Source organism: Streptomyces sp. AM 2-1-1 (assembly GCF_029167645.1).
Taxonomy (GTDB): Bacteria; Actinomycetota; Actinomycetes; order Streptomycetales; family Streptomycetaceae; genus Streptomyces.
Map to the genome: position 1 here is coordinate 1,439,560 of NZ_CP119147.1, position 56,325 is coordinate 1,495,884.

Below are 56,325 nucleotides of genomic sequence, written 5' to 3' on the forward strand. Positions count from 1 at the left end.
GACGCCGGGCTTGCGCAGGAAGGCGCCCCAGACGAACCGGAGGGTGTACGCGGTGGTGAGCGCGGAGCCCGCCACGGTGGCCGCCAGGGTCCAGAGGTCGGCGGTGTCCCCGTGCAGGAGTGCCTCGAACGCGGCTTCCTTGGCCGCGAATCCGAGCAGCGGAGGGAGCGCCGCCATGGAGGCGGCGGCGAGCAGGGCGACGGCGCAGACGAGGGGAGCGGCGCGGCCGACGCCGGAGAGCCGGCGCAGGTCGCGGGTGCCGGTCGCGTGGTCGACGATGCCGATGACGAGGAAGAGCGGGGCCTTGAAGAGTGCGTGGGCCAGGATCATCGCGACGGCGGCGAGCGCCGCGTCACGGCTGCCGTCCCCGGCGAGCAGGATGAGGAAGCCGAGTTGGCTGACGGTGCCGTACGCGAGGACGAGTTTGAGGTCGTGCAGGCGCAGGGCGCGCCAGCCGCCGAGCAGCATGGTGGCGGCGCCGAGCACTAGGACCACCGGGCGCCACAGCGGTACGTCGGCGAAGGCCGGGGCGAGCCGGGCGACCAGGTAGACACCGGCCTTCACCATCGCGGCGGCGTGCAGGTAGGCGCTGACCGGGGAGGGGGCGGCCATCGCGTTGGGCAGCCACAGGGAGAAGGGCCAGATCGCGGATTTCGACAGCGCGCCCGCCAGTACCAGCGCGACGGCGACCTGGACGGCGGTGGAGGCGGTCGGCGGATGGGCCACGATCACCGAGATCCGGTAGGTTCCGGCGGCCTGGCCGATGATCAGGAACCCGACCAGCATGGCCAGGCCGCCGAGGGTGGTGACGGTGAGGGCCTGCAGCGCCGATCTGCGGTTCTGCTTCCGTTCGCTGCCGTGTCCGATCAGCAGGTACGAGAAGACGGTGGTCAGTTCCCAGAACACGTAGAGCGTGATCAGGTCGTCGGCGAGGACGAGCGCCAGCATGGCCCCGGCGAAGGCCAGCAGGTTCCCGGCGAACCGGGCCAGTTGGGGGGTGTCGTCGGCGAAGTACGAGGCGCAGTAGAGCAGGACGAGGGTGCCGACACCGGCGGCGAGCAGCACCATCAGCTCGCCGAGGGCGTCCAGCCGCAGAGAGACGTCGACGCCGTACGCGGGGATCCACGTCCAGGACCACTCCTCGGTCCGCCCGTCGGAGGCGCTCGTCCACACCGTGAAGGCCCAGACCGTGGTGGCGGCCGGGGGCAGGGCGAGCAGGACGAAGGCGCGACTGCCCAGCCGGTGCACCAAGGGACCGGCACATGCCGCCAGCGCGAAGTGGCAGACGATGAGCGCGATCACTGCGGGGCGTCCGGGAAATAGGGCACTGAGTACAGATATATCGCCCGGCGGTGTTCACCCGTCCGGCACGCCGCAGGGAGCGCCGCACCACCTCATGACCACCCGGGCGGACCCGGCGCGCCCCGCGCGAGGTGCGAGGAATATGTGGGACCGGTGTTGTTCATGTGAGCCCACTTTCTCTTCATTTTTTCACTGTGCCTAGTATCTATGTGTCGAACCTCTCAACGGAATTGACGGTTCGTGAGACCGTCACCCACGTCAAGGAGCCTGCCCTGCGCACGCGCGCGTCTCGGCGCACCGACTCGACCCCCATGTCGCTGCGGACAGCCCTGCTCATCCTGGCCATCGTCCCCGGCGTCGCCCTCGCGGCCCTCTGGGCGGTCACCAGCGGTCAGACCCTGCTCGACTTCCAGCGGCAGGCTGCCCAAGGGCAGTTGGCCCAGAAGGCCGGCCAGCCGTCCAACATCGTGTACTTCAACCTGCAGGAGGAACGGCGTCTCAGCGCGGAGGCGCTCGCCGATCCCGATGCTCCCAAGGAGGCGCTCCAACGGCAGCGGAAGCTGACCGACGAGGCGATCAAGAACTTCCAGTCCGTCTCCGACATCTCCGCCGACAGCGCCCCGGTCAAGGTGCGTGAAGCCGTCGCACAGGCTCGTGAGTCCATCAACCAGCTCTCCGCGCAGCGGACGTTGGTCGACCAGGGCGACGACGAGCAGCAGGCGGTGGTCTACGGCTACTACACCGACCTCATCGCGGTCGACCTGCAGCTCTTCTCCGCCCTCAGCCAGGTGGACAACGGCGAGGTGACCACGGCCTCCGCGCCGCTGGTCGACCTCTTCTGGATGAAGGAGATGATCTCCCGCTCCGACGCCCTGCTGGCCCGCGGCTGGCCCGACGGCAAGCTCAGCGCCGAGGACCTCGCGTCGCTGCGCAGGGAGATCACCGGCCAGCCCTACCTCTACGAGAACAAGGTGCTCCCCAACATCCCCGCCGACGAGCGGGCGATGTGGAAGGAGGTCGCCGACGGCAGGGCCTGGAAGGCGAAGACCGCTCTGGAGGCCCGGATACTGAGCCCGCGGGACGCGGACTCGAAGGGTTTCGTCCGGATCGGGGCCTCGGAGAAGAACTGGCGCTCGACCATGGACGAGCTCACGCCCCAACTGGTCCCCCTGCTCCAGCACCGCACCGAAGTGGTGGTCGCGCTCGGCAAGGACACCGTCGTCTCGCTGCTGGTCAAGATGGTGGTCACCACCGTGGTCGGCCTGCTCGCCGTGATCGCGGTCGTCCTCACCACCTGGCGCCTCACGCGTAACCTGCGCCGCCGCATCAAGCGGCTCCAGGACCGCGCGGAGGAGCTGGAACGCACCCTTCCCGACGTCGTCGAACGGCTCGGCCAAGGCGAGAAGATCGATGTCGAGGCCGAGGCCCGCGCCATCGAGTCCGACCGCAAGGGCAAGTCCGGCGACGAGCTCACCCAGCTCGGCGACGCGCTCAACCTCGCCCGCACCAGTGCGCTGGCGGCGGCCGTCAAACAGGCCGACCAGCACCGCGGCTTCGAACGTCTCCTCCAGCGCATCGCCCGCCGCACCCAGCAGCTCATCGGCCAGCAGCTCAAGAAGCTGGACGAGCTGGAGCGCAAGCACGAGGACCCCGAGGTGCTCGACGGCCTCTTCGACCTGGACCACCTCACCGCGCGTCTGCGCCGGTACGAGGAGAACCTCGTCATCCTGGCCGGCGGCGCCCCGCACCGGCGCTGGCGCAAGCCCGTCCCGTTGCTGGACGTCATGCGCTCCGCCCAGGGCGAGGTGCAGGACTACCAGCGGGTGGTGCTGGACCTCGACGGGACTCCCTGGCTCTCCGAGCGGGCCGTCGGCCCCGTCTCGCACGTGCTCGCCGAACTCATCGAGAACGCGCTGGCGTTCTCGCGCCCGCCGAGCCCGGTGGAGGTCCGTGCCGCCAAGGTGAGCCGCGGACTCGCCATCGAGGTGGAGGACCGCGGCCTCGGCATGGACGAGCAGCAACTGGCGGAAGCCAACGAGCTGATGAGCCGCCCGCCCCGGATGGACGTGCTCGCCCACTCCGAGGACATCCGGCTCGGACTCCACGTGATCTCCCGCCTCGCCCACCAGCACGACCTGCGGGTGGAGTTCCGTTCGTCGGCGTTCGGCGGCACCCGGGTCGTCGTGCTCGTCCCCGACGGGCTCACCGTCGTCCGTCCCACCGGGCGTCCGGTGGCCGCCGTGGCCGCCGCCCCGGCTCCCGTACCGGAGCCCGTGCACGAGGAGGCTCCCGCGACGGCGGGCGCACTGCCGTCCCGGGTCCAGGGCCGGGCGATGGCCGGGGTCACCGCACTGGTCGACCACGCCGCAGCCCGCTCCCAGCGGTCCGGCGGGTCCGTCCCGTCCGAGGAACGGCCCTCCGCAGTCCCCGCGGACGCGGACCGGCCGGTCCAGTCGGACACGTACACCGTCCCGGAACCGTCGTACCCGGCCCCCGCCGAGCCGTACGCCCAGGAGCCGTACTCCGCGACCTCCTACGCCCCCGCGCAGGAGTCCTACCCCGGCCCCGAGGCCCCCTACGGCTCCGGCGACGCGTCGTACGCCGCGCCGTCGGGCCCGTACGGCCAGGGCGACCAGCCGTACGCCTCCCAGGAGCAGCCCTACATGACGGCGGCCGGGCAGTACCCCGTACCGGGCCCCGCCTACGGGGACCAGGACGCGTCGGCCGGGCAGTCCATGCCCTACACGGAGCCCGGGCCCGCCTACCAGGATCCGTACCAGGAGCAGCCGTACACCGGCGGCTACCCGGACACGGCCGGGGACGCCTCGCCCTACGGGCACCACGCGCACGGCGGCGACCGGCAGCCCGAGGTCTCTGGCCACCCCGCGCTCCCGCCCGGTCCGGACGCCCGGGCCACCGGCTCGGAGCCCCCGCTCCCCCGCCGGGTCCGCCAGGCCTCCCTCGTCGACGAGCTGCGGGTCGATCCCGCGGCGAGCCGTCCGGCCTCTGCGCCCAGGACCCCGAGCTGGGACGAGAACCCCCTGCTCAGGCCCGCTCCCCGGCGTGCCGGCGCGGCCATCGGAGCCTTCCAGCGGCGGTCGCGCGAGGCACGTGCGACCGACGGGGCGTCCGCGAGGCCCGCCACTCCCCCATCCCCCCTCAATCCGAGAGAAGAACGGTCATGACACGCACAACGGCCACGCTCCAGGATCTCGACTGGTTGCTCGACGGCTTGGTGGACTCGGTGGCCGAGACCGTCAACGCCGTGCTGCTGTCCGACGACGGACTGGTCGTGAGTCACTCCCGGACCATCGAGCGGTCCGACGCCGAGCGGCTCGCCGCGATCTGCACCGGGCAGCAGAGCCTCGCCCGGGGCGTGGGCCAGCTCTTCCGGGGTGGCACCGTCCACCAGGTCATCGTCGAGCTGGCCGACCTGTGGCTCTTCATCATCACCGCCGGCCAGGGCACCCACCTGGCCGTCGTCGCCTCGCAGGAGGTGGACGCCGAGGTGATGTCCCTGGCCATGCACAACCTCGTCCAGCAGGTCGGCCAGAAGCTCACCGCACCCGTGCGCGGCGAGTTCGACGCCTTCGGCACCGGGGACGGGCAGCGGGTGTGACGCCCTACTGGGACGACGACGAGACCGACGGGGACGAGGACGACGGTGCGGGCACCATGGTGCGCCCGTACACGATCACCCGGGGACGGACCACTCCCGATCGGGACGACTTCACCCTCATCACCGTGCTGACGACCGTGCACGGGTTACGCGACGAGCACGGTGCGCCCTTGCGGCCGGGCCGGCTCCAGCCGGAACACCGCATGATCCTCGACCGCTGCACGCACCCCGCCGCGGTCGCGGAGGTGTCCGCCGATCTCGACCTGCCGATCTCGGTGACCAAGATCCTGCTGGCGGATCTGGTCTCCCAGGGCCTGCTGCTGGCCCGTGCCCCGCTCTCGGTGGCTCGGGCATCCGGCGGGGCCGACATGGGCCTGCTGGCCGCCGTACGTGACGGACTCCGGAGACTCTGAGCAAGATGACCACACCTCAAGCGGCGCCCAGCGCCGTCAAGATACTCATCGCCGGCGGCTTCGGCGTCGGGAAGACCACCCTGGTGGGCGCGGTCAGCGAGGTCGCCCCGCTGCGCACCGAGGAGTTCCTGACCAAGGCCAGCATCGGCGTCGACGACCTGGCCGGTGTCGGCCAGAAGAACACCACCACGGTCGCACTGGACTTCGGGCGGATCACGGTCAGCCCCGAGCTGGTGGTCTACCTGTTCGGCACCCCGGGCCAGGAACGTTTCTGGTTCATGTGGAACGACCTGGTCAACGGCGCGCTCGGCGGGGTCGTCATCGCCGACACCCGCCGGCTGGACACCAGTTTCGCCTCGATCGACTTCTTCGAGAGCCGGGACATCCCGTTCGTGGTGGCGATCAACTGCTTCCACGGACACAACACCCGTAGCTCGGAGGAGATCCGCGCGGCGCTCGACCTCGACCCGCACGTCCCCCTCCTCGTCGGTGACGTGCGCGAGCGGTCCTTCGGCCGCGACGTGCTGCTGGCCCTGGTCGACCACCTGATGGCCCTGCCCGCACCGGTCGGCTGACCGGCCGCGCGCCCCTCGTGGGACCGTCCGCGCACGTCCCGTTCCCCTCACTTCACTTCCTTTCACTCCCCCGGAGAGAACACACATGGCAACACCCCTGCGCGTCCTGATCCACGGCGGTGGGATCGGCGGCCTCACCCTGGCGACCGCCCTCGCCCGGCGCGGCCACACCGTCCAGGTCGCCGAACTCCGTGACGGTGTCGAGGCACTCGGCGTCGGCATCATCCAGCCGTCCAACGCCCTCCACGTCATGCGGGAGATCGGCACCCTGGACGCCTGCCTCGAAGCCGGCTTCGAGTGGGAGGTCCTCACCATCACCGACCCGTCCGGCAACCCGGTGGCGAAGATCCCCCAGCCGCGCATGGACGGCGCTCCGTCGAACAACGGCATACCCCGGCCCGCGCTGGCCCGGATCCTCGCCGGGGCCGCGACGGGCGCCGGCGCGACCGTGACCCACGGCACGACGATCACCGAGCTGACCGACGACGGTGCCGGGGTCGACGTGGCCCTCTCGGACGGCACGTCCGCCCGCTGGGACCTGGTCGTCGGCTTCGACGGCATCGGCTCGCCGCTGCGGAACCGGCTGTACGGCACCACGTACTCCCCCGAGTACACGGGCTTCGCCAACTGGCGGGTCACCGTGCCGCGCCAGCCGCAGGTCGAGGGCGTCGTGATGAGCACGGGCCTCGCGTCCGCCAAGGCGCTGCTCACCCCGATCACCGACGATCTGATGTACATCGGCGCGGTCTTCGCCGAGGCCCCCGGCTTCCGGCCGGACCCGGAGCGGGCGCACGAGGAGCTGGCGGAACGTCTCACCTCGTTCGGCGGCCCGGTGGCCGAGGCGCTGACGCACGTCACCGACCCGGCGGCCGTGGTGTACTCCCGGATCTCCCAGGTGACCGTCGAGGAGCCCTGGCACGTCGGCCGGGTCGCCCTCGCGGGGGACGCCGCGCACGCCAGCGCACCGCAGCTGGCGCAGGGCGCGGCCATGGCCGTGGAGGACGCCCTGGTGCTGGCCCAGTCGCTGGACGCCGAAGGGGACGTCGCCGCCGCGCTCGCCGCGTGGGAGGCACGTCGCCGGCCGCGCGCCATGTTCGTGCAGAGCCTGTCCCGGGCCGTCCTCAAGCAGGAGACCGGCAACGCGACCACGCCGGAGGAGGACGAGCTCCTGAAGATCGGCATCCCGGGCGCCGCCCACGTGCTGGCCAAGCCCTACTGATCCGCCTCGCACAGGTGCCCCGACGGGGCCCGGCCGTCCCCTCGGACGACCGGGCCCCGTCCCGCGTCCGGGGCGGAGGAATGAGGGGGCGCAGGTCAAGGGGTCGGCAGTCCCGTGCCGACGCCGGAGCGACCGCCCGGTGGCCCCTGGCGAGGGCCCCGCTCCGCGGGCGCGTAGAGTGACTGGCCTCACAGTCACGGGGCGGGCGGTCCATGAGACCGTAGTCCCGAAAGTCCTTTTCGTACCGGTCGGTCGGCCTCGTGCCGAAACGACCCCGGTGGAAACACGGAACCGTCTTGACGTGGGCGTCCGCGCACAGCGCCCCTCGGCCTGCTCGCCGCAGGACGGCTTCCGCACAAGGAATCCCGCGACCCGAACGGAATCCGTCTTGCCGCCCGTCGACCCCGCACCCGCCTCGTGGCGCATCGAGCTGCCGCACACGACGGCGGCCGTACCGATCGCCCGCGCCCTCGTCCGGACCGCGCTCAGCGACATCGACCTCCCGCCGGACTGCGACACCGCCGAACTGCTCACCGCCGAACTGGTCACCAACGCCGTGGAGCACACCGACGGCCGCGACCCCATCGAGCTGGTCGTGGAGCTGCTGCCCACCGGCTGCCAGGTGGAGGTCCACGACCACGACCCCGAGCCGCCGGGCGGGCTGACCGGCCCGGGCCCCGACACCATGCCGGACCCCTGGCAGGAGTACGGGCGCGGTCTGCTGCTGATCCGTACCCTCAGTGCCGCCTGCGGTCACCGCACCACGGAGCACGGCAAGGCGGTCTGGTTCACGCTGCCGGTGGTGCCTGCCCAGTCGGGTCCGACTCCCCGGAGCTGACCAGGCGCGAGCGGCTGCGGCCGTAGCAGGAGTAGAGCAGGGAGCCGGCGAGCAGGAAGAGCGCGAACTCGACCCACGCCTCCCACCCCGTCCCGTACATCAGATACCCGCAGAACGCGACGCCCAGGATCGGGCTGAGCGGGTAGAGCGGTACCCGGAAGGAACGCTTCAGCGCGGGGTTGCGGCGGCGCAGCTGGATGACGGCCAGGTTGACGACGGCCATGGCGCCCAGGGTGCCGATGGTGGTCAGGTTCACCACCGCGTCGAGCGAGGCGAAGGCCGCTGGGACGGCGAAGACGGCGGCGACGATCCAGGTGTTGGCGACCGGGGTGCGGGTCTTCGGGGAGACCCGCTCGAAGACCCGGGGCACCAGCCCGTCCCGGGCCATCGACATCAGAATGCGGGTCTGGCCGTACATCACGGCGAGCACCACCGAGGCGATGGCGACGACCGCGCCGAACGCGACGATGCCGCCGCCGACGGTCGAGTCGGTGACCTGGTTGACGACCGCCGACAGTGCGGCGGGGGTGTCCGCGACCGCGTCCGGGCCGAGGGCCCCGATGGCGGCGACGGCGACGGCGCAGTAGAGCAGGGTGACCAGGCCGAGGCAGATCATGATCGCCACGGGGATGTTGCGCCGCGGGTTCCTGACCTCCTCGCCGGCGGTGGTGATCGCGTCGAAGCCGATGTACGAGAAGAACGCCAGGGAGGCTCCGGAGGTGATCCCGGAGACGCCGCTGCCCGCGAAGGGCGAGAGGTTGTCGTGGCGGAAGGCGGTGAACGCGATGGCGCAGAACACGACCAGGATGCCGATCTTGAGCACCACCATCGCGGCGGTCGCCGTCGCGCTCTCCCGGACTCCGCGCACGAGGAGTGCGGCGGCCATGACGATCACCAGGACGGCCGGCAGATTGACGACGCCGCCGTCTGCGGGCCCGGCGGAGAGCGCCTCGGGCAGCCGAACCCCGAAGAGGCTGTGCAGCAGCTCGTTGACGTACTGGCTCCAGCCGACCGCGACCGCGGAGACCGAGACGCCGTACTCCAGCAAGAGGCATCCGCCGACCAGGAACGCGGTGCGCTCGCCGAAGGTGGCGTAGGCGAAGGAGTAGGAGCTGCCGGAGACGGGGATCGCGCCGCCCAGCTCCGCGAAGGAGAACGCCGTGAAGATGCAGGTGATCGCCGCCAGCACGAAGGAGATCACCACGGCCGGACCGGCCTCGGCGACGCTGTCCGAGAGACCGACGAAGATCCCGGTACCGACGACCGCGCCGACGCCGAAGCAGACCAGCTGGAACAGGCCCATGGTGCGCCTGAGGCCGTGCCCCTCCAGGTCCGCGCCTGCCTCGGCGAGCAGTTGTTCGGGGCTCTTGCGGCGCGGACCGGGAACGGTGGAGCCCGGCCGGACGGTGCGCTGCGCACTCATGCGGCGTTTCTCTTCTCTGGTGGTGCGGTGGGGGGAGACGTGCGCGGCCGGCCGTGGGGGGCGCCGTGCACGGCGACGGGGCCCGAGCCTGCAAGCTCGGACCCCGGGGAGACGGACCATGGTAGCCGCCGACGCGCATGTTCACTCCGATGGATGCATCACCATGCAGTCGGGGCTTCGCCGACTCCTACGGACACGGAGACCACCCGCGCCCGTCGTGCTCAGGCGCCCGCGAGCGTCGCGACGAGGACCGCCTTGATGGTGTGCATCCGGTTCTCCGCCTCGTCGAAGACCACCGAGTGGGCGGACTCGAAGACCTCGTCGGTGACCTCCAGCTCGGACAGCCCGTGGACGGCGTGGATCTCCCGGCCGACCGCGGTGCCGAGGTCGTGGTAGGCGGGCAGGCAGTGCAGGAACTTCACTCCGGGGTTCCCGGTGGCGCGCAGCACGTCCATGGTCACCGCGTACCCGGCGAGGGCGGCGATGCGCTCGGCCCAGACCTCCTTGGGCTCGCCCATGGAGACCCAGACGTCGGTGGCGACGAAGTCGCAGCCGGCCACGCCGTCGGCGATGTCCTCGGTGAGGGTGATCGTGGCGCCGCTGCCGGCGGCCAGCTCCCGGGCGCGGGCCACGACGTCCGCGTGCGGCCAGTACGCCTCGGGCGCCACGATCCGCACGTCCAGACCGAGCAGTGCGCCGGTGATCAGGTAGGAGTTGCCCATGTTGAAGCGGGCGTCCCCGAGGTAGGCGAAGGCGAAGCCGTCGTCGCGGACGTCCTTGGCGCAGTGCTCGACCATGGTGAGGACGTCGGCGAGCATCTGGGTGGGGTGCCAGTCGTCGGTGAGCCCGTTGAAGACCGGCACACCGGCGTGGACGGCGAGTTCCTCGACCGCCTGCTGGCTGTCGCCCCGGTACTCGATGCCGTCGAACATCCGGCCGAGGACCCGGGCCGTGTCGCGTACCGACTCCTTGTGCCCCATCTGGGACGCGGAGGGGTCCAGGAAGGTGGTGGAGGCACCCTGGTCCGCGGCGGCGATCTCGAAGGCGCAGCGGGTGCGGGTGGAGGTCTTCTCGAAGATGAGCGCGATGTTCTTGCCGCGCAGCCGCTGGACCTCCGTCCCCGACTTCTTGGCCGCCTTCAGCTCCGCGGCCAGCTCGACCAGGCCGAGGAACTCCTCGGCGGTGAAGTCGAGCTCCTTGAGGAAGTGGCGGCCCGCGAGGTCTATGGCCATGGTTCGTGCTCCTGGGTCGGACGGGGATCGTCGGCGTACCGTAACCATGGAAGTCTATACGAGACAATGCATCGCTATACAGAGCCCGCGGGGCGGCGGTCCGCTCATACGGGATCGCGCACGACGGGGCAGCTCATGCACCGGGGGCCGCCCCGGCCCCGTCCCAGTTCGCTGCCCGGGATCTCCAGCACCTCGACGCCCTGCCTGCGCAGATGGGTGTTGGTGGTGGCGTTGCGCTCGTAGGCGACGACCACCCCCGGTTCGACGGCCAGCACGTTGCAGCCGTCGTCCCACTGCTCGCGCTCGGCCGCGTGGACGTCCTGGGTGGCGGTGAGGACGCGGATCGCGTCGAGGCCGAGTGCTGCGGCGACGGCCCGGTGCATGTGCTCGGGCGGGTGGTCGGTGACCCTGAGTTCGTAGGGCCCGTCTCCCGGTTCGATGGTGTACGAGCGGAGCATGCCGAGGCCTGCGTACTGGGTGAAGGTGTCGCCGTCGACCATCGTCATCACGGTGTCCAGGTGCATGAACGCCCGCCGCTTCGGCATGTCCAGCGCCACGATCGTGTGGGCGGACCCCGCGGCGAAGAGCCCGCGCGCCAGCATCTCGACCGCCTGCGGCGTGGTGCGTTCGCTCATCCCGACGAGGACCGCGCCCCGGCCGATCACCAGCACGTCGCCGCCCTCGATGGTCGACGGGTAGTCGTGCTGGCCCTGCGACCAGTGGTGGAAGACCCCCGCATCGGGGCCGGTGAAGAGCGGGTGGTGGCCGTAGATCGCCTCGAAGTGGACGGTCTCGCGCTGCCGCGCGGGCCAGCGCATCGCGTTGATCGACACCCCGTCGTAGATCCAGGCCGAGGTGTCCCGGGTGAAGAGGTGGTTGGGCAGCGGGCCGAGGAGGAAGTCGTCCGGCTCCATGACGTGGAAGCGGACCGAGACCGGCTCGGCGTGCCGCTCCAGGAACTCGCGCTTGGTCATCCCGCCGACCAGGGCGTCGGCCAGCTCCGCGGGGGTCAGTTCCTCGAACGCCGCCCGCAGGTGTTCGGTGGCCAGCGGGCCGTACTCCTTCTCGTCGAAGACCCGGTCCAGCACCAGGCGGCGCGCCACCGGGACGGCGAGGGCCTCCCGGAGCAGGTCGCCGAAGAGGTGGACCTCGACGCCCCGGTCCCGCAGCAGCCCGGCGAAGCCGTCGTGCTCCTGCTGGGCACGGCGCACCCAGAGCACGTCGTCGAAGAGGAGGGCGTCCTTGTTGCTGGGGGTGAGCCTTTTCAGTTCCAGACCGGGGCGGTGCAGGATGACGCGGCGCAGCCGCCCGGCCTCGGAGTCGACATGGAATCCCATGTCCTCATCCTCACCGGGCGGCCCGCCCTTCACCCCGCGAATCACCTGCCGATCGCGGGGCGTGCGTCACAGCGGCGGACACCCCGACGGCCCTGGCCGCGCTACAGCCGGGGGTCTACCGGCTCCGACTCCAGCGCGAGGACGGCGAACACCGCCTCGTGGACCCGCCAGAGCGGCTCGCCCTCGGCCAGCCGGTCGAGCGCCTCCAGGCCGAGCGCATACTCCCGCAGCGCCAGCGACCGCTTGTGGCCGAGAAAGCGGGAGCGCAGCCGCTCCAGGTGGTCGGGGCGGGTGTACTCGGGGCCGTAGATGATCCGGAGGTACTCCCGGCCGCGCACCTTGACGCCCGGCTGCACCAGTCGCGCCTTGGCGTCCCGGACGAGGGCCGCCAGCGGTTTGACGACCATGCCCTCGGCGCCCGCCGCGGTCATCTCCAGCCACCAGTCGACGCCCGCGCGGACGGACTCCTCGTCGCCGGTGTCGACGACGAGCCGCCGGGTGACCTGGAGCAGGCCGGTCGGGTCGTGCTCGACCAGCCGGTCGAGCCAGGCGAGCTGCGCGTCGTGCGGTTCGGCGGCGAGCGAGCGCCCCCGCACCGCGAGGACCTGGAACGGCGCGAAGCGCACCCCCTCCAGCCCTTCGGTGCTCCAGCAGTAGCGCCGGTACGCCTCGGTGAATGCGGCGGCGTCCCCCGCGCGTTCCCGCTGGCGCCCCGCGAGAGCGCTCACGTCGACGCCCCGGCCCCCGGCGGCCTCCAGCGCGGCCAGTGCCGGCGGGAGGACGGCGCCGGCGGCGGCGCCCACGGCGGCGTACTGCGAGCGGAGCAGCCCGGCGGCCTTCAGCGACCAGGGGAGCAGCTCCGCGTCGAGCAGGACCCAGTCGGTGTCCCACTCCTCCCAGAGCCCGGCGGCGGTGACGGCGGCCCGGATCCGGTCGAGGAGCGTCTCGGTGAGCGCGGTGTCGTCGAGGAACGGCCGGCCGGTACGGGTGTAGAGCGCACCGGTCGGCCCGTCCGTGCCGAAGCGCTCCCGGGCGGCGTCCGCGTCCCGGCAGACGAGGGCGACGGCGCGGGAGCCCATGTGCTTCTCCTCGCACACGACCCTGGTGACGCCGTCCGCGCGGTACTGCGCGAACGCCTCGGCCGGGTGCTCCAGATACCCCTCCTCGCGGGAGGTGGCGGTCGGGGCCATGGTCGGCGGGAGGTACGGCAGCAGCCGGGGGTCCACCGCGAACCGGCTCATCACCTCCAGCGCGGCGGCGGCGTTCTCCTCGCGCACCGAGAGCCGGCCCATGTGGCGGGTCTCCACGATCCGCCGGCCGTGGACGTCCCCGAGGTCGAGCGGTCGGCCCTCCCGGCCTCCCGGCGCCTCGGTGGCCAGCGGCCTGACCGGCTCGTACCAGACCTTCTCGGCGGGTACGCCGACGATTTCGCGCTCCGGCCAGCGCAGGGCGGTCAGCTTGCCGCCGAAGACCGCGCCGGTGTCCAGGCAGAGGGTGTTGTTGACCCAGGAGGCGGTGGGGACCGGGGTGTGGCCGTAGACGACGGCCGCGCGACCGCGGTACTCCTCGGCCCACGGGTAGCGCACGGGCAGCCCGAACTCGTCGGTCTCCCCCGTGGTGTCGCCGTACAGGGCGTGCGAGCGGACCCGGCCGGAGGTGCGGCCGTGGTACTTCTCGGGCAGCCCGGCGTGGCACACCACCAGGTCGCCGCCGTCCAGCACGTAGTGGCTGACGAGTCCGGCGACGAACTCCTCGGCCCGCGCACGGAACTCCGGGTCCCTCCCGTCCTCGCGCTCCAGCTGCTCGATCGTCTCGGCGAGGCCGTGGCTGTGCTGGACCTTTCGGCCCTTGAGATAACGGCTCAGCTTGTTCTCGTGGTTGCCGGAGACGCAGAGCGCGTCGCCCGAGGCGACCATGGACATCACGCGCCGCAGCACTCCGGGACTGTCCGGCCCCCGGTCGACGAGGTCACCGACGAAGACCGCCGTACGCCCCTGCGGGTGGGTGCCGTCCGCGTACCCCAGCTCGGCAAGCAGGGAGTCGAGTTCGCTGCGGCAGCCGTGGACGTCACCGATGATGTCGAACGGGCCGGTGAGGTGGCGCAGGTCGTTGTACCGGCGCTCACGCACGACCGTCGCCCGGTCGGCCTCCTCCTCCGTGTGCAGCACGTGCACCTTGCGGAAGCCCTCGCGCTCCAGGCCGCGCAGGGAACGCCGCAGCTCGCGCCGGTGGCGCTGGACGACGTGGCGCGGCATCCCGGCCCGGTCCGGGCGGGTGGCGTTGCGCGCCCGGCAGACCTCCTCCGGCAGGTCGAGCACGACGGCGACCGGCAGCACGTCGTACTCCCGGGCCAGCTGGACCAGCTTGCGGCGGGCCTCGGCCTGGACGTTGGTGGCGTCGACGACGGTGAGCCGGCCCGCTTCGAGGCGCTTGCCGACGATGTAGTGGAGGAGGTCGAAGGCGTCACCGCTCGCGCTCTGGTCGTTCTCGTCGTCGGCGACGAGCCCGCGGCAGAAGTCGGAGGAGACGACCTCGGTGGGCTTGAAGTGGCGGTGTGCGAAGGTCGACTTGCCGGAGCCGGTGGCCCCGATCAGCACGACGAGGGAGAGGTCGGGGACCGGCAGGGTCCGGGGGCGGGGGGCCGAGCGGTCGGTGCCGCCGGGTGGGGTGGCGGTGGTGCCGGGGATGTCACCGGTGCGGGTGTCCGCGTCGGTGGTGCTGCCAGTGGGGCTGTGGGTGGGGGCGCCGGTGGGGTCGCTGGTGGGGGTGGGAGTACTGGTCTCTGCGGTGCTGTCGAAGTCTTCGTTGCTCTCTTCGGGAGTGGTCATGCCGCCTTCGCCTCCTTCTCTCTCTCGTTCTTGTTCTCGTTCTCGCGCCTGTTCGGGTGGTCGCTGCCGCTCGCGCCGTCGCCCGTGCCGTCGCTCTCGGCAAGGGTGAACACCGCCATCTGGGTGGGCGGGCCGACCTCGGGGTCGTCCGGCCCGACGGGGGCGTACGCGACCGCGTAGCCGTAGCGGTCCGCCGCCTTCCCGGCCCAGTCGCGGAATTCGGCCCGGGTCCACTCGAAACGGTGGTCGCCGTGACGGACGTGGCCGGCCGGCAGGGTCTCCCAGCGCACGTTGTACTCGACGTTCGGCGTGGTGACCAGCACCGTGCGGGGCCTCGCCGCGCCGAACACCGCGTACTCCAGCGCGGGCAGCCGCGGCAGGTCGAGATGCTCCACGACCTCGCTGAGCACGGCGGCGTCGTACCCCCGCAGCCCCTTGTCGGTGTAGGTGAGCGCCCCCTGCCGCAACGCGACCCGGCGGGACTGGCGTTCGCCCATCCGGTCCAGCTTGAGCCGGCGCGCGGCGATGGTGAGGGCGCGCATCGACACGTCGACACCGACGATCTCGGTGAACCGCACGTCCTTGAGCAGCGCCTGGACCAACTGCCCCTGCCCGCAGCCGAGGTCGAGCACCCGTGCCGCCCCGGCGTCGTGCAGCGCCGACAGGATCGCGTCGCGCCGCTGCTGCGCGAGCGGCACCGGGCGCTCCGGGGTGTCGGTGGCCTCGTCCACCGCGTTGTCCACGCTCTCCACGTCGAGGTCGTCCGACTCGGCGAGGCGGACGAGTTCGAGCGCCTGCTCGGCCTGCCGGGTCAGCCCCCAGCGGCGGGCGAGGTATCGGCTGGTGATCAGCCGGTGCTCCGGGTGCGTGGCGAGCCATCCCTCCCCGGCCCGCAGCAGCTTGTCCACCTCGTCCGGCGCCACCCAGTAGTGCTTGGCGTCGTCGAGCACCGGCAGCAGGACGTAGAGCTGTCGCAAGGCGTCGGACAGCCGCAGCTCCCCCTCCAGCGTCAGCCGGACGTAACGGGACTCGCCCCACTCGGGGAACGCCTCGTCCAGCGGTACGGGCTCCGCGTCCACCCGCGCCCAGCCGAGCGGCCCGAACAGCTTCCGCACCAGCTCGGCCCCGCCCCGGGCGGGCAGCACCGGCACCTCGATGCGCAGGGGCAGCGGGTCGGCGGCCCGCTCGGGCATCGCCCGGCAGTCGCCCCGCAGCGCCGACGCGAAGACCGTCGCCATGGCCACCGACATCAGCGAGGAGGCTGCGTACGGGCGGTCGTTGACGTACTGCGCGAGCGCCGCGTCGGGGGCGCCTCCCCGCCCCTTCCCCTTGCCGCGCCGGACCAGCGCCACCGGATCGACCTCCAGCAGCAGCGCGGCCGTGCACCGCTCGGGGGACGCCTCGGGGTAGAAGACGTGCGCCGTGCCGTGCGAAGTGGAGAACGCCTGCGCCCTCTCGGGATGCTTGTGCAGCAGGTAGCCGAGGTCGGTCGCGGGGCGTTCCGGGGTGCCGGTCGTTCCGATTGTCATGAACACCTGACCGATTATGAGCCGCATGGCCGGGCCTCACCAGACATTTTCTGGGCGTCACCCTCATCCTGACCGGGCTTCGGGACGGCACCCCTCGCCCGCGGACGGTGTTCGCACCACCTGCCGACCGGGGCTCACCACCTGCGGGGACGATGCCTCTCCACCTGCGGGGGGACGATGCCTCACCACCTGCGGGGGGACCATGCCTCACCACCTGCGGGCCGGGCGCACTCCTCGCCTACGGGAGAAGACTCCCGTCCGGCGGCCCGGTGTCCTCGAGTGCGCGGCCGAGCGCGGCGATCAGGGACGGCCCGACCCGGCAGCATCCGCCGACCAGCCGCGCGCCGTTCCGGGTCCAGTCGCGCACCCGCTCCGGAGCGCCGAAGGTGCTCGGCCCCGTCCACCTGCGCCCGCTCGTGTCCCACCGCTCCCCGCTGTTGGGATAGACGACCACCGGCTTGCCGGTCACCGCCGCCGCGCACCGGACGGCTCCGTCCGCGTCGGCGGGATCGCAGCAGTTGGCCCCGACCGCGATCACCTGCTCGTGAGCGGCGGCCTCCGCGAAGGCCTCCCGCAGCGGCTGCCCCGCCCGGGTCAGGCCGCCCGCGACGCTGTACGAGAGCCAGACCGGGATCCCGGTGCGGGCGACCGCCCGGAGCAGCGCCCGCGCCTCGTCCACGTCCGGCACCGTCTCCAGCGCCAGCACGTCGGGCCGGGCCGCGGCGAGCGCCTCCACCCGTGGACGGTGGAAACGCTCCAGCTCCTCGACGGAGAGGCCGTACCGGCCCCGGTACTCGCTGCCGTCCGCGAGCATCGCCCCGTAGGGCCCGACCGAGGCGGCGACCCAGATCTCGCGTCCGGAGCGCTCGCCCGCGCGCCGGGCCAGTTCCACGCTCCGCGCCAGCAGCTCCTCCGTCCCCGGGCGGCCGATGCCCCGGCGTGTGAACCCCTCGAAGGTCGCCTGGTAGCTGGCGGTGATGAGTACCTGTGCGCCCGCCCTCGCGTACGCGGTGTGTGCGGCTTCGAGCTGCTCGGGGGCGTCCACCAGCAACCGCGCCGACCACAGCGCGTCGGAGAGATCGCACCCCTGGGCCTCCACCTGGTGGGCGAGCCCTCCGTCGAGGAGGAGCGGGCCCTCGGCGAGGGCGTCGGCAAGCGGTCTCCGGGCGGTTCGCACAGGTGCTCCTTCGGGTTACGTCACCGGCTCACGCCAGCTGGGACTGGACCTGGGAGGAGATCAGCTCCAGGTGGTCGAGGTCGCCGAGGTCGAGGATCTGGAGGTAGATCCGCGAGGACCCGACCGCCGCGAACGCTCCGATCCTGTCGACCACCTCGGCCGGTGTACCGGCGAGGCCGTTGGCCTTCAGCTCCTCCACGTCCCGGCCGATGGCGGCGGCCCGGCGGGCCACCTCCGCGTCGTCCTTGCCGACACAGACCACCAGGGCGTTGGAGTACACCAGGTCGTCGGGGGTGCGGCCCGCCGCCTTCGCCGCCTCCCGCACCCGGCCGAACTGCTTCCGCGTGTCCTCCAGCGAGGCGAACGGAATGTTGAACTCGTCCGCGTACCGCGCGGCCAGCCGGGGGGTGCGGACCGCTCCGTGCCCGCCGATCAGCACCGGCACCTTGGGCTGGGCCGGCTTGGGCAGCGCGGGCGAGTCGGTGAGCTGGTAGTAGGTGCCGTCGTAGCTGAAGGTCTTGCCGACCTCGGTGGCCCACAGCCCGGTGACGATGGCGAGCTGCTCCTCCAGGCGGCCGAACCTCTCCTTCGGGAAGGGGATGCCGTACGCCTTGTGCTCCTCCTCGAACCAGCCGGCTCCCAGGCCCAGTTCGACGCGTCCGCCGGACATCTGGTCGACCTGGGCGACCTGGATGGCGAGCACACCCGGGAGGCGGAAGGTGCCCGCCGTCATGAGCGTGCCCAGGCGGATGCGCTTGGTCTCACGGGCCAGACCGGCCAGGGTGATCCAGGCGTCGGTCGGGCCCGGCAGTCCGTCGCCGGACCCCATGCGCACGTAGTGGTCGGAGCGGTAGAAGGCATCGAACCCGAGGTCTTCGGTGGCCTTGGCGACGCTCAGCAGGGTGTCGTAGCTAGCCCCTTGCTGGGGCTCGGTGAAAATGCGCAGATCCATCCTTCCATCCTGCCTCTTCCCGCGCGGCTCCCCTCGCACGGGGCTGCCCGGGCGGGGGCATTCCTTCCTCGGGGCGGGCGGCGGCCGACGACCCGCGCAGCGGCCCGCGCGGGACCGGGCCCGGCGCGCACCGGGGACGGACCCCACGCGCAGCACCCGCACACGCCTCGTACGCGCCTGCGCACCGGCTCCCGGCGGGAACGGTCGGACACGCCCTACCCCCGGACCGCGCCGTACGGGCCGTCCCGCTCCCTCGCGCGTTCCGTGGCCTGTTCGGCGAGGCGGCCGAGCATGCCCCGCACCCGGTCCATCGACTCGTCGGCCGCGTCTATCGCCTCGATGCACTGCCAGTAGAGGGTGTCCTCCCCGGTGTCGCAGGCGACCCCGACGAGAGCCATGCCCGCCTCTCCGAGCAGCAGTGCGAGCCCGGCGAGGGTGCGCGGGACGTCGTCCACCTCCGTGAGCCGGGCCGCGCGCGACGGTCCGGTCAGGAGGACCGGCGAATCCGGCGTGGACCACTCCCGCCCACCGATCTCACCGAGCCCGCGCGCGTCTCCGCGCAACTCCGCCGGACCCGCGGCGGCCAGCCGGTCGCCGATGGCCCGGGCCAACGCCTGGGCCTGCCATGCCTCGGTCATGATGTCCGCCGCGCCCCGGCTCTCCGCCAGCGCGCGCCGCCCCATCTCGACCAGTCGTTCCGCTTCCATCCGATCCCCCGTCGCTACGAAAACCCGGTCACCTCTTCCATTACCCACAGTGAGGTCAGCGGTACCGGAAGGCCAGAGGAAATCGGAAATCTGTGGATACGAAGGCGATTGTGGATAAGTCGATCACTCCGAAGAGTGATGCGCAGGGCCGTCGGCATTCCCGGGCACCGGAAACCGCGTTTCGTTCCGGTCGATCTTCGCCGAGAGCGCCGCCAGCGCATCCACTCCGAGCACCGCGCAGAACTGCAGGAGGTAGGCGAGGACATCGGCCACCTCGTCCTCCACCCGGTGCGCCGTCCCCGGGTCGCTCATCACGGCCGCCGCCTGCTGTGGGGTCAGCCACTGGAAGATCTCCAGCAGTTCGGAGGCCTCGACGCTGAGGGCCGCCGCCAGGTTCTTCGGGGTGTGGTACTGCCCCCACTGCCTGGACTCGGCGAACGCGACGAGTCGCCGCTGGAGTTGTGCCACATCGAGTTCGTTCATCCGGACAGGTCTACCAGTACGGCGCCCTCGGTCGCGCCGGCCAGGGCGGCGCCCGCCTCCCCCACCGTGCCGAGCAGCCGCAGGTGGCCGTCCGCGCAGATCCCCGCCGCCAGCCGCAGCAACTCCCCCGACTGGCGTGCGTCGAGGCCGCGGTCGAACCCGTCCGTCAGCACGGTGAGGGCGCGCATGGCCCAGGGGATCTCGTCCGGTGTGTTCACCTCCAGCACGTGCGGACCCGTCAGCAGCACCAGGGCCAGCGCGACGTAGCGGAGTTCACCGTCCCCGAGGCGCCCGATCGGGGTGGTGCGCCCGGCTCCGCGTCCCACCAGCGCCTCCACCTTCCCGTCCGCGGACTCCCGGGTGGTCAGCGCGGTCACCGGCCCCGCGCACCCCGCCGCCGCCGCGGCCACCAGCCGGGCGTGCCGGTGCGCGCACTGCGTACGGGTGCGGGCGAGCACCGCGGCGAGGTTGTCGCAGCCGGATCGGAGCCGCTCCTCCCCGGCGCGGGCCGGTCCGCGCATCCCCCCGGGCAGCGGGTCGCAGGGGAAGGCGGAGTGCAGGCCCACCACCACCTGCTCGGCGGCGGCGAGTACGCGCAACTGGCCCTCGGTGACGCCGGCGACCCGCAACGGCAGCAGCGCGGTGGCGAGTCGGCCGTCCGGGAGTGGGGCGCGGGTCACCGGAACCTGGCCCGCCGTGTGCCAGGCGGCCTGCACGGTCGGGCGGCGCGGGTCGCGCAGCGCGGTGCTGAGCAGGGTCTGCCCGCCCGCCGTCAACCGCTCGCCCACGATGCGCAGCGAGGGCTCGGCCTGGACGGCCACGTCGAGCCTGACCGGACCGGCCGGGCCGTCCACGGTGCAGCCGATGCGGAAGCCCCGCCGGCCCTCGGCGTCGGCCACCGCACGTTCGGGCACGCAGGAGACGGGGTCGGGGAAGACGTCCTCCAGGGCGTCACCGGCCCCGAGCCGGGCCAGCGCCTCGTAGGCCCGCAGTGCGGACGAGGCGCCGCTGCCGCTGGGGCCGGTGAGCAGGGTCAGTGGCCCCAGCGGCAGGGTTCTGCGCCAGTGGGAGGCGAAGGCGGCCAGCCGCAGCTCGGTGACGACGGGGCGGACGGGCCGGGGCGGCACGTCGGGAGCGGCGCGGGGCGGGCCGACGCGGGTCGTGCCGGGGGGAGGAGCTGTGGTGGTCATGAGCGGACCGTACGCACGGCCCGGGCGGGCGAACCGTTTTGCCCGCCGGAGCTTCCTACGATTGAGGGATACCGGCGGGGGTGACCCCCTCGACCTCCATGCCGAGCGGCGCGAGGAGGAAGACGTTGCGGTCCACCCGGTGCATGCCGCTGCCGAGGCCGAAGACGACGCCGCTGCTGAAGTCGAGGATGCGCTTGGCCACGTCCGTCTCGGCCGCCGTCAGATCCAGCAGCACGGGGACCTGCGCGACGAGGTACTCGGCCACCTCGCGGGCGTCCGAGAAGACCTGGACCCGCAGCACCACCAGTCGGCGCTGCTCCTCGGCGTCGCGCTGCGGGACCGCGTCGTGATCGACGCGGGACGGCCACTCGTTCCGCCCCCGCAGGGGTACCACCTGGGCCAGGCCCTCCCACTGCGCGTCCGTGGCGTCGTACCTGTCGTACCTGTCGTACCTGCTCACAGAGCCATCCCGTCCGTGTGCCGGTCGACGGTGCGCCGGCTGCGCTCGCTGTTCATCGGGCAATCCTCTCGCCCCTCACCCGTTCGGCCCACCAGCGACACGGCCGGGAACCCCGATCCTCCGGATCGGTTCCGCCACGCACTGGCCGGTTCGGGCCGCGGAATCAACGTAGCCCGAGGTGACGCCGTTGTTCCAGTCGCCTGCTCCGGCGCCGCTCGCGCGGGCGCCCGGGGCGGATGGCACCGGCGACCGGCCGTCGGAGAACGGCCGCGGACGACCGCACCGGTGGAGCGCCCGCGCCCCGGCGCCGGTGACGGGCCGGATCGGCCGGAGCCGGATCAGCCGGGGCCGGAGCCGGATCAGCCGGGGCCGGGGAGGGGGATCCTCTCGTCCGTGACCGGGACGAGGCAGCGGCTCGCACCGCAGGCGCCGTAGCTGACGATCACGTCGGCGCCGCGGGAGCCGGTCCGGCGGACCGGCAGGGTGAACGTGACCTCGCCGTCCGGGTAGACGGGAAGAGCGGCCTCCAGCCCCGCGGGCCGCAGGAGTACGACGGCGCGGTCCGCGGTCGGTTCGCCGGTCGCGGTGAGGTCGCCTCCGACGGAGAGCCGGGTCGCCACTCCCAGTCCGTCGACGCCTCCTTCGGGCAGGTCGATGCTGTAGACGTGGAACCCCGGCTCCGGCCTGAAGGTCGCCCGGATGCGGTGCGCGCCGTCGGCCGCCGGCAGAAGGGCGACCGTGACGGTGACGCCGTTGCGCGTGGCGCGGGCCGTCGGCACGGGAGCCGGGTCCGCCCCGCAGCCGGCGAGCAGGAGGGCCAGTGCAGCGGCCGTGGCCGCCCCGTGGCGTGCGCGGCGCACGAGCGTCACCTCCCGTATGCGATCGGTCACAGGAGGATACCGGTGGTGCTCCGCGCGTCCGCGTGGCGCGGGGACGCGCGGCCCGTGCTCAGAGAGCGAACCGGCCGATCCTGCCCTGCTCGATCTCCTGGGCGAGCAGCGCGACGTCGGACATCGCCTCGAACACCCCGGTCTGCTCGACGCCGTTCAGGTGCCGGTACTCGGTGCCCACCGTCACCGCCAGCCGCTCGGGCAGTCCCAGATCGGGGTGGCGTCCCTCGGCGACGATCCGGCGGGCTGCCAGCGGCGCCGGGACGCCGGCCGTGTGGAAGGTGTGGGCGCGCTCGCGGACGTGGCCGAGGTAGTCGATGTGGTCACGGACCCCCGGGGGACCGAGCAGCGGACCGTGGCCCGGCACGATCACCCCGGCGCCGGTCGCCAGTACGTGTTCGCAGGCTTCGATCACCTGGGCGAGCGGTCCGGCCCAGTGGCACGGGTGGTCGCCCGGCCGTTCGGGAGTGGATCCGAAGATGACGTCTCCGGCGAACACCGTGTCGTGGTCCGGCAGATGGACGATCAGGTCACCGGTGGTGTGGGCGGGTGGCAGCGCCGTGATCCGTACCGGGTGACCGTCCAGCGTGAGTTCGAGCTCACCGGTGAAGTATGTGGTCGGCACCACGGGTTCGGTGGTGGACCAGTCGAACGGGCCGAAGTGCCGCGCCAGATAGGACCCCAGGGGCGTGGTGGGGTCGCCGGAGGCGATCAGCGCGTGCTGTTGCTGCGGGGTGGGCTCGAAGTGGATGTGCTCGCGGGCCCCGCGGGTGACGATGATCTCCGCGTCGGGGACGACCCCCGCGCCCCAGAAGTGGTCGCCGTTGGCGTGGGTGACGACCACCCGGTCGATCGACGCGCCGTCCGGCAGTCGCGCCTCGCTCTGCGCGAGGAACTCCCCCGCCAGCGCCCGGTCGTAGGGGGTGTCGATCCACAGCGCCCCCTTCCGCGTGGCGAGCAGGCCGCAGTTGGCGAGTCCCCAGCCCCTCTGCGGCGGCAGCCAGACGTACAGTCCCTGGCCCAGGTCGACGAAGTCCCCACCCGTGATCGGCATGGGGCGATTATGCCCGCGTGCGGAGCCCGGTGCGCCCCGTCCGCGCGGAGCCCTCGACGTGCCGGAGGACCGGGTGGCGTTCTCGCCTTCCCGGCCCTCCTGGTGGTGGGGACTGAGGCCCTTCTGGTTGGCGGTGCCGTGTCGCCGTGCCGTGTCAGGACTCCTCGAAGTAGGCGTCCAGGACCACGTCGAGCTCCTCCGGCCACTCCTTGAGCCGGCTCCGGCTCTCCGCGACGACCTCGCCGTTGAACCAACGGCGGGCGGAGAGGTGGACGGTGAGGGTGAACCGGCGGGCGGTGCGGGCCGTCTTCACCTCGACCGCGGAGATCTCGGCCCAGTCGAACTCGGCCTCCTGGTCGTCCAGCGTGAACCGGATCCCCTCCTTGTCCACGCGGATGGATCCACGCCGGTCGCTGACCTCGAAGACCGGCGCACCGGACTCGTCGCCGTCGTCGGATCCGGCCCGCGTTCCGCCCTCGGGCGCGTCCTCGGACACGTCCTGTCCGTGGCCGGGTTCCACGTCGGCGGTCGCGTCGGCGGCCGGCTCGGCGGCCTGCTTCCCCGCGGCCGTCTCGCCGCCGGTGACGGCCGGGACGGCGTCCTGGACGTCCGCGTCGCCGTCCGCCGCTTCCGCCGTCGCGCCGGCCTCGTCGTCCTCCGTCCGCGCCGGTACGGGGGCCGTCAGGCCGGGGATGTACGCCGGGTCGGTTCCCGCGGCGAACTCGGGCTTCGTCTGTGACTCCATGCTTCGCTCCACGGCGGGCAGTATGGTCGACGAACCTGTACGAGACCAGTCATGCTGCCCGGTCCCGCCTCGGAGCCCTCCCCCGCCCGCCCCCGTCCGCGGGCGGCCCACCGCACACGGCACAAGGGGAAGCATCGCTTCCGCGCGGTGTCCTCCGCCGTGGCGCGCCCGGAGGAGCGCACGGCAAGGTGCGCGGAAGCGACGCCCGCCTTCAGCTGCCGAGGGCGCAGCTCTTCCCGCCGAGGGTGAAGGCGCTCGGCTTGCCGTTGCTCCCGGTCCAGCTGCCGGTGAACCCGAAGGACGCCGACGCGCCCGCCGCGAGGGCGCCGTTCCAGCCGGCGTCGGTGGCCGTCACGGCGGCACCGGCCTGCTGGACGGTGGCGTTCCAGGCCTGTGAGACCTGCTGCCCGTTGGCGAAGTTCCAGGTGAGTTTCCAGCCGCTGATCGCCGTGGCACCGGTGTTGGTGAGCGTGACGTCGCCCTGGAAGCCGCCGGACCACTGATTGGTGATCTTGTAGGTCACCTTGCAGGCGGTGGAGGTTCCGGGATCGGTGCCCGGGTCCGTCCCCGGATCGGTGCCCGGGTCCGTGCCGGGATCGGTGGTGCCCCCGTCACCGGCCGGGGAGTCGCCGTACAGGATGCCCCGGCCGTTGGTGGAGACGTAGACGCGACCGAAGACGCGCGGGTCGCCGGTGATCGCTCCACCGGTCCACCCCCACTGGTGGGCGTCGTCGTTGATCCGCGTCCAGCTGGCGCCCGCGTCGGTGGACCGGAAGATGCCGCGCACCCCGCCGATCTTCGCGCTGGTGAACAGGGTCTGGTAGGAGGCGCCCTGGGCCGCCTTGCCGAAGCCGATGGAGTCGGCCTGCGTGACGTTCGAGAGCTTGGTGAAGGTGGCGCCGGAGTCGGTGGAGTGCCAGAGCCCGTACGTGCCCGTCGCCGCGCCGCCGGCCAGCCAGACGTCGCCCTCGATGCCCGGGACCGCCTTGAAGCGGACGTTGCCCGCCGCGGGGAGGCCGGTGGAGGGCTTCGCCGTGAAGGTGGCGCCGGAGTCGGTGGAGACGTAGAAGACGCCGGACTTGTAGCCGTAGAACTTCTTCGGGTTCTTGCGGTCCGACTCCACGGTGGCGCCGGCCGGGATACCGGAGGACGCCGTCCACGACGAGCCGAAGCCGGTGGTGCGGACCACGCCGGTGCCCGCCGGGCTCCAGACGAACGAACTGCCGTCCGCAGCCGCCGCGACGGTGCCGCCGCCGGTGACGCCCGAGGGGTCGGTGCCGCCGAACCAGTTGGCGCCGTTGTCGGTGGAGAAGGCGACGTGCGGGGCCGCGTCCGCGTCACCCACCCGCACCACGGTGCTGGGGGACGCCTCCGCGAAGTCGAGGCTGGTGGTGGAGGTGAAGTTGGGCGAGGTGTACATCATCGCGGGCACGGCGTCGAGATTGGTGTGCCGGAAGCCGCCGACGTCGAGCAGACCGCTGAGCAGCGGGGCACCGGAGGGCGGGCTGGCCAGGTCGTTGACGGCCGTCTCCTCGATGCCCTTCACCATGGGCGTGATCGTGAACTTGCTGCCGCTGTCCCAGTTCTTGAGGTTCTCCGTACCGAAGAGCGTCGCCCCGGTGCCGTACATCATCCGGTTGGAGTCGAACGGGTCGATCTCCAGCGACTCCGTCATCCAGCCGAGCTTCGGACTGGTCTCGGGCGGCGAGGGGTTGGCGCCCCACGTGAGCCAGGGGACGGAGGAGACGTCCTGGGTGTAGCGGGTGGAGCGGGTGGGGTAACTCGTGTACTCCCAGGCGGTGGTCCAGGTGGCGCCGCTGTCGGTGGACCGGAAGATCTGGGTGTCCGGGAACCAGGAGCTGTAGGCGGTCGCCATCAGCGTCCCGGGCTTCTGCCGGTCCACGGTGAGTCCGCTGAAGCCGTAGTACGTGTCGGCCTCGGCGACCGGGCTGACGTCCAGCCAGGTGCCGGTGGCGGTGTCGTAGCGGGCGATCTTGCCCTTGCCCCCGTCGTACGGGCCGCCGGTGTCGCTCAGTGAGAGGTAGAGGTAGCCGGTGCCCTCGTCCAGGACACCCTTGTGCGCCAGGTAACCGGTGGGCTGTCCGGCGATCCGGGTCCAGGTGGCGCCGGCGTCGGTGGAGCGGTAGACGGTGTTCGCCTTGTCCGCCACCCCGACGTAGATGTTCTTGGTGGCCGTACCGGAGGTGCCGCCCCGCCCGTCGAACGTCACCCAGGTGACGCCCTGGTTGTCATTGCCGTAGCCGCTGGTGTCGGTCGGGTCCTGGGAGTAGTTGCCGGGGTTGGTGAAGCTGGTGACCTTGGACCAGGTGGCGCCCGAGTCGGTCGACCGCCAGAGGCCGTTGCCGCTCGGGGCGCCCAGGTAGAGCACCGAGTTCTTGTGCGGGTCGACGGCGAGCCGCTCGCCCATCCCGCGCCCGGGCATGTTGCCGCCGAGCTTGAAGGGGAGCACCGAGGGCGTCCAGGTGGCACCCCGGTCCGTGGAGCGCAGCACCGCGCCCTTGGTGGGGTCCCAGTCGTTGGTGTACGTACCGGCGGCGACGTACACGTTGTTCGGGGCGACCGGGTCGGAGGCGAGGCTCACCACGCCGGTCCAGCCCCAGTGGTCCCAGTCCACGGAGTCGAGGAGCGGCTTCCACTGTTTGCCCGACTGGTCCCAGCGGTAGGCGCCGCCGATGTCGGTACGGGCGTACGCGAGGTTCTTCTCGCTCCGGTTGAAGACGATGCCCGGGACGAAACCGCCGCCGTCCACGCGGACGTTCTTCCAGGTGTACGAGTCCGCCGCCAGTGCGGTGGCCGACGACAGATCGGATGCTTCCGCAGTAGTGGCAGCGGTCTGCGACGACCGGGGCTGCGCCACCGAGGGGGTGGCGATGCCCGACAGACCTGCTGACAGGGCGAACGCCGCCAGCAGGGTGGCGAAGGGTCTGGCTCTCAAGCGCACGGAAAAGTCCTCTCCGAGCTGGACCGCCACACAGGTGGCAGTGGGCCGATGCGGGTGGTGGGAGCGCTCCCATGTGCAGCCCGATGGTAGCGGCGCACGGCATCGCGGAGAAGGGGTGGGACGCGAGGTCATCGGATGAATTCTGGCGCGGCGTGACGGAGTTGAGGGCGAGACCAGCCCTGCCCGCAAGGCCGGCAGGCGCGGCTCCCGGGCATTCCGGTCCGGTGATCCGAGCCCGGAGTCGGTGGGCCGGTACGGCGCACCCGCCCGGCGCGGGGTGGGGGCTGCCGAACAGGTCGACGGAGAGCCCGTGGCGGGCGATGGACGCAGCGTGGCGGGGGTTGGGGCGGGGTGCCGCTGATCGGTCTCCAGGCGACCGGAGGCCCCCGGTCCATCGACCGCGGCACGCTGTTCAACGATCGCGGCTCATGAGGCCGGATTTGCTTGGGGCCCCTGGTCGCTCGACGGTGCGGACATGGACGGAATGCGTCGGCCGCCGCAGGCGGTCCGAGAAGGCGGCGGGCACGGCAGGCCCGGCGGCGCGACGACGCGTCCGGGGCGCGGGCCCTCGAAGCGTCGGCAGGCAGGCGCCAACCCGTCGGGGCACCTTGTCGAGAGGCCCGCACGCCCGTTCAGAACCTGGCAGCCTGACTGGACACCGCACCGTCCAGGAGGACTCACCATGACCGAAACCCTGAATGGCGCTATTGACGCCGGTGGCGACGACGAGGCCGACCGCGAGGCGGTCGAGCATGAGCGGGCCAAGATGCGGGAGTTCATCAAGGGTTTGAGCCCGGACGACATCAAGTCGGGCGGATGGTTCAGCAAACTCATGGCCCACGCCATGAGTTCGTACACCGAGAAGGTCGACTGGTCGTATTTCCAGCAGCGCTACGAAGGCGTTCCCCCGGACGCTGTCGTCGACCAGCGAATCAAGATGGCGGCTCGGTACGCCGCCCTCGAAGGAGGACTCTCCGCCGGCGCCTACACGGCGGCCGTCGCCGCCACCATCGGGAGCCTGGGCGGTGCGTCACCGGCGACCGTCCCGGCCGCCGTCGCGACCATGATGGTCGATGTCACGTTTATCAGCCAGCTGCAACTGCGCCTGGCCTACGACATATCGGTCCTCTACCGTGTCCCGCTCGATCTCTCCGACCCCGAGGACATGTGGAAGCTCATCCGTGTCGCCTTCACGATCAAGAGCGGGGAGGTGGCCCAGAAGGGCGTGGTCAAGGTGGTCCCGGCCATGATGCGACCGTTGATCAAGCGCTTCTACTCTAAAGCTGTGTTGAGCGCAGGAAGGAGTCTTCCCTTCGTCGGCAAGTTCCTTCTGCAGCGCAACGTCATCAAGATCGGCATACCCGTCGTCGGCGTACCTCTCGCGGTGGTACTGAATCGCTACACGACACTGCTTGCGGGGCGGCACGCGCAGGCCGTCTTCCGGAACGAAGCTCGTGTGATCGAAATCGCCGGGCGCCTCAGTGAGAGGAGCCGCCACCCGCAGCTGATGCTGTGGGTCGCGTGGCTCGTCATCGCTGCGAACCAGAAGATCGCCGACGACGAGGCCTTGCTGATGCGACACCTGGTGAGGCTGGTCCGGGAACGGCATCAGGTCGTCGACGAACGGCTTGCCCACCTTGTCGACCTCGATCCCGACGAGGTCTGGAGCCGCCTGGACGCCGAGCCGGGAGATCTGAGCGACCTCGTGGAGGTGGCCGACCGAGTGGCCGCGGTGGACGGCGCCGTCAACGCACGTGAGAAGGCCGTCATCTCCGATCTGCGGGACCGCTGCCGTCGGGTTTGACACGCCCTCGGGGCTTCGCCCGCAAGAAAGACGGCTCCATGAGAGCCGGAGAGCGGCCGCCGGAGGTGAACCTCTCCGGCGGACCACTGCCCACCGCGCTCCCCCCCGGCCCTCTTCACGCGTTCAACTCCTCCAGCGGCTGGCCGGTGGCCCGCGTCCTCGCGGTGTGCTCCCACGCAATGGCAGCGGAGCAGCCATCGGCCCCGCGGGGCCGAGCCGGTCTCAGCGCTCCCGTGTCAGGGCGGCCGGGCGTCCGGACGGGTCCCCGGGCCGAGGGGCCCGGCGGACGCGCAGGGCGCGGGTGCGGGGGCGGCCGAGCAGGACGGCCGCGAGGATCAGCGCCATCCCGGCGAGCTGCCGGCCGGTGAGGCTCTCCGCCGCCAGCACCGTGCCGAGCAGGACGCCGGTCACCGGGTTGAGGAGGCCGACCAGGCCGACCGTGGCGGCGGGCAGCAGGCGCAGGGCGGCGAACCATGCGAGGAAGGCGAGGGCGGTGGCGACCACGGTGACGTACCCGAAGGCCAGGAGTGCCCCGGGATCCAGCGGTGGGGGCCCTCCCTCGAACGCCGCCGCCGCCGCGGTCAGGAGCACTCCGCCGAAGCAGAGCTGCCAGGCGGTGGTGGCGAGGACCCCGGCGCCGGAACTCCAGCGCTGGGAGAGCACGTACCCGAGGGACGAGACCAGCATGGCCGCGACCGACGCGATCAGGCCGCCGGCCCCGCTTCCGCCCGAACCGCCCCACATCATCAGCGCCACTCCCGAGAGGCCGGCCACACCTCCCGCCAGATGGGCGGCGCGGGGGCGCTGGGCGAGCAGGACCCAGGCGGTCACCGTCATGACCAGCGGGGAGAGCGCCATCACCATCGACGCGGTGCTGGTGGCCAGCCGCTGCGCGGCGATGTAGACCAGCACGAAGAAGGCGCTGGTGTTCAGCAGTCCCAGTACGGCGGACCGCCACCACCAGACGCCCTTCGGCCTGGCCCGGGCGAGAGAGAGCAGGAGGCACCCGGCCGGCAGGGCGCGCAGCGCGGCTCCCCAGAGCGGATACCCGGCTGGGAGGTAGTGGCGGGTGACGTAGTAGGTGGTGCCCCAGGCCACCGGTGCCACCGCGGCGGTGACGATCCCCCGTTTATTTGCTTCCATGGAAGGTACATTAGCTTCCATGGAAGACACTGCATAGGGTGGGGCCATGCAGGAGTCCCAGGAGCACCAGGAACCGCCGCTCGACCACGTGGCCCGCATCCAGGCCGCCTGGCGCCGCGAACGCCCCGACCTCGACGTCGGTCCGCAGGCCGTCATCGGCCGCCTGCACCGCATCGCCACCCTGCTCACCCGGGAGTTGTGCGTGGTGTACCAGCGATACGGCCTCAGCGAGGGCGAGTTCGACGTCCTCGCGGCGTTGCGCCGGGCCGGCGCCCCGTTCGAGCGGGCACCCGGGGAGCTGGCCGCGCACACCATGGTGACCACCGGTGCGATGACCAAGCGCATCGACCGGCTGGAGCGGTCGGGGCTGGTGACCCGGCGCCGGGGGGACGGGGACGGCCGGGGCCGGGTCGTCGCCCTCACCGTGCCGGGGCGTGAACTCATCGACCGGGCGTTCACCGATCACATGCACAACGAGCAGCGCCTCCTCGGCACGATGCCGCCGGCGCGGGCCGACGAGCTGGAGGGCCTCCTGACCGCCTGGCTCGCCCGGCTGGAGGACCCGGGCGGCGACGCGTCCGACGTCGGGCGCTGAGACCCGACCGGTGGGACCGCCGGTCGGCCCACGGGTCGCGTGGGCTCCGTACGACACGGGTCGCGTGCCGGACGTTCCCGACACGGCGCCACGTGCCGGGACTTCGGTACCGAGCCGTACGACCCCGTGGACACGGCGGCCCGTGCCGGGGAGCGGGCGCAGTCGCGCGGCCAGGACTCCCCCGGGCCGCCGGCGCACCGCGGAAGTCGGGCAGCCGGAGGAGTGCGCGGGCGGCCTCCCGGGCGGCCGCCGTCCGGTCCGGGCCGCCGCACACGACGGCCGGCACGCACCCGCGGGCGGGGAGCCCTCCTACCAGGCTTTTTGACTGTTCCTCAGCGCGCCGCACCGCCCGGCGCACGCTCGTTGTCACGGAGACCCGGGGAGACGCGCGCGAGGCGCGTGGAGGGAGGTACGGTCGTGCCGTGCGGGCAACCGGTCACGCCCCGGCCAACTGCACCCTTTGAAGCGCGAGTAGGAGATTCTGATGGCCACTGACGACGTCGAGTTCCGCAAGCAGATCCGTGCCGACATACCCCACTCCGCGCGGGTGTGGAACGCGTGGCTGGGCGGTAAGGACAACTATCCCGTCGACCGCGAGCTGGCGGACGCGGTCACCGCCGCCTACCCGGCGATGGCCGCCATCGCGCAGGCGTCGCGCGCCTTCCAGGCCCGGGCGATACGTCACCTCGGCTCGCTGGGCGTCCGCCAGTTCCTGGACGTCGGCACGGGGCTGCCGGTGGAGAACAGCACCCACCAGGTCGCGCAGTCCATCGATCCGACGTCGCGGATCGTCTACGTGGACAACGACCCCATCGTCCTGGTCCACGCCGCCGCACTGCTGACCAGCTCGCCCGAGGGCGCCACGGCGTTCGTGGACGAGGACCTCACGAACACCGATGCCGTGGTGGACGAGGCGGAGAAGACCCTGGACCTCTCCCAGCCGGTGGCCGTGCTCCTGCTGTCGACCCTCGGGCACCTGCTCCCGGAGGACGGGATCAAGGTGGTCCAGTCGTACATGTCCCGCATGCCGTCGGGCAGTTACCTGGTCATCTGCGACACCGTCAAGACCCCGGCCACGCTCGCGGCCCAGGACGCGTACGACTCGGGCGACAACCCGCCCTACCTGGTGCGCGAGCCCGAGGAGATCACCGGCTGCGCCGAAGGGCTGGAGCTGCTCGACCCGGGGTTCCTCTCCATCACGTACTGGCGCCCGGAGGGCGAGCCCGAGGGCCCCGGCGTCGACCAGTGGGGTCTCGTCGCCCGTAAGCCCTGACGCTCCTCGCGCGGCCCGGCCGCGTCTACGGCACACCGAGGGTCCCTCCGCACGGGCGGGGGACCCTCGGCGCCTCCGGCCGCGGTCAGGGCCGGGGCCGGGGTCAGGGGGCAGGCCTGCGGGGGCGGGGTCAGGGCTGCAGGGGCATGGTCCAGCAGTTGGACCCCGCGGACTTGCCGGCGAGCCGGTCGGTCAGCCAGGAGATGGCGTCGCCCTGGTCGGTGAGGAGCGGGACCAGGTGGTTGGTGACGATCTTGTCCCCGAGGTTGGGGAGGACGATGGCGTCGTAGGTGACGTTCGCGCCCTTCTTGCACCAGTCGACGGCGAGTTGACGCGCCTGGGCGTGCGGCACGATGTCGTCCTGGATGCCGGTGGCCACCCGTACCGGGGTGGTGGGCTTGAGGGTGCCGATGCGCTGCGCGTCGAGCGTGGCCTTGAGCTGCGGAATCGTGTCGACCAGCTGGCTGAGGCTCTTGCCGCTGGTCGTCCAGGAGCTGCTCTTCCTGAAGCCGTAGCCGAAGAGCGCGTCACCGATGCACATCGTCGAGAGGTCGGCGAGGGCCGCCTTGCCCGCCGCGTTGATCTGGGCGTCCGCGAGGGGCCGGAGGGACGGGTCGGTCTGCAGGAAGCCGTTGAGGGACCATCCCAGCGCCCCGGCCAGGGCGCTGCCGTCGATCCCCTTGAGGGTGGCGGCCAGGTCGGCCGGGGGTGCGCCGACGTAGGCACCGGCCAGCTTGACGTCCGGCGCGTAGGTGGGCTGGAGCTCGGCGGCCGAGGCGCTGGCGCCGCCGCCCTGGCTGTAGCCGTACAGCCCCACCGGAGAGGCGGCGGTGACGGACGCGCCGCTGACACCGCGTGCCGCGCGGGCGGCGTCGAGGAGCGCGTGGCCGCCGTCCACCCGGCTGACGTAGGTGTGCAGCCGGTCGGTGGCGCCGAGGCCCGCGTAGTCGGTGACGACGACGGCCGTACCGGCGGCCAGCAGCCGGTAGATGGAGAGGTCCTCGTAACCGACCGACACCGTCTCCCCGTTGAGGGTGAGCGGGTTCTGGAGGCCCAGCGAGGCCGCGCACTGGTCGCCCTGCCCCATCGTGCCGGGCGCCAGGGCGACGAGCGGACGCGGTCCGCTCCCCTTCCACGTCGCCGCCGGCTCGATGTAGGCGCCGGTCACGGCCACCGGGAGGCCGTTGGAGTCGGTGGACTTGTACATCAGCCGGGTCGCCTTGCCGGGCAGCGGGCCGCCCAGGCTGGGCAGGCTCAGCGCCAGCGGGAGCGGCTCGGTGCGCACCAGCGCGCCGTCCGCCGCCGGCAGGGCCTGGGGCGGGGTGTAGAAGGCGGGGATCTCCACGCCCCGGGAGACCACCGGAGCCGCGGCGGCCGCCGCGGGAAGCGTCTGGGCGCCCACGACGGCCGCGGCGGCGACGCCCGCCGCCAGCAGACGCCGGGCGATCATCCCCGCGTTCCGGGGCCGGGCCGGCGCGGCGGTCCGCCCGCGGCCCGACGCCGCGACGGAGGGACGAGGGGGACGAGCACTGCTGGGCAGTTTCACGCGGCTCACTCCTTGGATCTGGGGGAAGGACGAGAGTTCGCTCCCGGTGGTGGTGCCGCGCCGGCGGTGCCCGCCCGTGGAGAACGTGCGCGCCGAGTGGCGCGCGACGGTACGGGGCGGGACGTGGCGGACGAGGCACCCGGGCCCTGATTCCGCACCGGGATGTGCGGGGTGTACGGGATGTGCTGCGGGTGCGGGTGGCGCGGGTTGCGGGTGGCACGGAAGGTGCGGGGGTGCGGTGCGCGAGGGTGAGGTGCGCCGGGGCTGAGATCGGCGTGCGCGCCGGGGTGGGGGCGGGACGTACGCGTCGGTGTCGCGGGTGCGGTGGGGGTGGTGGCACCTGCGCCGGTGTCGCGGGTGGGACGGGGCGGCGGCACGTGCGCCGGGGTGCGGGTGCGCTGGGCTTCGGTGCTCGGGACCGGGGCGCTCGGAACTGCCCCGGGCCGAGGCCTGGGCGACCCCGACGAGCCCTGGGAGAGGGTTGGTTACTGACCAGTCAGGATGGAGAGTAGGACCGGGTGTCACTCAGTGACAAGACGTCTGCACATGCCGGATTCCGCCGCGCGCCGGGCAGCCCCGGGCTCACGTCCGAGGACCGCCCCGGCGGCGCCCCGGGCGGAGCGAGGGCCGGTCGCCGCACACGGATCGCGCCCGACGGGGTCACGAGTGCGACAAGTCGCCCTTTTGGTGCCCACCTTGACGATCTTTCTCCCGCACTCCCCTTGGAAATCAATCCGGTTGGTCTAGGCTCTGCTTGCCTTCGATCTCGCAAGGGAGTTCGACGTGTTCTGGAAGGGTTCGCTCCTCGTGGCTGGCGCTGTGTTCTGCAAGGCGGTCGGGACGAGGTCGTCGTGGTGAGCCCGCCCGACGACGGGGTGAAGCCGCCCGTGGCACGGGCGCCCCGGCAGGGGAAGAGGCCCGTACTCCGGCCCGCCGTGATCTGGCCGGCCGCCGGCGTGGTCGCGGCCGTCTGCGCGGTGTCGGCCCTGGCTCTCCCCGACGGCCGGGCGACGCGTTCGCTGGCGGCCGCCGGTGTCGCGGCCGCCGTTCTGCTGCTGGCCCCCCTGGTGCTGCTGGCCCGCACCCTCAAGGCCGAACGCGCGCAGCGCGCCCGGGTCACGGCGCTCGCCTCGGCACGCGACGCGGAGGTGGCGCACCTCGCCCGGGTGCGCGTACCCGCCATCGCCGAACTGCTGCGCACCGGAGCGCGGGTGGACGGGGCCCCGGGGCCGCTGCGCGCCCCACACGAGACCGGTGAGGAGTTCGCGCGGGCGCTGGACTCGGTGGCGCACGTGCTGGGCTCGGACGCGGCGGTGCACCGGGAACGTGCCCTGCGCGACTCGGTGATGGCCGCCTTCGAGTCGGTGGCCCGCACCATGCACGTGATGGCCACGGTCCAGCAGCAGGTGCTGGACCAGGTCGAGCGCTCCCTCGACGATCCCCGTCTCATGGCCGAGGTGATGAAGGCCGACCACGCGGCCTCGCAGATGACCCGCAAGGCGCAGACGCTGCTGGTGATGTGCGGCATCTGGCCCGCGCGCCGGGAGACCCGGCCGGTCTCGCTCTACGACTGCGTGCGCGGCGCGCAGTCGCGGATCGTGGAGTTCGGACGGATCGAGGTGCACGGCGGGCAGACCCTGTACGCGGCGCCTCCCGCGGCGGAGGGGCTGATGCACGCCATCGCCGAACTCCTGGAGAACGCAACGGTGTTCTCACCCTCCCGCTCCCAGGTCGTGGTCAGCGTCCGGGAGGTGGGCGCCGGCGCGGTCGTCGAGATCGACGACGCCGGGCTCGGCATGCCGCCGGACGTGCTGCAGCAGGCCCGCGACCAGCTCCACGACGATCTGGACCTGACCCGCCTGGGCGCGGTGCCCCGCCTCGGTCTCGCCTGTGTCGGGCGGTGGAGCCGCGAACTCGGCTTCAACGTGGAGCTGAGCGGGACCTCCGCGTACGGCGGGACCCGTGCCGTGATGTTCGTACCGTTCCGGCTGCTGACCGAACCGGTGGTCAAGGCTTCGGCGCACAGGCGGGCGGAGTCGTGGCCCGACGGGTCCACCGAGGGCCGGGGTCGCGACGGCGGTGCCGCCGAGCACGCACGGCCGGACGAACGCGACGGCATCCGTTACGGCGACCCGGACGGTGAACGGGACGGCGGCCCCGCCCCGGCCCCCGGGACCGTCCCGCAGACGGCGGACCTCCCGCGGCGGCGCAGCCGGCGCGGACCGGTCCGCTCCCCGCAGGCCCCCGACGCCGCGGCTCCGACGGCCCGGCACGCGGCGCCGCAGGTGCGGCCCGAGGCCGATGCGGCGCCGCCGTGGACGCCGGAGGCGGCCCGCGCGTCGATCAGCAGCGTGGTGTCGGGCACCTTGCGCGGCCGTGCCGCGCTCGGTGCTGCCGGCACAGGCCCCGCACCGGCTTCCGACCGCCCCGCGGCGGCGGCGGCGGCCGATGAACCCCCCCTGCCCCATTCCCCTCACCAGCACCACGGAGGCCGGTCGTGACCGGAACCATCACTCGACTTCCCGACCTGGGCTGGATGCTCCGCCCCCTCACCGAGATCCCCGGCGTCCGGCACGCCGTGGTCGTCTCCGAGGACGGCCTGCGGCTCGGACACGCGTCCGCCGAGAACCTCAAGGGCCCGGTGTCGGGCCTCAGCGTCGCCGAGGCGGAGTCGCTCTCGGCGGCCTGCGCGGCGATGACCATGACGGGTCGTTCCACGACCACGCTCCTGTTCGGCTCCGGTGTGGGGCTGCGACAGCTGATGCTCGAGTCCGACCAGGGGTTCGTGCTCTTCACCCATGCCGGGGTCGGCGCGCACCTGGGCGTCGCCACCGATCTGGAGGCGGATGTCGGGCTCGTGGCACAGCAAATGCAGCTGCTGGTGGCGAAGATCGGCGCGCACCTGAGCAGTCTGCCGCGGGATCAGGCCACCGCGTCGTCATGACGGGCCGGCCCGAGGAGCCGAGAGCCTCGGCGGTACGCCCCTATGTCATCACCCGCGGCCGGGCGGAGTCCGGCGGGCAGCCGCTGTCCTGGGAGTCGCTGGTGATGGCCACCGAGGCGGCGTTCCCGGCGTCCCTCCAGCCGGAGCACCTCGCCATCCTGACGCACTGCGAGGGGCTCATCTCGGTCGCGGAGGTGGCCGCCCACCTCCACCAGCCGCCGTCGGTCGTCCAGGTGCTGCTCTCCGATCTCCTCCAGTGGGGGCTGATCGTCACCCGTCCGCCCATTCCCGCGGCCGAACGCGCCGACCTGACCATGCTCAGAAAGGTCCTCGATGGTCTCGAAAGCCGCATCTGAAGCTTTCGCCGGGGCCGCTCCCGTGATCGCCCGGGGTGCCGGGCCCGGTCCCGGGACCGCTCCGGCCGTCGGGGCTCCCGGCGTCCCGCCGGCGGGGAAGTACCTCGCCTCCAGCGTCGCGGGCGCCGCGAAGATCCTGGTCGTCGGCCCCCTGGGGGTGGGCAAGACCACGCTGATCGGGACGGTTTCGGAGATCGAGCCGCTCTTCACCGAAGCCGCGATGACCCAGGCGGGGGCGCGGGTCGACACCGTGGTGGACAGCGGGAAGACGACCACCACGGTCGCCCTGGACTTCGGGCGGCTGACCATCGACGGCGATCTGGTGCTCTACCTGTTCGGTACGCCGGGCCAGCAGCGGTTCCTGCCGGCCTGGCGGGATCTCGCCAAGGGCGCGCTGGGGGCGCTCGCCCTGGTGGACACCCGGGACCTGACCGCGTCCTTCGACGCCCTCGGCAACCTGGAGGACCTCGATCTGCCGTTCGCCGTCGCCGTGAACGTGTTCCCGGGCAGCCCGCTCCACGACCCGGACGATCTGCGCGCGGCTCTCGACCTGCTGCCGGGGACGCCGCTGGTCCTCTGCGACGCACGCGACGAGTCGTCGTCGATCCGGGCCCTGATCGCCCTCGTCAGCCACCTCATCCATGTCGCCACGGAGCCCTCATGAGCACCCCGCACCCCCCGGCCGGGTCCGCCGCCCGCTGCCCCTGGCCCGCCGGGGCCCCCTCGGCGGCCCCGGCGGCAGCGCTGTACGGACCGGAGCTCGACGGCGACGCGATGACCGCCCTGTACGAGGAGCTGCGCGGCGTGCACGGGCCGGTCGCGCCGGTCCGGATGGCGCCGGGCATCGACGCGTGGCTGGTGATGGGCCACCGCGAGTTGCTGCAACTCACCCGCGAGGAAGCGGACTTCTCCCACGACCCGCGTCGCTGGAGTCTGCTGCGCGAGGGCCGGGTGCCCGCCGACTCGCCGATCCTTCCGATGGTCGGCTGGCGTCCGGCGCTGCTCTTCGCCGACGGACAGCAGCACCGCAGGATGCGGGCCGCCGTCTCGGACGCCCTCGCCGGGATCAACGGACACGAGCTGCGCCGGAGCGTGCGCGCCGCCGCCGAGGAGCTGATCGCGTCGTTCGCCGGGCGGGGCGAGGCGGACCTGGTCGCCCACTACGCCCGTACCCTGCCGTTGCGGGTGATCACCGGACTGCTCGGGGTGGACGACCGCACCGGTCGCGACCTGGTGGAGGCCGTGGCGGGCACCGCCTCCGCCACCAGTGCCTCGGCGGACGCCAGCCGGCGGATGGGCGCGATCCTCTACGGACTGATCAAGGAGAAGCGGCGGAAGCCCGGTGAGGACATCACCTCGGCCCTGCTGCAGCACCCGGCGGAACTCACCGACGAGGAGGTGCTGCACAACCTGGTGGTGATGTTCGTCGCGGGCAACCAGACCACGGTGAACTGGATCGCCACCACGCTGCGCATCCTCCTCACCGACCCGGCGTTCCGGTCCTCGCTGACCGGCGGCCACCTCAGCGTGGACGACGCGCTCGATCTGGTCCTGTGGCGCTTCCCGCCCACCCAGAACTTCCCCGCCCGCTACGCCACCCGCGACATGCGCTTCGGCGGCCAGGACATCCGTACCGGCGACATGCTGATCCTGGGCCTGGCCGCGGCCAACGCGGACCCGGAGATCCTGCCGGCCGACGGCGCGCCGGTGGTCGGCAACCGCTCCCACCTGGCGTTCGGCGCCGGACCGCACACCTGTCCCGCGCAGGATCCGGCCCGGCTGATCACCAGGACGGCGGTGGACACCATCCGTCACCGGCTGCCCGATCTCGAACTCGGCGTACCCGAAGACGAGTTGGAGTGGATCAAGTCGCCGTGGAGCAAGGGCCTGGGCGCCCTTCCGGTGCGGTTCAGCACCCCGCAGCTCCCCCAGGGAACGGTCCCGCCGCAGTCGGCCCAGGACCTCGTACCGCGGCGGACGACGCCCTGGAACACCGTCCCGCTGCGGCCGTCCACGACCGTGCCGGACTGACCCGTACGGCGCCGGTCTTCGGCGGCGCCGGGCCCCACACATCCTCGAACCCCTGATCTGGAGAGCGCTGTTGAACACGTCACCGGTGAACCCCGCGGCCGAGGGGCCGTACCGCATGGACGCGGCGGGCGGCTGTCCGCACGCGGCCAACGCCCGGCTGCTGGAGCGGTCCGCGGTCGCGTCGGTGATCCTGCCCGGCGAGGTGGAGGGCATGGCGGTCCTGGGTCACGACGCGCTGCGGGAGTTCCTCTCGCACCCCGACGTCGCCAAGAACGCCGCGCACTTCGCGGCGCTGCAGGCCGGGGAGATCGCGGACGGCTGGCCGCTGAAGACGTTCGCCACGGTGCAGGGGATGACGACCGCCGACGGTGCCGACCACCGGCGGCTGCGGTCCCTGATGAGCAAGGCCTTCACCCCGCGCCGGGTCGAGGAGCTGCGGCCGCGCATCACCGCCCTGACGGCCTCGCTCCTGGACGGCCTGGAGGGAGCGGCCGAAGCCGGGGAGGGCGTGGCCGATCTGCGCAGGCACTTCGCGCTGCCGCTGCCGATGGGCGTCATCTGCGAACTGCTGGGGGTGGAGGCCGCGCACCACGACCGGCTGCACCGGCTCTCCAACCAGATCGTCGCCACGGACATCGGCCCTGCCGAGGCGATGGCCGCCAACCGGGAGATGGTGGCGGTGCTGAGCGAGGTCGCGGCCGCCCGCACGGACGACCCCGGGGACGACCTCACCAGCGCGTTGATCGCGGCCCGTGAGGAGAACGGCGACCGCCTCGGCCCGCAGGAGCTGATCGGCACCCTGATGCTCACGATCATCGCCGGGCACGAGACGACCCTCAACCTCATCACCAACGCCGTGCGGGCGCTCTGCACCCACCGTGACCAGCTCGCCCTGGTCCTCGCGGGCGGGGCGAGCTGGGAGGACGTGGTGGAGGAGACGCTGCGCTGGGACAGCCCGGTCAGCTTCTTCCCGTTCCGCTACCCGACGCGCGACCTGGAGCTCGACGGCACGGTGATCCCGAAGGGGACGCCGGTGCTGGCCGGTTACTCGGCGGCCGGCCGCGACACGAAGGCCCACGGCCCCGACGCGGCGCGCTTCGACATCACCCGCGACAGCAAGGCCCGCCACCTCTCGCTGGGCCACGGCGCGCACTTCTGCATGGGCGCTCCGCTGGCCCGGATGGAAGGCACCGAGGCCCTGCGGCAGCTGTTCACCCGCTTCCCCGACCTCGATCTGGCCGTACCGGAGCCCGAACTGCCCCGGCACGCCTCCTTCGTGGGCAACAGCGTGCAGAAGCTCCCGGTCCGGCTGCACGGCTGACCGGCGACGGACACGGCGGTACACGGGGGCGCGGCGACCGGCCGCGCCCCCGCGCCGTGTCCCCGCGGGCCCGGCACTCCCCCGCACCCTGGCGTACGGCTCCGATGCGCCTCCCGTCCCCGGAAGCCCGGGCCCTCTCCGCCTCGCCCCCGGCGCCGGACAGCGGCTGGGCCGGTACCGGAGGGCAACTTCCTTTTGTCGCGGGGGAATTACGGTTATCGTCAGCCTCGATCATGACATCACCGCCATGATCGGAAATGAGGGATCATGAACCGGTACGCCCATCTCGCGTTCACCCAGACGGTACGCGGCGTCCAGCGGGAGCGGGGCAGCGGCGAGGCGATGGAGCGGCTGCTCCGCGGGGATCCGGAGGAGTTCGACCGGATCGGCCCGGCGGAGGCCGCGTTCATCACCGAGCGGGACCACTTCTACCTGGCCAGCGTGACGGCGGACGGCTGGCCCTACGTGCAGCACCGGGGCGGCCCGCCCGGCTTCGTGCACGTACTGGACGAAGGCACCCTGGCCTACACGGAGGTCAGGGGCAACCGGCAGTACATCACCACCGGGAACCTCCGGGACGACGACCGGGTCTCCCTCTTCTTCATGGACTACCCGCGCCGGCTCCGGCTGAAGGTCATGGCCCGCGCGGAGATCCTGGACATCGCGCGCGAGGCGGAGCTGAGCGAACGGCTCGCCGACGTCGTCTCCGACGGCAGGCCCGAGCAGCTGATGGTGTTGCGCGTCGAGGGAACCTCCTGGAACTGCTCCAAGCACATCACGCCCCGCTTCTCGGAGGAGGAACTCGCCGACGCGCTGCTTCCGGTGCGGCAGCGGATCGCCGAACTCACGGCCGAGAACGAGGCGTTACGCGCGAGGCTCCAGGACCGGTGACACTCCGCGAGGCGGCCCGGGAGAGGTGGTGTCCACCTCCCCCGGGCCGCCTCCGGCGTGTGCCGGACGTCAGCCGGCGGCGATCTTCGCCCTGATCAGCCAGAGGCGGTTGGCGTGCCGCCGGCCGCGGGGCTGCACGTCGTACGGCCACCGTCCCTCGCCGGCGCCGGGCTGGCCCGGCTCCTTCAGGTCGGCGACGTCCCAGCCGTTCGCCTCCAGGAAGGGCTCCGGCTCGTCGGTCCCGAAGATCCACGGGGTGCCGTCGTCGGCCAGCTTGTCCAGGAAGGGCTTGGAGAACGGGCTGCGCAGCAGACCCCGGCCGAGGATGTCGAAGGCCAGGTGGCTGCCGGGCGCGGACGCCGAGGCGAGCAGCCGCAGCAGGCCGGCGGCCTGCTCCTCGGTGAGGAAGAAGGTCAGCGCCTCCGCGACCCACAGGGTGGGCTTGGACGGGTCGAAGCCCGCCTCCGTGAGCGTGGGCAGCCACTCCTGGGTGAGGTCGGCGGAGACCTCGTGGCGGCGGACGGTGGGCTTGGCGCCCAGGGCGTCCAGCCGGCGCCGCTTCTCCTCGATGAGGGGGCCGTGGTCCACCTCGTAGACGTCGATGTCGTCGGGCCACTCGAGGCGGAAGGCACGGGTGTCCATGCCGGCGGCTATCAGCACCACCTGGTGGATCGTGCCGTCGGCGAGGAGATCGCGGATCGCGTCGTCGAGGTAGCGGGTGCGGATGGTGATGAACGGCAGCAGTCCGCCGCCCGCGTAGCGGTCGATCAGCTCGAAGCCCTTGGGCTCGGCGAGATCGCGGGCCAGCGGGTCGACGTACAGGGCGTCCTCGCGCTCCGACTCGATAGCGCGGGCTGCGGCCATCCACTGGGCGGTGTACGAAACGGCGTGCATGGGCTGGGTGGTCCCTTCTCAGGTGGAAACGGCGTGCGGTGGGGATGCGCGGTCCGGTGGGAACGCGCCGTGCGGTGGTGCGGTGGGTGACCGCGTGCGGCGGCGGTGCGGGTCAGCGCCGGATGACCGCCTTGCTGCGCATCAGGAACTCCCCGAGGAACCCGTCGTGGGGCAGTCCCGGCGCGATCCGGTACGTGGGCACGTCGCCCACGTACACGTTGCTGATGGTCGGTTCGTCCAGGAGCCGGTCGATCAACTCCTCCTGACGGGTGAGGACGGTGAGGACGAGACTGTCCCGCAGGACGGCCGTGCCGGCCTCCGGGGTCCAGGGCGCGACCCAGACGCAGGGAAACGGGAGCTCGACCCCGGTCTGCGGGGCGTCGGGACGGCCGACCTGGTGGACGGCCGGACGCAACGCGGCGCTCCCGTCGCCGAGTTCGGCGACCACGGCGTCCGCGCCCAGCCACGCCCGGGTTCCCTCGGCCCGCCGTGCGAGGTGCGCGGCGATGGCCCGGGCGGTGGCGACCGGCTGTACCGGGAGGACGGCCTTGTCGTCGTCCGGCGGGACCGCGGGCAGGGCGCCGAGCCGTTCGGCCAGCGCCTCGCACAGCGGCTCCGGATCGCCCTCCACGTACACGGCGGTGGTGTTGACGCAGCCGGTGCCCCCGTGGTGCGCCACGGAGTCGACGATGGTGTCGAGGTGGTCGCGCCAGTCGGTGTCCCCGGTCAGCAGGATCTTGGACCGGCCGGGGCCCTGGGTCAACACCGTGCGGTCGGCGGCGTAGCGGCGCACCACGTCCTCGCCGCCGTACACCATGCCGAGGTCCGCGCCGCGCAGCAGGTCGTCGGCGCGCTCGTGGTCGGTGGGCAGCAGGGCCACGTGGTCGTCGTCGAAGCCGGCGGCGCGCAGGGCGGTGATCAGCCGGTGCGGGGTGAAGGGCTCGCGGCGGGAGGGACGCACGGCGACGCGGTAGCCGAGCGCCAGCGCCTCGGGCCACAGGCTGTGGGTGCCCGGGTGGTTACCGGCCGCGTTGACCGCGAAGACGCCTCCGCGCCGGGTCCACACGCCCCGCCCCGCCCGGGTCCTGGGGTCGCGCCAGTCGTCGGCGGCGCCCTGCGGGGCGGCCGCCCGGGCACTCTCCCAGGCGGCTGCCAGGCGGGTGGCGATGGACCGGGTGGCGATGCGGACGACGTGGACGGGGATGCCGCCGACGCGGCTGACGTCGTGCTCGTACTCCTCGACGGTGCGGCCCGCGACCGTCTCGTGGGCGAAGAGGTGGGCCGCGCGGCGCAGGGCCGCCGCCCGCTCGTCCGGGGGGAGCGGGGTGGCCGTCCGGAGCGCCGCGAGCGTCCGGTTCACGAACAGGCTGGGGACCAGGCTGAGTTCGGCCGCGGGAGCGCCGCGTACGTCGGTGACGGCGAGGCGGTTGCGGGCTCGGTAGGGGCCGTTGTGGCCGAGCGCCTCCAGGACGACGGGGGGCGCGCCCCCGTCCGAAGGGCCCGGGGCCGCGGGCGTGCCGGTCGTCTCGGTTCCGGGCATCAGTAGACCCCCTCGATGACCTGCTCGCTCTCGAACGTACCCACGGGCGCGATGTCGGCGACGGAGTCCCCGTAACCGCCCTCGGGCGGGGCCACCCGGACGGCGAGGTCGCGTTCCAGGTTGTTGGGGAGCAGGAAGGACTTGCTGAGGTGGTGGGCCACCACTTGTCCGCGTGCGCCGAGGGGGACGGGCTCGCGGGTTTCGGGGTCGACGACCCCGAAGGTGACGTGCGGGCCGAGGGTGTCGAAGACGCAGGGGTCGTCGTCGGTCAGGCCGGGCCGCTCCCCGGCGAACCCGGCGATCATGGTGCTGCCGTAGTTGCCGGCGAGCACCGTGTCGGGGAAGACCTCGGTGCGGTAGAGGTAGCGGGAGTCAGGATCCAGCTGCGTGCCGCCCCAACGGATCGCCCGTACCTTCTCGTTGACCAGCGTGACGAGCTCCTCGCGCCGGGTCAGGCGCTCCAGCAGGGGCGGGGTGATGGTGAGCACGCCGATCTCCTGGGTCCGCAGCACGTCGGCGGCCTGGTCGATCACATGCTCGGCGTAGGCGGACGCCTCCGCGCCGCGGCCCTCCGCGATGCACCGCTTCACCCAGCGCGGGTCGAGGTCGATGGCGAAGCCGTGGCGTCCGAAGGTGGTGGCGGAGCGGCGGAAGTACTCGCCGACGATGTGCGGGCCGGTGGGGACCAGCCCGAGCCAGTCCGTACCGCGCGGGAAGCCGTGCGCGTCCAGGGTGGCGTTGCTCCAGGCGAGCATCCGCTCCAGCCAGTCCCGCAGCAGCACGACCCGCTTGGGGACGCCGGTGGTACCGCCGCTCTCGAAGACACCGACCACGTCGGGGTGTTCGCCGTAGCCGCGGGGCACGAGGTCGGCGACCGGCGCGTACCGCAGCTCGCCGGCGACGTTCGGGAACAGGGCGAGGTCCGCGAGGGTACGGACGTCGGTGCGGGGGTCGAAGTCCAGGGTGCGGGCCCGCTCCAGCCAGAACGGGGAGCCGGTCGCCGGGTTGAAGTGCCAGTCCATGGCGGCGCGTACGAAGGCGTCCGGGTCGGGCCGGGTGTCCGGCGGCGGTTCCAGCAGGTCGGTGAGTTCGGCGATGTCCAGCGTCATGGTGCGTCCCCGGGGGTCTGTGGTCATCGGTGGGTGGAGCAGGCGACGGCGACGGGGTTGCCGTCCGGGTCCAGGACATGGGCGATGCGCTCGCCCCACGGCATGTCCGCGGGGGCGCGCAGCACCGGCACCTGGGCGTCGGTGAGCTGCTTGAGGGTGGTGTCCAGGTCGTCGACGAGGACGAACATCTCGAAGCGCGGCCCGGGGCCGGGCGCGAGGCCGCACTGGGTCCGGGGCCAGTCGGTGGAGACCACGGCGATTTCGGCGCTGCCCCGTCGCATGCCGATGTAGGTGGGTTCGCCCTGCGGCGGGTTCTGGCTCTGCCGGGTGTAGCCGAGCAGTTCGTAGAAGTTGGCCGTCATGCCGACCCGCTCGGCGAATATCAGGGGGAACGCGCGTTCCGTCATGGGTGGTTGGCTCCCGAGTGCGTTGCCTTCGGCCGCCCCGGCCGGCTCCGGCCGGTCGCGGACGGCCCGGTGGAAGAGGCGGTCGACGTGGACGAGGGGTGTCCGCTCGCTGGTGAAGGTCTGCTCGACGCGGCCGAGCAGTGCCGTGTGGTCACCGGCGTCCAGCACGGAGTGCAGCCTGCAGGCGATCCGCGCGCAGGCGTCCGGGAGTCCCGGGAGCCCTCCTTCGAGGGGGCGCATGTCCCCGGAGGCGAAGCGGTCGGTCCCCGAGGCGGCGAAGCGCCGGGCGACCTCCTGCTGTCCCGCGCCGAGCACGTTGACGAGGAACCTCTCGGTGGTCGCGAAGGCCGGGTGGGTGCTCGCCCCCTTGTCCAGGCAGACCAGGACCAGGGGCGGCTCCAGCGAGGCCGAGACGAACGATCCGGCGGTGAAGCCGTACGGGAGACCGTCGGCGCCGTACGTCGTCACGACGGTCACCGGACTGGGGACCCGCGCCATCGCCGCGGTGAAACTGACCGTGTCCATGCGCGCTCCTCCTCCCTTCGCTACGGCTGGAGCCGGGTGACGGACCAGGTGCCCCGGTCCCGCCGGTAGCCGAGGCGGTGGTGGAGCCGGTCCGAGCGGGCCGACCAGAACTCCACCTCCTCGGGGCGCAGCCGGTAGCCGACGTACCGCTCGGGGCGGGGCAGTGGCGTACCGGAGGCGCCCAGCTCCTCGGCGTGGGCGAGCAGGGCGCGCGGATCGGTGAGCGGTTCGCTCTGGCGGGACGCCGCCGACATGGCGTGCAGCGGGACGGGCCGGCCGGCCCAGAGGGCGTCGGCCCGGTCGTCGGGGACGGCGGTCACGGGGCCGTTCAGGCTGATCTGCTGGCCGGTCTCGCGCCAGTAGAGCAGTCCGGACGCCCAGCCGGTCTCGGCGATCTCCCGGCTCTTGCGGCTGGTGCTGTGCGTGGTGAACAGCAGGCCGTCGTCGTCGAGCGTGACGAACGCGACGATGCGCGTGGAGGGGCGGCCCCGTCCGTCGGCGGTGGCCAGCGCGAGGGCGCGCGGCTCCCGCACTCCCAGCTCGACCGCACGGTCCAGCCACGCGCGCACCAGGGCGACGGGGTCGGCCGGCGGGTCGTCGTACTCGGGGAACCGCAGATCGGTCGATCCGGTGAGGCTCTCGAACTTGGAGGTGTTCATCGCGTCCCTTCCTTGGGTGCCGTCCCGTCGGGCGGCCGGTGCCGGTGTCCCGCTCCGGTCGGTGGATCCCGCCCGGCCCGGCCGGGCGGCTCTCAGACGAAGAGGGTGCCCCTGCCGGCCGTGACGCCGTGGCCGCCGACCTCGACGGAGTCGACGCGCTCCCCCTCGCCCCGGGCGGTGGCGAGCATCAGGGAGGGCCGGCCCATCTCGACCCCCTGCAGGATCTCCAGCCGCTCTCCGTAGCGGGCGAGGCCGTGCCGGGCCAGGTGGATGGCGAGGGGTCCGGCCGCCGAGCCGGTCGCGGCGTCCTCGACCACCCCGTACGCGGGGCTGAACATCCGGGCCCGCCAGTGCGTCCCCTCCCCCGCGAAGCAGTTCGCGGCCATGTCGGGGAAGCGGGAGAGGGCGCGGTGGTCCGGCTTCAGCGCGGAGAGCGCGGGCACGCTCTCCAGCCCCACGAAGACGTGCCGGGGGCCGTTGCGGTAGACCTCGACGGGGGCCGTCGAGGCGGGGACGCCGAGCGCGGCCAGGAGTTCCTCCGCCTGCTCGTACGGCTCCCAGACGGGGTGCGGCTGGCGCATCCGGACGGTCACCGCCCCGTCGTCGTCGCCGAGTTCCACCGGGACGATGCCCATGGCCGTCTCCAGCCGCAGGCTGTCCTGCTTCCGCGTCTCCCCGAGGGCGACCGCCGTCCCGAGCAACGGGTGCCCGGCGAAGGGAAGTTCGTTGACGGGGGTGAAGATCCGGATGTGCGCGTCGCCGCCCTGGCAGGGCGGCAGCACGAAGGTCGTCTCGGAGAGGTTCATCTCCCGGGCGATGCGCTGCATGCGCTCGGCGGAGAGGTCCGCGGCGTCGAGGAACACCGCGACCGGGTTGCCGTACAGCGGCTTCCGCGAGAACGCGTCGACGAGCAGGTACTCGTGCATGGCTACGGCTCCTGACGGTACGTCGGTCATGGTCGGTCGGGATCAGGGGGTGGCTCGGGGAGCGAACGCGGCGCCCAGTCCGTGCAGGACGGGCAGGTCGTGGACCCCCTCGGCCACCGCCTCGACGTCGAAGCCCATGCGGTGGCCGACGGGCCGGCCGATGAGTTCGGCGGCCCGGTTGGGCGGCAGCGGGGCGCCGGCGGGGCGGTCGTCCTCCCACACCATGACCGCCCCCCACCGGTTGCGGTCCCGGTCGGCGACCCAGAACTTCGCGCGCAGTCCCGGTACGGCGGCCCAGTCGTCGGTGACCCCTTCGCGCAGGTGCGCGCGGAGCGAGTCGACGGTCTGCGGCGAGCCGTCCAGGTCCCACCAGGCGATCTCCAGTCTCACCGGGCCAGCACCCCCCGCAGCGCGTCGCCGAGCAGCCGGGGGCCGCCGACCGTGAGCACCGATTCCGCGTGGAACTGGAAGGACGCGAAGTGGCCGCCGCGCAGGGTGTGCACCTCGCCGGTGGCGGGATCGCGGCCGGCCTCGACCCGCCCCACGCCGGCCACGTCGAAACGGTCCGCGGGGCTGATCGCGGAGAAGGTGTTGTAGAAGCCGACGCTCTCGGGCCGTCCGAAGACGTCGACGGTCCGTTGCACGCCCTGGTTCGGTTCGTCGCGCGGGACGAGGTCCAGACCGAGCCGGAGGCAGAGCACCTGGTGGCTGAGGCAGACCGAGAGGAAGGGGACGCGGTCGCTCAGCAGCCGGGCGGTCGCCGCGTCGAGTGCCGCGATCTTCGGGTCGTGGAGGGAGCGCGGGTCGCCGGGGCCCGGGCCCATCACGACGAGGTCGAACCCGGCCGGGTCGTACTGCTCGTCGAAGCGCGTGACCTGCGCGGTGGGGCCGAGCGCTTCGAGCTGCTGCACGATCATCGCGGTGAAGGCGTCCTCGGCGTCCACCACCAGGACCTTGAGGCCGACCAGGGACGGCACGGTGAGCGAGGCCGCGGCGGTGGAGGCCAGCCAGAAGTCGGCGATGCCGGCGTTACGGCCGCGCAGCGCCTCCCGGACCGCCGGATGGTCGGCGAACCGGGGCGCGGTGGGGCCGGCGGCGGGGGTGGTCGCCGGGGGCAGCGGGGCGTCCAGCGCCTGGAGGAGGCCGGCGGCCTTGGCCCGGGTCTCCGCCGCCTCGGCCGCCGGCGAGGAGTGGCGTACCAGCGTCGCGCCGACCGCCAGGCGCATCCGCCCGTCCGGGGCGATGTCGGCGGTGCGGATGAGGATCGCGGAGTCCATGGTGCGCTCGCCCGACGTCTCGCGTCCGATCAGCGCGGCGACCCCGCTGTAGTAGCCGCGGCCCCCGGGTTCGTACCGCGCGATGACGCGGGCGGCGCTCTCCACCGGGCTGCCGGTGACGGTGGGGGCGAAGAGCGTCTCGCGCAGGACCTCGCGCACGTCGCGGCGGGTGCGCCCCTCGATGAAGTACTCGGTGTGGGCCAGGCGCGCCATCTCCTTGAGCGCGGGGCCGGTGACCCGGCCGCCGTGCGCGCAGAGCCGGGACATCGTCTTGAGCTCCTCGTCGAGCACCATGTAGAGCTCGTCGGTCTCCTTGCGGTCCCGCAGGAACGCGGTGAGGCCGTCGAGGTTGGGGCCGCCCGGCGGGTAGCGGTAGGTCCCGCTGATCGGGTTCATCACCGCGTGGCCCTCGCGCACCGAGATGTGCCGCTCGGGGGTGGCGCCGACGAACACCCGCCCCTCGACGTGGACGACGAAGGTCCAGTGGACGCTCGTCTCCAGTTGGGTCAGGCGCCGGAAGACGGCCAGCGCGGTGTGCACCGAGAAGTCGTCCAGCTCGGCGAGCAGGGTGCGTCGCAGGACGAAGTTGGCGCCTTCGCCGGTGCCGATCTCGTCGGCGACGATGCGGCGCACGAGGTCGGCGTACTCGTCGTCGGAGAGGTCGTAACGGCTGTTCGACAGGGTCACCGGCGCGGCGGAGAGCCGCTCCAGGACCCCGGCGAGGGGGAGGACCGCCTGCTCGGTGACGGTCAGCGCGATCAGGGGTTCGCCGTCGTCGGGGGCGGCGAACCCCCGCTCGGTGAGCTGCCGGTACGGCACCAGGACCAGGGCGTCGTGCCGGGGCGCGTCGGGTGCGCCGGACGGCAGCGGCAGCCGGGTCAGTGAGGAGGGGTGGGAGACCTCGCCCAGCAGGACGTCCACGGTGCCCGCGCCGCCGCTCTCGGGGCGGTGCAGGAGGGCGAAGGCGGGCGGACGGGGCTCGGCCAGCAGGCGGTCGAGCAGGTCCGGCCCGGCCGGGGGCGCGGAGGGGGCCGCCCCGGCCGGGTGCGGGGTCTCCGGGCCACTCACGTGAACACCTGGTCGCTCAGGACGACCACCCCGCACCGCTGGGCCACGTACTCGAGGGCGAACTCGTGCTGCCGGAGGGTGAAGTCCGCGACCGCGTCGGCGGCGAGGAACACCTGGATGTCGTGGCTGAACGCGTCGATCGCGGTCGCCAGCACCCCGATGTGGGCGTAGACCCCGCAGAGGACGAGCTGGTCGCGGCCACTGTCGCGCAGGCGCTCCAGCAGGTCGGAGCGGAAGAAGGCGCTGTAGCGGCGTTTGGTCAGCAGCCAGTCGCCGTCGGCGGGGGCCAGCTCGTCGACGACCTCCCGGTCCTCGGGCGAGGTGCGCATGCCCGGGCCCCAGAAGTCGGCGAGCAGCCCGCGCTCCTCGGCGGTCATGCCGCCGGGCTGCGCGGAGTAGGCGACGGGCACGCCCAGCGAGGCGGCCCGCTTGCGGAGTTGGGCGGCGTGGTGGACGAGTCCGGAGCGCAGCGGGTCGGGGAAGGGGCGCAGGAAGAAGCGCTGCATGTCGTGGACGACCAGAGCCGCACGGTCGGGGTCCGGCGTCCAGTCGGCCAGGTTCGCCGGGAGGCTGCCTGGCGTGGGCAGTTCGTACGGGGCGATGGCGGGGATGCCAACCATGGGTCGGCTCCTTTCGGTGCGGTGGGGGGTGCGGCCCGGCGGGCGGTCGCGGAGACGTGCGGCCGGGGGCGGCCGGCCGTGGTCTCAGATCGTCCGGGCCCAGGCGTCCACGAGCCGCTGGGCTTGTCCCGGGTTGAGCCGCGGGTCGCAGAAGGTGGTGTGCCGGTCGCCCACGGAGTCGAGCTCGGAGGAGTCGGCGGCGCACTCGGTGACGTCGTCCGGGGTGGTCTCCAGGTGCAGGCCGCCGTTGACGCCGCCCACCTTCGCCATCGCCGCGTTGAAGTCCTGGACCTCCGCGGTCATCGCGTCCAGCAGCCGGGTCTTGTGCCCGTCCGGGCTGGTGATGGTGTTCCCGTGCATCGGGTCGCAGATCCAGATCACCGGGTGCCCGGCGGCCCGGACCGCCTCCACCAGCGGAGGCAGCCGGCTGGCGACGAAGCCGTTGCCCATCCGGGCGACCAGGATCAGCCGCCCCGGCTGCCGGTCCGGGTCGAGCCGCCCGGCCAGTGCGAGGACGTCCTCGGCGGTCGTCCCCGAACCCACTTTGCAGGCTACGGGGTTGACGACGGAGGCGAGCATCTTCACGTGCGCGCCGTCCGGGTGGCGGGTCCGCTCCCCGATCCACGGCAGGTGGGCCGAGGCGAGCAGCAGCTCGTCGGGGCCGGCGGACCGCAGCATCGGTACCTCGTAGTCGAGGAGGAGCGCCTCGTGGCTGGTCCACACCCGTTCGGCGTCGGGGCGGCCCTCGTTGAGCGTGTGGAGCTCGCGGACGATGTCCTCGGCGGCCCGGTGGCAGGCGAGGATCCGCTCCGGGTCGGGCCGCCGCAGCCCGGGTTCGGGAGCGTTGACCATGTGGCCCCGGAAGACCGGCAGCGTCACACCGCCGATCTCCTCCACCGGCTTGGACCGGGGTTTCGCGAACTGCCCGGCGATGCGGCCGATCCGCAGGACGGGCCGGCCGGACACGGCCCCCGCGCCCTCGGAGAGCCGGTCCAGCAGCGCGACCTTGCGCCGTACGTGGTACGGAGTCGACTCGGCCGGGTCCTCGGCGCAGTCGCCCGCCTGCAGGAGGTGGGCGCGGCCCTCCGCCACGTCGGCGAGCAGCCCGCGGAGGGTGGCGGCGCCGTCGGCGGTGACGAGCGGGGAGGCGCCGGAGAGGGTGTCGCGGACCCGTCGTACATGGGACGGGTCGTCCCATTCGGGCTGCTGCAGAGCGGGGCTGGCGTGGATGTCCTGGACTGTGGTGCGCACGGTCTCCCCCTGCGGGGTCGGGGATCGAAGGTGGGTGGAGGGGCGTCAGGTGGGGATGCCGTCGCGGCGGACCGAGGGAACCTCGATGCCCAGGGCCCTGAACTGCTGGCACGGGTTCATGAATTCACGCTGCTGCTTGATCTTCCCGTCCTCGAACAGGAAGGAGTGCAGGAAGTGGTTGCGGTAGATGCCCGGCTCGTATCCGGGGAAGAGGATCTGGCCCTCGCCGTCGCACTCCACCCAGAAGCGGTCCGGGTCCTGGGTGTCGAAGATCTCGACATTGGTCCAGGCCCAGTCCGGGAAGCACTTGAGCGACCAGACGGCGTGCTCGCCGAGCCGCTCCTTGCCGTTGATGACGATCGGCTCACCGGTCTCGGTCGTCCACAGTCCGCCGGTGCCGTCCTCGGTGAAGAGCAGATGGCGCTCCAGGCGGTCCTGGCCGCGGGTGTTCATGTACTGCGCGACGATGGCGCGGTTGTGGTCGCGTACCTCGTTGGCGTCGGACATGCCTCTCTCGCTTTCCGTTGCGGGGGGGAAGTGCGGAGTGCGGGGCGCGGGTGCGGTGGGTCGGGACTGGCTCGGGGCAGGCGGAGCGACGGCACGCGGGCGCGTGCCGGGCCGACCGGCCGCCCGGTCGGCCCCGGGCGGCGTGCGGTTGCCGCCGGGTCCCGCGGTACTCGGCGCCGGCGGCGTGCGGGTGCCGGTGGGTGCCGTTGGTGGGTGCCGGGTGTGCCGTGGTGGCGCCCGCGGCGTGCGGGGGCCGGTGACTGGCGCCCGGGGGCTCAGAGCATCGGGGTGAGGGTGCGCGGGTCGTTGCCGACCAGCGCGGTTCCGTAGGCCTGTTCCGGGATTCCCATGCCGAATCCGGCATGCCTGCTGCCGACGTTGACGTCGCGCCAGATCCGCTGGAGCGGGTTGGACTCGTCGAAGGCGGAGGATCCGTACACCGAGACGATCTCCTCGACGGCGGTACGGCACTGCTGGACGACGTGGGTGGCGTCCATCCGGGCCCGGGCGCGGACCGGGACGGACGGGTTCTCGCCCGCCGCCGCGAGGGCGTCCACCGAGTCGGCGAGCCGCCGGGCGTGCAGTACCGCCGTGTCGAGGGCGGTGGCGGCGGCGGCGAGGCCGAGCTGGGCCGCGGGAGAGTCGGCCTGCCGGGTGTAGGTGGAGCCGGCCACCCGGCGGGTCGGGGCCTGGGTGAGCGCGTAGTCGAGGGCGGCGCTCGCGCCTCCGATCATGGAGCCGACGAGTCCGACCATGAACACGCCGGTCAGGCTGTTGCGGTAAGGGCGGTCCGCCGGTACGAGGCCGTCGGTCTTGCCCGCGAGGAGCGGCCCGTACGGCAGGAGGCGGTGCTCGGGCACGAACACGCCGTCGGCGACCACCGTGTTGCTGCCGGTGGCCCGCATGCCCACGAAGTGCCAGGTGTCGCGGACCGTCACGTCGGAGGCCGGCATGAGGGCCATGTGCGGCTGGAGGCCGGTGCCGGTGTCCGCCAGGACGAGGCCGCCGATCCAGTCCGCGTGCAGCGATCCCGAGGCGTACGGCCACTCGCCGACGACCCGTACCCCGCCGTCCGCCTTCTCCACGGTCCGTACCGGTGCGCCGAGGATCAGTGCGGTACGGGCGTCGGGGTGCTCGGCCCAGACCTCCTCGCGGGTGCGGTCGGGGTAGAGCGAGACGACGAAGTTCCCGACGTTGAGGACACCGGTGACCCACGCGGTCGAACAACACCCGCGGCCCAGCTCGACGCAGACCTCGAGCAGGGTACGCACGCCGGTCTCGTGACCGCCCAGCTTCCGGGGCGTCAGCAGCCCGGTCAGCCCGGCGCCGGTGACCCGGGCCAGGAGTTCGTCGGACAGCCGGCTCGCCCCGTCCGACTCGGGCGCGTTCTTCCAGAGGTCTTCGCGGAGTTCGGCGGCTCGGCCCACGAGTTCGGCATGCGGAATTTCCGAAGTGTTCCCTGAATCGCGCATTTGAATTCCCTTTCCAGCTCCTCGGGACGCGGGCGCTCCGACGGGGATGAAACCTGGGGCTTATGGAGATCGGCTCAACCCTGCCGCCACGGCATCGTACGCGGACGGCGTCGGGGCAACCACCGGGAGATTTCGCCGCCACATGCGAAATTACGCATTCCGGTTTCCGCCGCGGTGGTCGAAGAATATGGAATCCTTCATTCCGGTGGCGGCGGGCGCACGCGCACCGCCGGACGAACGGCGACTCCGCACGACTGAGGAGTTTCCTCAGTTGAACGCCACCGGCCAGGGTGCGTCGAGATGTGTTCACGAAACGCCCGCCGACGAACGCATTCGGAGCCGATCGCGCGGGGTGACGCGCGGCCCCGAGGGTGCCGGGCGGGTGCCACCCCGGCGGGGGGCGCCGGCATCGGCCCTGTTGCCGTACGGTCGTGGCGCCCCCAGTATGTGGGCGCTCCCCCGGGTCGCGGCGGCACGCCGTCCGGCGTCGTACCGTCCGGCGTCGCGGCGGACTCCCGGGGACGCCGGTCCGCCCCCGGTCCCGCGCCTTTCACACAGAACATCCCTGTGGTAATTCCTTTGGTTCGGCAATGCAGGTGCCCGGTTCCGGTCCGCCGGTTCCGGTGCGGCCACGCCGGAAAAAGCCCCCCTCATCACGGGAGACGCGCATGAGCAAAAGCACGGACTACGATTTCGCGACTGCCGACTTCAATTCCGTCTATCGCGGAGGTGAACTGCTGGGGGACGCCGGTATCACCAAGGCCCCCTGGGACATCGGCGAGGCGCAGCCGGGTGTGATTGAATTCGAGCGCCGAGGACGCATCCGTGGCGACGTACTGGACGCCGGCTGCGGCCTGGGAGACAATTCGATTTTCCTGGCCGCCCGGGGATACAGGGTCACCGCCGTGGACGCCGCCTCCGCGGCGATCGAGCAGGCCACCGAGCGGGCGGCCGGCGCCGACATCGAGTTCGCCGTCGCCGACGCCACCAGCCTGGCCGGGTTCGAGGGCCGCTTCGACACCGTCCTGGACAGCGCGCTCTTCCACACCCTGGACGCGGAGAGCCGCCGCAGCTACGCCGCGGCGCTCCACCGGGTCGCGCGGCCCGGCGCCTGGCTCGACATGCTCTGCTTCGCCGCCGTACCCGGCGGGATGCCCGAGCCGCTCTCCGTGAAGGAGGAGACGGTCCGTGAGGTCCTGGGCGCGGCGGGCTGGAAGGTGACCGAGCTGGAGCGGACCGTCTACTGGGGCGTCGCCGAGGTCACTCTGGGCTTCCTGGCCAAGACCGGCACGCAGGTGGAGATCGACGAGCAGGGGCGCACGCAGCTCCCGGTCTGGTCCGTCCTGGCCGAACGCGCCTGATCCGACCGTCCTCCACGGGCCGGACCGGGGGCCCGTGGCCCACCGCCGCACGCCCCGCAGCCGCACGGTCCACGGGCCCGTCCGCCGCACGACCGCAATCAGCAGAAAGAGGCCTACCCATGCCAACGACCGTCAAGCCCGTGAAGCTGGACCTTGACCGGCTCGAAGCGATGGCGGAGTCGGACTACTACAACCCGTACACGATCTTCGACTGGCCCGAGACCCTCGACGAGTCCCTGCCGTGGATGAGCGAGGACCTCGTCACGCTGGCCGGCACCGAGGAGTGGGACGCGCTCACCCGCGAGCAGCAGCTCGCCCTGACGCGCTACGAGGCGGTGAACTTCTTCAGCCTCAACGTGCACGGCATCCGCGAGCTGCTGAGCGAGGTCGTGCTGCGGATCCACACGAAGACCTACGCGGACGCCTCGGAGTTCCTCCACCACTTCATCGGTGAGGAGAACGAGCACATGTGGTTCTTCGGGACCTTCTGCCTGAAGTACGGCGGGAAGGTCTACCCGCCGGTGCCGCAGGTGGGCATGAACCGGATCGAGGGGGTGGGCGACGCCGCCAGCGAGCTGGTCATCTTCGCCCGCATCCTGATCTTCGAGGAGCTCGTCGACCACTTCAACGCCCTCATGGCGACGGACCAGGCCCTCCCCGACATCGCGCGGGAGATCAACCGGGTCCACCACCAGGACGAGAGCAGGCACGTCGCCTTCGGCCGGCACCTGTTCGGCAAGCTCCTGGAGCAGGTCAAGGAGACCCGCCCGCAGGACATTCCGATCCTCGCCACGTACCTGGACGCCTACCTCGAGTACAGCGTCCGCAGTCTGTACAACCCCGCGGTCTACCGCGACGCCGGGCTGCCCGAGCCGCTGGAGCTGCGGCGCCGGCTGCTCGCTCACCCGGCCCGGCACGCCGCGCACGACCGCATTCTCAACCGCACCCGTAAATTCCTCGCCCGCAACGGCCTTCAGGTTCAGGGGACCTCCGCATGAGTGACGACAAGATCTCGAAGATTCTCGAATTCATTCACCAGCGCAACCCCGAGGTGGGCGAGCTGGGGCTGGACGACGACCTGATCGACCGCCGCGCGGTGGACTCGCTGGCGTTCGTCGAGTTCCTCTACCTCCTGGAGGAGCTGAGCGGCGAGCCCATCGACCCCGAGGAGATCGACGTCGAGGACTTCCGCACCCTGCGCGCGATCGACAAGCGGTTCCTCGCCGGAGCGGCGGCCTGATGGCCGGCCCCACCGGCACGACCGACACCGGTCTGGGGGTCCTGGGCCCCGACGAGCTCCTGCTGCTGCGGACGTTCGACTCCCTGGTGCTCTCCTGGGCGCAGCAGGCCGAGGCTCCGGAGCGGCGTTACCCGTTCCTGGTGCGGGCGGCGGACCTGGAGAACATCGACTACTACGAGAACTTCCCGCACCTGGGCCTGGCGGCGGTCTCCGCCGATCCGGGCCGGCTCTCCGCGCTGCGGGCCTCTGCCGAGGAGCCGCTGCGGGAGCTGCCCGCGTCGGTCCTCAACGACACCGGTCTCGCACTGCCGTCGGCCGCCTGTTACTCGGTCTACTTCGACCTGCGGGGCCAGACCCTGCCGGCCGAGACGAACCGTTTCACCACGGTGGCCACCTGCTTCCGGAACGAGACGCACTACGAGGGCCTGCGCCGGCTGCTCGGCTTCTCGATGCGGGAGATCGTCTTCGTCGGCACGCCCGAGGGCGCGACGGAGCATCTGGAGCGTTCCAAGGAGCGGGTGCTGGGACTGGCGGACCGCCTGGGTCTGAAGATGGAGACCCAGGTGGCGACCGACCCGTTCTTCGACCGCTCCGGCTCCCGGGCCACCATGCAGCGCCTCTTCCCGGTGA

General features: G+C 72.5%; 50 protein-coding genes (2 of these 50 cut by a window edge). 20 read left to right on the plus strand and 30 right to left on the minus strand.

Features of this window, described 5'->3' with window-relative positions; genetic code table 11:
• Window positions 1–1,302: the 5' portion of a Na+/H+ antiporter subunit A gene (locus PZB77_RS06040; RefSeq protein ID WP_275491525.1), read on the minus strand. The gene continues 1,680 nt to the left of window position 1, outside the view; the window shows 1,302 of its 2,982 coding nt (coding positions 1–1,302); its start codon is at window positions 1,300–1,302; its stop codon lies off the left edge, out of view.
• Window positions 1,303–1,613: 311 nt separating this feature from the next.
• Here PZB77_RS06040 and PZB77_RS06045 point away from each other — a divergent pair, with 311 nt between their 5' ends.
• The 6 genes from PZB77_RS06045 (at window position 1,614) to PZB77_RS06070 (ending at window position 7,966) form a co-directional block, all read left to right on the plus strand.
• Window positions 1,614–4,487 (plus strand): nitrate- and nitrite sensing domain-containing protein, encoded by a 2,874-nt coding sequence (locus tag PZB77_RS06045; protein WP_275491526.1) that lies wholly within the window; start codon window positions 1,614–1,616, stop codon window positions 4,485–4,487.
• A complete protein-coding gene (locus tag PZB77_RS06050) occupies window positions 4,484–4,921 on the plus strand; it encodes a roadblock/LC7 domain-containing protein (protein ID WP_275491527.1) in 438 nt (145 codons plus the stop codon). The genes PZB77_RS06045 and PZB77_RS06050 overlap by 4 nt, the downstream gene beginning before the upstream one ends.
• 56 nt (window positions 4,922–4,977) lie before the next feature.
• Window positions 4,978–5,334: a DUF742 domain-containing protein gene (locus tag PZB77_RS06055; protein ID WP_275495929.1), complete on the plus strand. Its 357-nt coding sequence runs from the start codon at window positions 4,978–4,980 to the stop codon at window positions 5,332–5,334.
• A 5-nt stretch (window positions 5,335–5,339) separates the two neighbouring features.
• The gene (locus PZB77_RS06060; RefSeq protein WP_275491528.1) at window positions 5,340–5,909 is read left to right on the plus strand and encodes an ATP/GTP-binding protein; all 570 of its coding nucleotides are present in this window, start codon (window positions 5,340–5,342) and stop codon (window positions 5,907–5,909) included.
• Window positions 5,910–5,994: 85 nt separating this feature from the next.
• Window positions 5,995–7,128: an FAD-dependent monooxygenase gene (locus tag PZB77_RS06065; protein ID WP_275491529.1), complete on the plus strand. Its 1,134-nt coding sequence runs from the start codon at window positions 5,995–5,997 to the stop codon at window positions 7,126–7,128.
• A 388-nt stretch (window positions 7,129–7,516) separates the two neighbouring features.
• Window positions 7,517–7,966, plus strand: coding sequence for an ATP-binding protein (locus PZB77_RS06070; protein WP_275491530.1), 450 nt, complete (start codon window positions 7,517–7,519; stop codon window positions 7,964–7,966).
• On the opposite strand, the gene PZB77_RS06075 is transcribed toward PZB77_RS06070, so the two are convergent.
• From PZB77_RS06075 to PZB77_RS06145, 15 genes are all read right to left on the minus strand, one after another.
• Window positions 7,917–9,389: an amino acid permease gene (locus PZB77_RS06075; RefSeq protein ID WP_275491531.1), complete on the minus strand. Its 1,473-nt coding sequence runs from the start codon at window positions 9,387–9,389 to the stop codon at window positions 7,917–7,919. The genes PZB77_RS06070 and PZB77_RS06075 overlap by 50 nt on opposite strands.
• 221 nt (window positions 9,390–9,610) lie before the next feature.
• On the minus strand, window positions 9,611–10,621 hold the full coding sequence (argF, locus tag PZB77_RS06080; RefSeq protein ID WP_275491532.1) for an ornithine carbamoyltransferase: 1,011 nt from the start codon (window positions 10,619–10,621) through the stop codon (window positions 9,611–9,613).
• A gap of 104 nt (window positions 10,622–10,725) precedes the next feature.
• On the minus strand, window positions 10,726–11,958 hold the full coding sequence (locus PZB77_RS06085; protein ID WP_275491533.1) for an arginine deiminase: 1,233 nt from the start codon (window positions 11,956–11,958) through the stop codon (window positions 10,726–10,728).
• 101 nt (window positions 11,959–12,059) lie between these two features.
• The gene (locus tag PZB77_RS06090; RefSeq protein WP_275491534.1) at window positions 12,060–14,786 is read right to left on the minus strand and encodes a polynucleotide kinase-phosphatase; all 2,727 of its coding nucleotides are present in this window, start codon (window positions 14,784–14,786) and stop codon (window positions 12,060–12,062) included.
• Window positions 14,783–16,321, minus strand: a complete 1,539-nt coding sequence (locus tag PZB77_RS06095) for a 3' terminal RNA ribose 2'-O-methyltransferase Hen1 (RefSeq protein ID WP_275491535.1) — start codon at window positions 16,319–16,321, stop codon at window positions 14,783–14,785. The genes PZB77_RS06090 and PZB77_RS06095 overlap by 4 nt, the downstream gene beginning before the upstream one ends.
• Before the next feature lie 232 nt (window positions 16,322–16,553).
• Complete coding sequence (mmuM, locus tag PZB77_RS06100) at window positions 16,554–17,492, minus strand: homocysteine S-methyltransferase (protein WP_275491536.1); 939 nt, start codon at window positions 17,490–17,492, stop codon at window positions 16,554–16,556.
• Window positions 17,493–17,520: 28 nt separating this feature from the next.
• A complete protein-coding gene (locus PZB77_RS06105) occupies window positions 17,521–18,444 on the minus strand; it encodes an LLM class F420-dependent oxidoreductase (protein ID WP_275491537.1) in 924 nt (307 codons plus the stop codon).
• A 215-nt stretch (window positions 18,445–18,659) separates the two neighbouring features.
• Entirely contained in the window at window positions 18,660–19,151 is a 492-nt protein-coding gene (locus PZB77_RS06110; protein WP_275491538.1) for a DUF6099 family protein, read from the minus strand.
• A gap of 123 nt (window positions 19,152–19,274) precedes the next feature.
• Entirely contained in the window at window positions 19,275–19,634 is a 360-nt protein-coding gene (locus PZB77_RS06115; protein WP_275491539.1) for a nucleotide pyrophosphohydrolase, read from the minus strand.
• Complete coding sequence (locus tag PZB77_RS06120; protein WP_275491540.1) at window positions 19,631–20,824, minus strand: ATP-binding protein; 1,194 nt, start codon at window positions 20,822–20,824, stop codon at window positions 19,631–19,633. The genes PZB77_RS06115 and PZB77_RS06120 overlap by 4 nt, the downstream gene beginning before the upstream one ends.
• A gap of 55 nt (window positions 20,825–20,879) precedes the next feature.
• Window positions 20,880–21,284, minus strand: a complete 405-nt coding sequence (locus PZB77_RS06125) for a cell division protein SepF (protein ID WP_275491541.1) — start codon at window positions 21,282–21,284, stop codon at window positions 20,880–20,882.
• A gap of 359 nt (window positions 21,285–21,643) precedes the next feature.
• Window positions 21,644–22,174 (minus strand): hypothetical protein, encoded by a 531-nt coding sequence (locus PZB77_RS06130; protein WP_275491542.1) that lies wholly within the window; start codon window positions 22,172–22,174, stop codon window positions 21,644–21,646.
• A 58-nt stretch (window positions 22,175–22,232) separates the two neighbouring features.
• Entirely contained in the window at window positions 22,233–23,228 is a 996-nt protein-coding gene (locus tag PZB77_RS06135; RefSeq protein ID WP_275491543.1) for an MBL fold metallo-hydrolase, read from the minus strand.
• 154 nt (window positions 23,229–23,382) lie between these two features.
• On the minus strand, window positions 23,383–23,985 hold the full coding sequence (locus PZB77_RS06140) for a hypothetical protein (protein WP_275491544.1): 603 nt from the start codon (window positions 23,983–23,985) through the stop codon (window positions 23,383–23,385).
• A gap of 199 nt (window positions 23,986–24,184) precedes the next feature.
• The gene (locus PZB77_RS06145) at window positions 24,185–26,935 is read right to left on the minus strand and encodes a cellulose binding domain-containing protein (protein WP_343299841.1); all 2,751 of its coding nucleotides are present in this window, start codon (window positions 26,933–26,935) and stop codon (window positions 24,185–24,187) included.
• A 682-nt stretch (window positions 26,936–27,617) separates the two neighbouring features.
• On the opposite strand from PZB77_RS06145, the gene PZB77_RS06150 reads away from it, so the two are divergent.
• The gene (locus tag PZB77_RS06150) at window positions 27,618–28,739 is read left to right on the plus strand and encodes a hypothetical protein (RefSeq protein WP_275491545.1); all 1,122 of its coding nucleotides are present in this window, start codon (window positions 27,618–27,620) and stop codon (window positions 28,737–28,739) included.
• A gap of 222 nt (window positions 28,740–28,961) precedes the next feature.
• Here PZB77_RS06150 and PZB77_RS06155 read toward each other — a convergent pair whose 3' ends face one another.
• Window positions 28,962–29,882, minus strand: coding sequence for an EamA family transporter (locus PZB77_RS06155; RefSeq protein ID WP_275491546.1), 921 nt, complete (start codon window positions 29,880–29,882; stop codon window positions 28,962–28,964).
• 46 nt (window positions 29,883–29,928) lie between these two features.
• Between PZB77_RS06155 and PZB77_RS06160 the strand changes: the two genes are divergently transcribed.
• Window positions 29,929–30,477: a MarR family transcriptional regulator gene (locus tag PZB77_RS06160; RefSeq protein WP_275491547.1), complete on the plus strand. Its 549-nt coding sequence runs from the start codon at window positions 29,929–29,931 to the stop codon at window positions 30,475–30,477.
• Between the two features lie 484 nt (window positions 30,478–30,961).
• A complete protein-coding gene (locus PZB77_RS06165; RefSeq protein ID WP_275491548.1) occupies window positions 30,962–31,750 on the plus strand; it encodes an SAM-dependent methyltransferase in 789 nt (262 codons plus the stop codon).
• A 130-nt stretch (window positions 31,751–31,880) separates the two neighbouring features.
• On the opposite strand, the gene PZB77_RS06170 is transcribed toward PZB77_RS06165, so the two are convergent.
• Window positions 31,881–33,200 carry an alpha/beta fold hydrolase gene (locus tag PZB77_RS06170; RefSeq protein WP_275491549.1) on the minus strand — a complete coding sequence of 440 codons (1,320 nt, stop codon included), beginning with the start codon at window positions 33,198–33,200 and terminating at the stop codon, window positions 31,881–31,883.
• 947 nt (window positions 33,201–34,147) lie between these two features.
• Here PZB77_RS06170 and PZB77_RS06175 point away from each other — a divergent pair.
• The 7 genes from PZB77_RS06175 (at window position 34,148) to PZB77_RS06205 (ending at window position 40,839) form a co-directional block, all read left to right on the plus strand.
• Window positions 34,148–35,797, plus strand: a complete 1,650-nt coding sequence (locus tag PZB77_RS06175) for an ATP-binding protein (RefSeq protein WP_275491550.1) — start codon at window positions 34,148–34,150, stop codon at window positions 35,795–35,797.
• Window positions 35,794–36,240 (plus strand): roadblock/LC7 domain-containing protein, encoded by a 447-nt coding sequence (locus PZB77_RS06180; RefSeq protein WP_275491551.1) that lies wholly within the window; start codon window positions 35,794–35,796, stop codon window positions 36,238–36,240. The genes PZB77_RS06175 and PZB77_RS06180 overlap by 4 nt, the downstream gene beginning before the upstream one ends.
• Window positions 36,237–36,596: a DUF742 domain-containing protein gene (locus PZB77_RS06185; protein WP_275491552.1), complete on the plus strand. Its 360-nt coding sequence runs from the start codon at window positions 36,237–36,239 to the stop codon at window positions 36,594–36,596. Before PZB77_RS06180 ends, PZB77_RS06185 begins: the two co-directional genes overlap by 4 nt.
• Before the next feature lie 133 nt (window positions 36,597–36,729).
• Window positions 36,730–37,260 carry an ATP/GTP-binding protein gene (locus PZB77_RS06190; RefSeq protein WP_275495931.1) on the plus strand — a complete coding sequence of 177 codons (531 nt, stop codon included), beginning with the start codon at window positions 36,730–36,732 and terminating at the stop codon, window positions 37,258–37,260.
• Window positions 37,257–38,627: a cytochrome P450 gene (locus PZB77_RS06195; RefSeq protein ID WP_275491553.1), complete on the plus strand. Its 1,371-nt coding sequence runs from the start codon at window positions 37,257–37,259 to the stop codon at window positions 38,625–38,627. Before PZB77_RS06190 ends, PZB77_RS06195 begins: the two co-directional genes overlap by 4 nt.
• Window positions 38,628–38,742: 115 nt before the next feature.
• On the plus strand, window positions 38,743–39,948 hold the full coding sequence (locus tag PZB77_RS06200; protein ID WP_275495932.1) for a cytochrome P450: 1,206 nt from the start codon (window positions 38,743–38,745) through the stop codon (window positions 39,946–39,948).
• A gap of 267 nt (window positions 39,949–40,215) precedes the next feature.
• Window positions 40,216–40,839, plus strand: a complete 624-nt coding sequence (locus PZB77_RS06205; protein ID WP_275491554.1) for a pyridoxamine 5'-phosphate oxidase family protein — start codon at window positions 40,216–40,218, stop codon at window positions 40,837–40,839.
• A gap of 69 nt (window positions 40,840–40,908) precedes the next feature.
• On the opposite strand, the gene PZB77_RS06210 is transcribed toward PZB77_RS06205, so the two are convergent.
• The 12 genes from PZB77_RS06210 to PZB77_RS06265 form a co-directional block, all read right to left on the minus strand.
• Entirely contained in the window at window positions 40,909–41,733 is an 825-nt protein-coding gene (locus tag PZB77_RS06210; protein ID WP_275491555.1) for an SAM-dependent methyltransferase, read from the minus strand.
• A gap of 112 nt (window positions 41,734–41,845) precedes the next feature.
• Window positions 41,846–43,273, minus strand: a complete 1,428-nt coding sequence (locus PZB77_RS06215; protein ID WP_275491556.1) for an aldehyde dehydrogenase family protein — start codon at window positions 43,271–43,273, stop codon at window positions 41,846–41,848.
• Window positions 43,273–44,409, minus strand: a complete 1,137-nt coding sequence (locus PZB77_RS06220) for a phenazine antibiotic biosynthesis protein (RefSeq protein WP_275491557.1) — start codon at window positions 44,407–44,409, stop codon at window positions 43,273–43,275. Before PZB77_RS06220 ends, PZB77_RS06215 begins: the two co-directional genes overlap by 1 nt.
• The gene (locus PZB77_RS06225; RefSeq protein ID WP_275491558.1) at window positions 44,406–45,314 is read right to left on the minus strand and encodes a flavin reductase; all 909 of its coding nucleotides are present in this window, start codon (window positions 45,312–45,314) and stop codon (window positions 44,406–44,408) included. Before PZB77_RS06225 ends, PZB77_RS06220 begins: the two co-directional genes overlap by 4 nt.
• A 20-nt stretch (window positions 45,315–45,334) precedes the next feature.
• The gene (gene phzG / locus PZB77_RS06230; protein WP_275491559.1) at window positions 45,335–45,973 is read right to left on the minus strand and encodes a phenazine biosynthesis FMN-dependent oxidase PhzG; all 639 of its coding nucleotides are present in this window, start codon (window positions 45,971–45,973) and stop codon (window positions 45,335–45,337) included.
• A gap of 92 nt (window positions 45,974–46,065) precedes the next feature.
• Window positions 46,066–46,899 carry a PhzF family phenazine biosynthesis protein gene (locus PZB77_RS06235; RefSeq protein ID WP_275491560.1) on the minus strand — a complete coding sequence of 278 codons (834 nt, stop codon included), beginning with the start codon at window positions 46,897–46,899 and terminating at the stop codon, window positions 46,066–46,068.
• 42 nt (window positions 46,900–46,941) lie between these two features.
• Complete coding sequence (locus PZB77_RS06240) at window positions 46,942–47,289, minus strand: hypothetical protein (protein WP_275491561.1); 348 nt, start codon at window positions 47,287–47,289, stop codon at window positions 46,942–46,944.
• Window positions 47,286–49,178, minus strand: a complete 1,893-nt coding sequence (locus PZB77_RS06245) for an anthranilate synthase family protein (protein ID WP_275495933.1) — start codon at window positions 49,176–49,178, stop codon at window positions 47,286–47,288. The genes PZB77_RS06240 and PZB77_RS06245 overlap by 4 nt, the downstream gene beginning before the upstream one ends.
• 62 nt (window positions 49,179–49,240) lie before the next feature.
• Window positions 49,241–49,864, minus strand: a complete 624-nt coding sequence (locus PZB77_RS06250; protein ID WP_275491562.1) for an isochorismatase family protein — start codon at window positions 49,862–49,864, stop codon at window positions 49,241–49,243.
• An 84-nt stretch (window positions 49,865–49,948) separates the two neighbouring features.
• Window positions 49,949–51,115, minus strand: coding sequence for a 3-deoxy-7-phosphoheptulonate synthase (locus PZB77_RS06255; protein WP_275491563.1), 1,167 nt, complete (start codon window positions 51,113–51,115; stop codon window positions 49,949–49,951).
• A 45-nt stretch (window positions 51,116–51,160) separates the two neighbouring features.
• Window positions 51,161–51,622, minus strand: a complete 462-nt coding sequence (locus PZB77_RS06260) for a PhzA/PhzB family protein (protein ID WP_275491564.1) — start codon at window positions 51,620–51,622, stop codon at window positions 51,161–51,163.
• Between the two features lie 275 nt (window positions 51,623–51,897).
• Window positions 51,898–53,094, minus strand: coding sequence for an acyl-CoA dehydrogenase family protein (locus PZB77_RS06265; protein WP_275491565.1), 1,197 nt, complete (start codon window positions 53,092–53,094; stop codon window positions 51,898–51,900).
• Between the two features lie 668 nt (window positions 53,095–53,762).
• Between PZB77_RS06265 and PZB77_RS06270 the strand changes: the two genes are divergently transcribed.
• The 4 genes from PZB77_RS06270 to PZB77_RS06285 all read left to right on the plus strand — a co-directional run.
• A complete protein-coding gene (locus PZB77_RS06270; RefSeq protein WP_275491566.1) occupies window positions 53,763–54,455 on the plus strand; it encodes a class I SAM-dependent methyltransferase in 693 nt (230 codons plus the stop codon).
• A 119-nt stretch (window positions 54,456–54,574) separates the two neighbouring features.
• Window positions 54,575–55,453, plus strand: a complete 879-nt coding sequence (locus PZB77_RS06275; protein ID WP_275491567.1) for a diiron oxygenase — start codon at window positions 54,575–54,577, stop codon at window positions 55,451–55,453.
• Window positions 55,450–55,695, plus strand: coding sequence for an acyl carrier protein (locus tag PZB77_RS06280; protein ID WP_275491568.1), 246 nt, complete (start codon window positions 55,450–55,452; stop codon window positions 55,693–55,695). The genes PZB77_RS06275 and PZB77_RS06280 overlap by 4 nt, the downstream gene beginning before the upstream one ends.
• A protein-coding gene (locus PZB77_RS06285) for a hypothetical protein (RefSeq protein ID WP_275491569.1) crosses the window boundary here: on the plus strand, window positions 55,695–56,325 show its 5' portion. The gene runs 209 nt beyond the window's last position; 631 of the gene's 840 nt are visible here — the first part of the coding sequence; its start codon is at window positions 55,695–55,697; the stop codon falls past the right edge of the window. The genes PZB77_RS06280 and PZB77_RS06285 overlap by 1 nt, the downstream gene beginning before the upstream one ends.

What these genes read in the sequence shown, in the direction of transcription:
- PZB77_RS06200 (WP_275495932.1), top strand. Translation starts at nt 38,743, where the DNA reads ATGGACGCGGCGGGCGGCTGTCCGCACGCGGCCAACGCCCGGCTGCTG.
- PZB77_RS06115 (WP_275491539.1), bottom strand. Translation starts at nt 19,634, where the DNA reads ATGAACGAACTCGATGTGGCACAACTCCAGCGGCGACTCGTCGCGTTC.
- PZB77_RS06105 (WP_275491537.1), bottom strand. Translation starts at nt 18,444, where the DNA reads ATGGATCTGCGCATTTTCACCGAGCCCCAGCAAGGGGCTAGCTACGAC.
- PZB77_RS06165 (WP_275491548.1), top strand. Translation starts at nt 30,962, where the DNA reads ATGGCCACTGACGACGTCGAGTTCCGCAAGCAGATCCGTGCCGACATA.
- PZB77_RS06215 (WP_275491556.1), bottom strand. Translation starts at nt 43,273, where the DNA reads ATGCCCGGAACCGAGACGACCGGCACGCCCGCGGCCCCGGGCCCTTCG.
- PZB77_RS06235 (WP_275491560.1), bottom strand. Translation starts at nt 46,899, where the DNA reads ATGCACGAGTACCTGCTCGTCGACGCGTTCTCGCGGAAGCCGCTGTAC.
- PZB77_RS06220 (WP_275491557.1), bottom strand. Translation starts at nt 44,409, where the DNA reads ATGACCACAGACCCCCGGGGACGCACCATGACGCTGGACATCGCCGAA.
- PZB77_RS06135 (WP_275491543.1), bottom strand. Translation starts at nt 23,228, where the DNA reads ATGCCGATCACGGGTGGGGACTTCGTCGACCTGGGCCAGGGACTGTAC.
- PZB77_RS06225 (WP_275491558.1), bottom strand. Translation starts at nt 45,314, where the DNA reads ATGGACACGGTCAGTTTCACCGCGGCGATGGCGCGGGTCCCCAGTCCG.
- PZB77_RS06065 (WP_275491529.1), top strand. Translation starts at nt 5,995, where the DNA reads ATGGCAACACCCCTGCGCGTCCTGATCCACGGCGGTGGGATCGGCGGC.
- PZB77_RS06185 (WP_275491552.1), top strand. Translation starts at nt 36,237, where the DNA reads ATGACGGGCCGGCCCGAGGAGCCGAGAGCCTCGGCGGTACGCCCCTAT.
- PZB77_RS06160 (WP_275491547.1), top strand. Translation starts at nt 29,929, where the DNA reads ATGCAGGAGTCCCAGGAGCACCAGGAACCGCCGCTCGACCACGTGGCC.
- PZB77_RS06265 (WP_275491565.1), bottom strand. Translation starts at nt 53,094, where the DNA reads ATGCGCGATTCAGGGAACACTTCGGAAATTCCGCATGCCGAACTCGTG.
- argF (WP_275491532.1), bottom strand. Translation starts at nt 10,621, where the DNA reads ATGGCCATAGACCTCGCGGGCCGCCACTTCCTCAAGGAGCTCGACTTC.
- PZB77_RS06270 (WP_275491566.1), top strand. Translation starts at nt 53,763, where the DNA reads ATGAGCAAAAGCACGGACTACGATTTCGCGACTGCCGACTTCAATTCC.
- PZB77_RS06075 (WP_275491531.1), bottom strand. Translation starts at nt 9,389, where the DNA reads ATGAGTGCGCAGCGCACCGTCCGGCCGGGCTCCACCGTTCCCGGTCCG.
- PZB77_RS06280 (WP_275491568.1), top strand. Translation starts at nt 55,450, where the DNA reads ATGAGTGACGACAAGATCTCGAAGATTCTCGAATTCATTCACCAGCGC.
- PZB77_RS06050 (WP_275491527.1), top strand. Translation starts at nt 4,484, where the DNA reads ATGACACGCACAACGGCCACGCTCCAGGATCTCGACTGGTTGCTCGAC.
- PZB77_RS06150 (WP_275491545.1), top strand. Translation starts at nt 27,618, where the DNA reads ATGACCGAAACCCTGAATGGCGCTATTGACGCCGGTGGCGACGACGAG.
- PZB77_RS06060 (WP_275491528.1), top strand. Translation starts at nt 5,340, where the DNA reads ATGACCACACCTCAAGCGGCGCCCAGCGCCGTCAAGATACTCATCGCC.
- PZB77_RS06090 (WP_275491534.1), bottom strand. Translation starts at nt 14,786, where the DNA reads ATGACCACTCCCGAAGAGAGCAACGAAGACTTCGACAGCACCGCAGAG.
- PZB77_RS06195 (WP_275491553.1), top strand. Translation starts at nt 37,257, where the DNA reads ATGAGCACCCCGCACCCCCCGGCCGGGTCCGCCGCCCGCTGCCCCTGG.
- PZB77_RS06055 (WP_275495929.1), top strand. Translation starts at nt 4,978, where the DNA reads ATGGTGCGCCCGTACACGATCACCCGGGGACGGACCACTCCCGATCGG.
- PZB77_RS06170 (WP_275491549.1), bottom strand. Translation starts at nt 33,200, where the DNA reads ATGATCGCCCGGCGTCTGCTGGCGGCGGGCGTCGCCGCCGCGGCCGTC.
- PZB77_RS06155 (WP_275491546.1), bottom strand. Translation starts at nt 29,882, where the DNA reads ATGGAAGCAAATAAACGGGGGATCGTCACCGCCGCGGTGGCACCGGTG.
- PZB77_RS06250 (WP_275491562.1), bottom strand. Translation starts at nt 49,864, where the DNA reads ATGGTTGGCATCCCCGCCATCGCCCCGTACGAACTGCCCACGCCAGGC.
- PZB77_RS06275 (WP_275491567.1), top strand. Translation starts at nt 54,575, where the DNA reads ATGCCAACGACCGTCAAGCCCGTGAAGCTGGACCTTGACCGGCTCGAA.
- PZB77_RS06205 (WP_275491554.1), top strand. Translation starts at nt 40,216, where the DNA reads ATGAACCGGTACGCCCATCTCGCGTTCACCCAGACGGTACGCGGCGTC.
- PZB77_RS06110 (WP_275491538.1), bottom strand. Translation starts at nt 19,151, where the DNA reads ATGGAAGCGGAACGACTGGTCGAGATGGGGCGGCGCGCGCTGGCGGAG.
- PZB77_RS06210 (WP_275491555.1), bottom strand. Translation starts at nt 41,733, where the DNA reads ATGCACGCCGTTTCGTACACCGCCCAGTGGATGGCCGCAGCCCGCGCT.
- phzG (WP_275491559.1), bottom strand. Translation starts at nt 45,973, where the DNA reads ATGAACACCTCCAAGTTCGAGAGCCTCACCGGATCGACCGATCTGCGG.
- PZB77_RS06260 (WP_275491564.1), bottom strand. Translation starts at nt 51,622, where the DNA reads ATGTCCGACGCCAACGAGGTACGCGACCACAACCGCGCCATCGTCGCG.
- PZB77_RS06120 (WP_275491540.1), bottom strand. Translation starts at nt 20,824, where the DNA reads ATGACCACCACAGCTCCTCCCCCCGGCACGACCCGCGTCGGCCCGCCC.
- PZB77_RS06085 (WP_275491533.1), bottom strand. Translation starts at nt 11,958, where the DNA reads ATGGGATTCCATGTCGACTCCGAGGCCGGGCGGCTGCGCCGCGTCATC.
- PZB77_RS06045 (WP_275491526.1), top strand. Translation starts at nt 1,614, where the DNA reads ATGTCGCTGCGGACAGCCCTGCTCATCCTGGCCATCGTCCCCGGCGTC.